This is a genomic window from Nonomuraea sp. NPDC049758 (assembly GCF_040674635.1).
Lineage (GTDB): Bacteria > Actinomycetota > Actinomycetes > Streptosporangiales > Streptosporangiaceae > Nonomuraea.
In genome coordinates, this window is sequence record NZ_JBFAMZ010000007.1 from 1 (window position 1) to 54,957 (window position 54,957).

A 54,957-nucleotide genomic window follows, 5' to 3' on the forward strand; every position below is an offset into this window, starting at 1 on the left:
AGCCGCAGCGGGCGGGCGTCCTTGATCAGCAGGCCGAGCAGGCCCAGCCCGTGCGGCCAGTGCTCGATGCGGGCGATCTCCTCCTCGCTCAGCCCGACCGGGATGAACTGGACGAGCGTCTGCTCCTCGCCGACCACGCCGAGCGCCCCGTAGCTGGCGTCCACCAGCTTGGTGGCCGTCTCGACGATCCGCCGCAGCACGGTCTCCAGGTCGAGGTCGCTGCCCACCGAGACGACGGCCTCCAGCAGCGCGTGCACCCGGTCGCGGGTGGCGAGGACGGCGTTGAGCCTCGTCTGCAGCTCGGCCAGCAGTTCGTCGAGCCGCATCTGGGGCATCAGGCTACGCTGCTCACTTTCCGACATACCGTTCAGTGTCCCAGCAAGTGCCCTCGCCGCCGGAATCAGCCCGCCGGGCCCCTCCGCCTCTACAGCAGCGGCGGGACGGTGAACAGGTCGTCCCGGTCGCGGTCGAGCTCGGTCACGACGTCGACGACGCCCTCCACCGCCCGGACCGCCTCCGTCAGCGCGGCGGCCCGTGCGCGGGTCGCCACCCTGCCGGTGATCGTGACCACGCCGGCGTCGACCGTGACCGCGAACGTGCCGTCCGGCGGGAGCACGGCCCTGACGTCCGCCTCCAGCTCGGCGGCCGGGCGGGTGAAGACGCGCAGCACGTCGCGCTGGTGCAGGGTGCCGACGACGCGTCCGGTGACCGGGTCGATCACCGGGAGCTGCCTGATCCGCCGGGCGTGCATGATCCTGGCCGCCTCGCGCACCGGCATGCCCGGGGTGACCGTGACCGCCGGCGACGTCATCAGCTCCGCGGCGGTGACGGCGGCGGCCTTGCGCTGCTCCTGCCGCCGCGCCCGCGAGTCGAGGACGGGGACGGCGTGCCGGGCCGGGCCGGTCTCCTTGAGCAGCAGGTCGTCCTCCGACACCACGCCCACCGGCCGCCGGTCGGCGTCGATCACGGTGACCGCGCCCACCGCGTACCGCTTCATCGCCGCCACGATGTCGGCGAACGACGCGTGCTCCAGCACCGCGATCGCCACGCGTCCCATGACGTCCTTGACCTCGATCGACATGATCGCCACCTCGCTTTCCGCCTCCACGGTCCCTCGCGCGGGGGCGGTGGCGGCAGCGGCGAACGTCCCGCGGGCGAGGGGCTTAGGTCCTGGACGGCGGGAGCGGGTGTCAGTGCAGCGGGCCGGCGAAGACCACGATCTCGTCGATGTCGCCGGCGGCGGTGAGGTGGACCATGTCGGTGCCCGACAGGACGGTGGCGCCGTCGGGCCCCTCGAAGCGCCAGCCGAACCGGGCCCACTCGTGCGGCGCGTCGACGGACGTCGTCCGGACCATGCGGCAGCCGCCGGCCCGGTAGCCCTGGACCACCTCGGTGACGAAGTCGGCCACCGCGCCCCGGCCGGACCCGCGGCCGAGCGGCCCCCAGAACACCACGTCGGCGGCGAGGGCTCGGCTGAGCAGCGCGGAACGGTGGTCGGGGTCGTCGGCGTTGGCGGCGGCGATGAAGGCGTCGATCGCCTCGGCGTGGGCCCGGTGGTGCCGCTGCGGGGATGCCGCCGGTTCGTGCACGGTCATGTCGTCCTCCATCCGTCGCCGGGGCGTGCGGGAACCGGGTCCGGTCGCACGCCGATCGCCATGAGCCAGTACATCACGACCGCGCCCCTGGCCTACTTCTCTTCCGGCTGGTTCCCCACGAGCAGGTTGAACGCGCCGGTCAGCAGGTTGAGCGAGACCAGGCCGACGACCTCGGCGATCACCCGGTCGCTCCAGCCGAGCGAGCGCAGCCCCGCCACCTCCTCGTCGGTGATGGACGACGGCTCGACCAGCACCCGCACCGCCACCGCGATCAGGGCGGCCTCCCGCGCGTCGGCTGAGGTGCCCTGACGGGCCAGCGCGACGTCGGCCTCGCTCAGCCCGGCGGCCAGCGCCCCCTCGGTGTGCGCGGCCAGGCACGTGCCGCAGCCGATCCACTCCTGCACGGCCAGGGAGATCTTCTCACTGAGCGCGCGCGGGATCTTCACCCGCTTCATCGCCCGGGAGAAGTCCAGATATCCCTGGAGCAAGGCGGGCGAGTGGGCCATCGTGGACACCATGTCACCCACGGTGCCGTGCCTGGCGACGATGTCGTCCAGGATCTGCCGGGACTTCTCAGGGGCCTTCTCAGGAACGAGCGGTTCAAGACGTCTCATACGGCACACTCTATACCCATAGGGGGTATACGGGAAACCGGTCGCGGATCCGTTGAACCGGATCCGGCGGGCCCGCGTACCTTCGAGCATGCACAGGCTCTTGCGCGGTGAGATGTTCATGCTGGGCGGCTTCGTCGCGGCGGCGGCGGCGACGATCCTGCTGATCCTGCCCCCGTCGATCGACCCCGCGGACGCGCAACGGACCCTCACGCCCTCGGGCCCCCTCTCGGCCGCCGACGTCGACCTGCTGATCAAGGTGCGGCAGGCGGGCCTGTGGGAGATGCCCGCGGGCGAGTACGCCGCCACCCGCGCCCAGTCGCAGCGTGTCAAGCAGGTCGGCAAGCAGATCATGGGCGAGCACCAGAAGCTGGACCAGATGACCCGCGACACGGCGGCCAAGCTCGGCGTCGCCCTGCCCGACGAGCCCAACCCCGACCAGCAGCGCTGGCTGGCCCAGCTCGCGGCCGAGAGCGGTCCGGCCTTCGACCAGGACTACGCGAACCTGCTGCGCGCCGCGCACGGCAAGGTCTTCGGCACCCTGGCGCTCGTCCGGGCCGGGACCAGGAACGCCGAGATCCGCAAGTTCGCCCAGGAAGGCATCAACTTCGTCATGCGCCACATGACGTACCTCGAATCGACCGGCCTGGTGAACCACAACCAGCTCCCCGAGCCCCCGCTGCCGTCCCCCGCCCCGCCCACCTCCTGACCTGCCGGCCCCTGGAAGCGCGTCTTCCCACGGGGGACCGGTCCCATCGACACTCCGGCGGAACACCGACCTCATGCCCGAACCCCTCGAAGCACCCGTCCGCGCGTCGCGGCAGGCGATCGCCGCCCTGGGCATCGCCCTGCTGGCGGGGTGCGCGGCCGCTCCCGTCCCGCAGGGGCAGCCGGCGCACCACCACGGCGCCGCTCCCCCCGCACCCGCCGTCGCCGTCGCGCCGAAGGTGCCGGCCGGCGACATGAAACAGCTCACCACCCTGCTCGGCTGCCCCGCCGGCAAGCTGCAGACCGACGCCGCCGAGCTGCGGCAGGCGGCCTGCGACACCCCCCAGGGCCGTTTGACGATCGTGACGTTCAGCACCGACAAGGGCAAACGAGACTGGCTCGACATCGCCCAGGCATACGGCGGCGCGTACCTGGTCGGCGACCGCTGGGTCGTCGTCGCCACGGCCGACCTGCTGGAACGGTTACGCGGCCGCCTGGGCGGCGAGCTTGAGACCCCACAACACCATTGACCCCTCCCAGCCGCCCCGGCTCAACCTCGCACCCGCCCGCCGCGCCCGCGTGTGGCGCCCGCCCGGTACGTCCGCCCGCCGCGCCGGCATGTCGCGCGCGCCCGGTACGTCCGCCCGCCGCGCCTGCCCGGTGCGCAAGGACGCGGATGACGACCCGGCCGGGCTCTGGCACGATGGCCGGATGCAGGTCGCCCGTCCCGTGGTCCGCGCGCTTCGCGCCGCGGTGTTCACGGCCGTGTGCGTCCTGGCCTCGGCGGCCCTGCACACGCTGGTCGGCGGCACGGCGATCGCGCCCGGCCCGCTGGCCCTGGCCGTCGCGGCGACCTTCGCGGCCGCCTACGCCGCCGGTTCCCGGCCCCGCGGATGGGCGCCCCTGCTGGCCATGTGCGTGGCCGCCCAGTACGGCCTCCACGAGCTCTTCGACGCCTCCGAGTCCACCCGGTACGGCCTGAGCCACCTGCTCGACGCCTCCGCGCCGTCCTTCGGCGGGCCGCTTGCCGGTCCGTTCGCCGGGCCGTCCGCCGGGGCCGTCGCTCATGGGCACGGCTCCTCCGGGATGGTGGTGATCCACCTGGCGGTGGCCGTCTCGTCGAGCTGGTGGCTGGCCCGCGGGGACGCGGCGCTGGCGGCGTTGCTGCGGTTGAGCACGGTCCGGCTGGCCCGGCTGTGGGCCGTCCTGTGCGCCTGGCTGTCCGTCCTGGCTCCGCCGCCCGCCGGGCCCGCCCGCGCGTGCCCGCTGTGGCCTCCCGTGGCGGGTCACCGGGCGCTGCTGCTGGCTCCGGTCCTCTCCCGGCGCGGGCCGCCCCGCCCGGCTGCGCACGCCCGGCTGTCCGGCCGCTGACGTTCCCCGTCATGCGGCGGGTCCGGCGTGCCTCCCGGCAGGCAGACGACCCAGCCGGCGCCGCCGCGGTACGCCCTTTCGCGTCCCGTCGCGCGCCGGACCGCATGTCCATCCGGCGATCGAGCCGGATCCAGGAACCTCGGAGTTCGCAGTGACCCCTTCCCTTCGTCCCGCGCGTCGCCCGTTCCGGGCCGCCGTTCGTGCCGGTGTCGCCGTCGGCGGCGCCGTCCTGCTGCTGCTGGCCGCCGCGCCCGCCGCGCTGGCCCATGACCGGCTGAAGAGCAGCTCACCCGCCGACGGCGCCAGGCTCGCGCAGGTGGAGAGCATCGAGCTGGAGTTCACCTCCCGCATGACCCTGCCGACCCTCGTGCTCGACGGCCCGGCAGGTGAGAACCTGCCGCTGGGCAAGCCGCGGGCCCAGGGCGTCACGGTGAAGGCCGAGCCGGCCGCGCCGCTGGAGCCAGGCAAGTACCGGCTGGCCTGGCGGGTGGTCTCCTCCGACGGCCACCCGATCGCCGGCGAACTGCGCTTCACCGTCACCGCCCCGGCCACCCCGACCGCGAGCGAACCCGAAGCCACCCCGACCGAAACCCCGACCGAGCCCCCGACCGAGACCAAGACCGAGGCCACGTCCGCGACCCCGACCTCGACCGGGACCGCGGCCGATGCCGCCCCGGCGGCCTCCTCGTCACCGGTCGCCCAGGCCGAGGCGGAGACGGGCTCGGGCGGCGTGCCCGGCTGGTTGTGGGTGGCCGCGGCGGCGCTGGTAGCGGGCGGAGCCGCGACCGTCGTGGCCGGCCGCCGCAGGCGCACCACCGGCGACGCCGACCCCAGACCCTGACCGGATCGCGGGCGGTCTAGGTGGCCATGGCCGCCGGCAGGCGCGGCCGGAGGGCCCTGCGGTGTTCCAGGCGGGCCACCGCCAGGGCCGAGACCAGCCCCGCGAAGGTCAGTGACAACCAGGGCAGGCCCGCCCAGCCCGCGTCGGCGGCGACGTCCAGCAGCGCGCCCGACAGCAGGTTCCCGGCCAGGATCCCCGCGCCGGAGGCCAGGTTGTACAGGCCGTAGTAGGTGCCGACCAGCTCCTCGCCCGCCATGTCGGCGATGGTGGCCATCTCGAACGGGAAGGCCACCAGCGTCCCGGCGCCGAGCAGCAGCGCGCACACCAGCGCGGCCGTCAGCGTCGCCGCCCGCGGCAGGTGGAGCTGCGCGGCGGCGACCATGGGCAGGAAGGCCGCGCCCATGAGGGCCAGCCCGCGGGTGATCGCCTGGCCGCGGCTCCACCGTTCGCCGCACCAGGCGGTCAGGCGCACCTGCCCGGCGATGCCGAGCAGCGCCGACACCGCGTACAGGGCGGTCACCGCCCACTGGCCGCCGCCGGCCCGCTGCACCTCCAGCGGCAGGGCGAGGTACATCTGGTACGACAGCGCGTACGAAGCGATCATCGACGCCGCGAACGAGACGAACGCGCGGTCACCGAACGCCTGCCGCCACGCCCGCAGCACCGGCTGCCGCGCCCGCCCCGGCTCCCGGGGCCGCGCGGGCAGGTAGAACCCCTGCAACACGGTCAGGACGGCGAAGATCCCCGCCGCCCCCAGGCACACCGCGGTGAACCCGCCCGCCAGCAGCAGCACCCCGAGCAGCGGCCCGAGCAGGATGCCGCCCTGGTAGAACACGTTGAACACGGCGAAGGCCGCCACCTTGCGCGGCCCGGCCGCGGCGGCCAGGTACGCGCGGGCGGCCGGGTTGAACAGCGCCCCCGCCAGCCCCGTGATCACCGCGGCCGCCACCAGCAGCGGCAGCGACGTGGTGAGCCCGAACAGCGCGAACCCCACGGTACGCAGGGCGCACCCCGCCATGATCATGGGTTTGTGCCCGAACCGGTCGGCCAGCGTGCCACCGATCAGGAACATGCCCTGCTGGCTGGCGTTGCGCAGGCCGAGGATGAGCCCGATCGTCCAGGCGGCGAGCCCCGCGCCGGCCGACAGGTGCTGGGCGAGGTAGGGCATCAGCATGTAGAAGCCGATGTTGATGCCCGCCTGGTTGATCTGCAGCAGCCGGATCGGCCGGTCGAAGGAGCGGAACTGCGCCAGCGTCGCCTTCATCGCCTGCCCGCCAGCGGGTCGCGGACGGCGGCGCAGCGGGTCCAGCGGCGCACCTCACGCTCGGCGGGGTCGTCCAGCTCGTCGGGCGCGTCGGCCGGGGTGACGCCGAGCAGGCCGTGGGCGCGGCAGTAGCCGTCGTCGAAGACGGTGTTCCAGTAGCGCCAGGGCCCGTCGGGGAAGACCGCGACGACGCAGCCGCCCGGCCCGGCCCGTCCGGCCAGCCAGCGGGCCACCAGGCTGACGGCTCCGGTGCTCCAGCCGCCGGAGACGTAGTGCTGGGCCGCCAGGGTGCGGCAGGCCCACACCGCCTCGGCGGCGCTCACCCAGTGGACCTCGTCGAAGGCGTCGTAGGCGACGTTGGCGGGGTGGATGCTGGAGCCGAGGCCACGCATCAGGCGGTGGCGGTCGGGCTGCCCGAAGATGGTCGAGCCGACGGTGTCGACGCCGACCAGCCGCAGCCGGGGCAGGTGGCGGCGCAGCTCTCGGGAGATGCCCGCGCTGTGCCCGCCGGTGCCGACCGAGCAGACCAGCGTGTCGATGTGCGGCAGCTGGGACAGCAGCTCGCGGGCCAGCCCGGCGTAGGCGGCCACGTTGTCCGGGTTGCCGTACTGGTCGGGGCAGTAGGAGCCGGGCAGCTCGGCCAACAGCTGCTCGACCCGGTCGCGGCGGGCCCGCTGCCAGCCGCCGGTGGGATGCGGCTCCGGCACGATCTCCAGCCGTACGCCGTGGCAGGCCAGCAGCCGCTGCATGAGCGGTTCCATGCCGGGGTCGGCGACCAGCACGACCGGATGGCCGAACGTGATGCCGGCCAGGGCCAGCCCGAGGCCGAGGGTGCCGCTGGTGGACTCGACGATCGTCGCGCCGGGGGCCAGCTCGCCCCGGGCGCGGGCCTGCCGGACCATGTGCAGGGCGGGCCGGTCCTTGATGCCGCCCGGGTTGAAGCCCTCCAGCTTGGCCCAGAAGCCGCCGCCGTCCGCGACGAACGGCGCGGCGACGAACGCCAGCGGCGTGTTTCCGACGGTGACGCAAATACCCGAATTTCCGATGGCGGGCAGAATGTCAGGGCGCGGCAAAGTGTCGTACGACATTGGTTGTCATCCCCGAGATGAACGGCGCCCGCGCGGCGCGGAAGACGCCGCGGGCGCGATGGAAAAAGGACGGCGGCGAAAGACGCGCGTCCTATATGCGCATCACGCGGAGATTCTCGCGGCCTGAAGCGGCCTGTCGCGAGGCGGCCGGCGGCGCGGGTCGTACGGGCCCGGACACGACGGCCGAGGGCCCGGCGGCGAGCACGGGGACGGCGGCCACGGGCGGCGCGGCGGCGGTGGCCGCGCACTCTTGCTCGGTGCCGTGCAGGTGGCCCGGCGGCAGCTCGCCGTGCAGGCACCCGGCGTCGCGCACCGGCATCCGCCCGGACAACCAGCTGACGTGCCGATGCACGTCGAGGTGGGCACTCTGGACGGACGGCGCGGGGCCGCCCTGGGCCCGCTCGGACAGCTCGACGGCCGCGCACGCGCCGCCGTGCGCGAACACGACGGTGATCAGCAGGGCGAGGGCCAGCATCGCGTGCGGCCACCACCGGCCGGCCCCCGAGGCGGGCGGGCGGAGTGCGCGGGCTGACCTGGTCGTGAGCATCACCGCAGATCATGCCCGCCACGCGGCGCGGCGCGCCGGGAAAAGGCCAAGGCCGAGGTAAAGAAATTCCGGGCGCACGGGAATCGCCGCCGCCGATCACTTCGCGCATCCCCGATTTCGCGTCCTCGATTTCCCGCCGGATGGCGGGAACGACGGCGAGCCGTTTTCGCCGCGCGGCGACGTCTCCGCGACACTGGCATTCGCCGGCGCGGCCCCGATTCCGCGCCGCCCGACCTTGGGGGTGTCTCATGGCCCTGTCCAGACGCGCGGTCATCGCCGGGGCCGGCGCGCTGGCCGCGCTCCCGCAGGCGCTCCCGCAGGCGCTCCCACAGGCGCTCCCACAGGCCGCCACCGACGCCACGGGCCTGGCCCGGGACGAACGCTTCTGGGCGGGCGTGGCCGGGCAGTTCCGGGTCAGCGGCGACTTCGTCAACCTGGAGAACGGCTACTACGGGGTCATGCCCGAGCCGGTCCGGCGCGCCTACCACCGCAACGTCGACGTCCTCAACGCCCGCAACTCCCACCTGCTGCGCACGGCGTACAAGGCCAGGGCCGACGAGGTGCGCGACCGGATCGCCGCGCTGCTGGGCGTCACCCGTGCGGAGATCGCACTCACCCGGGGCGGCACCGAGGCGCTGCAGAACCTCATCTCCGGCTACCGGCGGCTGCGGCCCGGCGACGCCGTGCTCTACGCCGACCTGGACTACCCCTCCGCCCAGCACACCATGAACTGGCTGGCCGGGCGGCGCGAGGCCACGGTCGCCCGGTTCGTCCTCCCCGAGCCCGTCACCCGGCAGGCGGCGCTGGACGCCTACGAGCGGGCGCTGCGGACCACCCCGAGGGCCCGGCTGCTCCTGCTGTCGCACATGAACAACCGCACCGGCCTGGTGCTGCCGGTCCGGGAGATCGTCGCGATGGCCCGCGAGCGCGGCGTGGACGTCGTCGTGGACGCCGCCCACTCCTGGGGGCAGCTCGACTTCACCCTGCCTGCCCTCGACGCCGACTTCGCCGCGTTCTCGCTGCACAAGTGGATCGGCGCGCCCCTCGGCACCGGGTTCCTCTACATCCGCCGGGACCGGCTGGCCGACATCGAGCCCGTCTTCGCCGACGAGAGCTTCCCGGCCGGCGACATCCGCTCGCGGGTCCACTCGGGCACCATGGACGTCGCGGCGCCCCTCACGGTCCCCGACGCGCTCGACTTCCACCTGCGGCTCGGCGCGGCCGTCAAGCAGGCCAGGCTGCGGCACCTGCGCGACCGCTGGGTGAGCCAGGTCCGCGACCTGCCGGGCCTGCAGATCCTCACCCCGGACGAACCCGGCATGTACGGCGCGATCACCGCCTTCCGCATCGCCGGCCGCACCTCCACGGCCGACAACGAGGCCGTCGCGGCCACCCTGCTGGACACCTACGGCCTCTACACGGTCGCCCGCACGGGCATGGCCGGGGGCGACGCCGTCCGGGTCACCCCGGCGCTGTTCACCTCGGCGGCGCAGGTGGACCGGCTGGCGGTGGCGCTGCGGCGGCTGACCCCGCGACTGCGGGCCTGAGACAGGTTGACAGATCACCGACATGTCCCGCTAAGTTAGATATGTGAACAGTTCTTCAGATGAGCATGTGTTGGCCGTGGACGGTTGCGCGGTCAAGGTGGTCGACGCCGACCGCGTCGCGGCCGTGCACGAGCGCATGCCCGCCGCCGCGGACCTGGCCGACACCGCCGACGTCTTCGGCCTGCTGTCCGACCCCAACCGGCTGAAGCTGCTGGTCGCCCTGCTGGACGGCGAGCTGTGCGTGTGCGACCTGGCGGCGGTGACCGGGCAGAGCGAGTCCGCGGTCTCCCACGCGCTGCGCCTGCTGCGCGCCCATCGCATCGTGGCCGCCCGCCGCTCGGGGCGGATGGCGTACTACCGGCTGGAGGACCCGCACGTACGGATGCTGCTGGACCTGGCGCTGGCCCACACCGAGCACACCGAGGCCATCCACCCCGAACGCGAAGGGACGTCGTGATGGGCGCCGGACACGGGCACGGGCAGGCCCAGGGCCACGCGGGGACCCGGCACCGCTGGCGGCTGGCGGTCTCGTTCGTCCTGATCGGCGCGTTCTTCCTGGTCGAGCTGGGCTACGGACTGATCTCCGGGTCGCTGGCGCTGATGTCGGACGCCGGGCACATGGCCGCCGACGTCGTCACCCTCGGCGCGGCCCTGGTCGCGACCAGGATCGCCACGCGTCCCGACACCACCGGCCGGCGCAGCTACGGCTCCTACCGGGCCGAGGTGTTCGCCTCACTGCTGGCCGTCGTGCTGATGCTCGGCGTCGCCCTGTACGTCGTGATCGAGGCGATCGGCCGCATCGGCGGGAACGCCGAGGTCTCCTCCGGCCCGATGCTCGTCGTCGGCGCCATCGGCCTCGTGGTGAACCTCGTGGCCCTGCTCCTGCTGCGCTCGGGCGCGAGCGAGAGCCTCAACGTCAAGGGCGCGTACCTGGAGGTCGTGGCCGACACCGCCGGATCGGTCGGCGTCATCGTGGCCGGCTGGCTGGTGGCCACCACCGGACAGGCGTTCTGGGACACCGTCGTCGCGCTGGCCATCGGGGTGTTCGTGGCCGTCCGCGCGATCTCGCTCGGCCGGCAGGTGTTCGCGGTGCTCGGCCAGCACGTGCCCGAGGGCATCGACGCCGCCGCCGTGGCGGCCGACCTGGCGGCCATCGACGGCGTGCACAACGTGCACGACCTGCACCTGTGGACGCTCACCTCCGGCATGAACGTGGCCACCGCGCACCTGGTCACCGCCGAGCCGGGCGACAACCACGCCGTCCTGGACCGGGCCCGCGACGTGTTGCGGCAGCGCCACCACATCGCGCACGCCACGTTGCAGGTGGAGCCGGTCGACCACCAGGGCTGCGACGAACTGGGCTGGTAGCGGGCGGCGCGCCACCCCTGCCGTCCCCACGCTGCACTTGTCCAACATTGGACGACTCAAATTCTTCCCACGGGTGGATTTGTCGGCTTATGTATTCTCCTGGGCCGCTGAATCGGGAAAGACACCTGTTTCATCTCAGTTCGAGGAGCTCGTATGCGCATCACCCTGCGCAGAGGCACCTTCCGCGTCCTTGCGACGGCCGCGGCACTGTCCCTGCCTCTGGCTCTCCTTCCGACCGCGGCGCAGGCGGACCCCACGCCTGCCCCGGCCGAGAAGAAGCTGATCGACTCGGTCACCGCGCCGGCGGTGAAGAAACACCTGCAGGCATTACAGAACATCGCCGACGCCAACAACGGCAACCGCGCCGCCGGCACCAGCGGCCACCTGGCCTCGCGCGACTACGTCGCCGCCAAGCTCAAGAAGGCCGGTTACAACGTCACCCTCCAGCCGTTCGACATCGCCTACTTCCAGGAGAAGTCCACGGCGCTGATGGAGCGCGTCTCCCCCAGCCCGCGCGTCTTCACCCCGACCCCGCCCGACGGCTCCTCCGTCGGCGAGTTCGCCACCATGACGTACTCCGGGTCCGGCGAGGTCACCGCGTCGCTGCAGAACGTCGACCTCGTCCTGCCGCCCGGCCCGACGCCCAGCAGCTCCAACTCCGGGTGCGAGGCAGCTGACTTCGCCGGGTTCACGCCGGGCAACATCGCGCTGCTGCAGCGCGGCACCTGCGACTTCGTGGTCAAGGCGAACAACGCCAAGGCCGCGGGGGCCGTGGCGGTGATCGTCTTCAACGAGGGCCAGCCGGGCCGCACCGCGACCCTGCGCGGGAACCTCGGCACGCCCGTCACCATCCCCGTGCTGGGCACCAGCTTCGACGTCGGCCAGGAACTGGCCACGACCGGCGGCGTGATCCACATCAAGACCGACACCGTCAGCGAGATGCGCACCACCTACAACGTCATCGCCGACTCCAAGTGGGGTGACCCGAACAAGGTGGTCATGTCCGGCGCCCACCTCGACTCCGTCCCGGCCGGGCCCGGCATCAACGACGACGGCTCCGGCACCGCCGCCACGCTCGCCGTCGCCGAGGCCCTGGGCAAGATCCCGACCCGCAACCGGCTGCGCTTCGCCTGGTGGAGCGCCGAGGAGCTGGGCCTGCTCGGCTCCATCCATTACGTGGAGACCCTGCCCGCGGCCGAGCTGTCCAAGATCAAGCTCTTCCTCGACTACGACATGCTCGGCTCCACCAACTACGCCTTCAAGATCTACGACGGCGACGACTCCGACGGCGTCGGCGCCCCCGCGGGCCCGGCCGGCTCCGACGAGATCGAGAAGCTCTACGAGAAGTACTTCGACCTGCTGCACCAGGGACACAACGGCACCGACTTCGACGGCCGCTCCGACTACGGCCCGTTCATCGAGGCCGGCATCCCCTCCGGCGGCGTGTTCACCGGCGCCGAGGGCATCAAGACGCCCGAGGAGGCCGCGATCTTCGGCGGCACCGCCGGACAGCCCTACGACCCCTGCTACCACCAGGCCTGCGACACCATCGCCAACATCAACGACAAGGCGCTCGCGCTGAACACCGGCGCGGTCGCCACGGCGGCCGTCGTCTACGCCTACAGCCGCGACCTGCCCGGCCCCGACGCCGCCCGGCCGGCCGCCAAGGCCCGGACCGCCACAAGCACCTCCAAGGCGACCATCGAAGGCAGGGAGACCCGCTGACCCCGGCCCTTCCGTGCGCCCGCGCCGGGCGCACGGAAGGATCCGCTCACGCGTTCTACATGTAGATCGATTTGTCCAGTACGTCGATCAACGAGCATTTTGCGGAGAAATTGGAGAAACGCCATATTTTCTTTCTCGCGTCCACGGGTTGGAATGCAAGCAGACCAGCGATTCACTGCTTCACCGGACGCCAGAAAGGCGGCGCAATGCACGTACTCGCTCAAGTCTCCGGCAACATCACCGCCATCGGTTACGGTCTGGCCGCGATCGGCCCCGGCGTGGGCGTCGGCATCATCTTCGGCCAGGGCGTACAGGCCATCGCCCGCCAGCCCGAGGCGTATCCGCTGATCCGCCAGAACATCCTGCTCGGTTTCGTCCTCACCGAGGCGCTGGCCCTGATCGGGCTGGTCGCGCCGTTCATCTTCCAGTTCCTCAAGTAATCGCCGCGTTCCGCGACGCGAATGGCGAATTCGAGCTGAAGATGGGTGGCGATGACCGCCCCGGAGTCACGCCACCCCCACGACCATTCCTCAGCGCACGTTCCTCAACGGACGTTCTTCAGCGCACGGGTAGGCCGGTTACCGCGCGGCCGATGATGAGCCGTTGAATCTCGCTCGTCCCTTCGAAAATGGTGTAGATCTTGGCGTCGCGGTGGAAACGTTCCACCGGGTGTTCCCGGGTGTAGCCGGCGCCGCCGAGGATCTGGATCGCCTGTTCGGTCACCCACACCGCCGTCTCGCCCGCCACCAGCTTCGACATCGAGCCCTCGGCCTGCTCGAACGGCCTGCCGTTGCGGGCCATCCAGGCGGCCCGCCAGGTCAGCAGGCGGGCCACGTCGACGCGGGTCGCCATGTCGGCGAGCAGGAACGCGATCGCCTGGTTGTCGCCGATCCTGCGGCCGAACTGCTCGCGTTCGCGGGCGTAGTCCCTGGCGTACTCGAAGCCCGCGCGGGCGATGCCGACGGCCATCGCGGCGACCGACGGGCGGGTGGTCTCGAACGTGCGCATCGCGGCCTGCTCGCTGGCGCGTTCGCCGTTGCGGACCCTGGCCAGGCGGGCGTCCAGCTTCTCCTTGCCGCCCAGCAGGCACGAGCCCGGCACGCGCACGTCCTCAAGGATCACCTCGGCGGTGTGCGAGGCGCGGATGCCGTGCTTGCGGAACTTCTGCCCCATCGACAGGCCCGGCGTGCCGGGCGGGACGACGAAGCTGGCCTGCCCGCGGGTGCCCAGGGACGGGTCCACCGAGGCGACGACCACGTGCACGTCGGCGATGCCGCCGTTCGTGGCCCAGGTCTTGACGCCGTTCAGCACCCAGTCGCCGTTGTCGTGCACGGCGCGGGTGCGGATGGCGCCGATGTCGGAGCCGGCGTCGGGCTCGGAGGCGCAGAAGGCGCCCAGCTTGACGTCGTTCTCCGTGCCGAACATCTGCGGCAGCCACTCCCCCAGCTGCTCCGGGGTGCCGTTCGCGGACAGCGCGGCGGCGGCCAGGCCGGTGCCGACGATGGACAACCCGATGCCGGCGTCCCCCCAGAAGATCTCCTCGAACGCCACCGGCAGGGCCAGGCCGCTCTGCTCGAACCACTGGGTGGCGAAGAAGTCCAGCGAGTACAGGCCGATCTTGGCGGCTTCCTGGATCACGGGCCAGGGGGTCTGCTCGCGTTCGTCCCATTCGGCGCCCGCGGGGCGGATCACGTCGCGGGCGAACGCGTGGACCCAGTCACGCACCTCGATCACGTCGTCACTGAGCTCCGGACAGAACCCGGTCATCGCGTCCACTCCCTGGCCGTTCCGTTGTTACCGTCGGTAACACCCTACCGGCGAGTAGGGCTCGGCCGGAAGGTGCGACGGTCCGGCGACTCACGGTAATGTTCTGGTCACCGTACGCCCATGTCGATCGAGGAAGGCCGATGGACCGCCGGCTCGCCGCACTTCTCGCCGTCCTCGCGCTGGGGGCGGCGTATCTGCTGCTCAGGCCGGTCGGGGGCGTCCGTGCCGTCGCCTACTTCGACGCCGCCGTGGGGCTGTATCCGGGGTCCGACGTGCGGGTTCTCGGGGTGCGGGTCGGGCGGGTCACCGCGGTCAGCCCGGCGGGCGCGCAGGTCCGGGTGGAGCTGGCGCTCGACGCCGGGCGCAAGGTCCCGGCCGCCGCGCAGGCGGTCATCGTGGCACGGTCGCTGATCGCCGACCGGTTCGTGCAGCTCACGCCGCCGTACCGGGGCGGGCCCGTGCTGCAGGACGGCGGCACGCTGGGCCGGACCCGCTCGCCGGTCGAGATCGACGAGGCGTTACGCGGCTACGACCAGCTCACCGCGGCCCTCGCCCCACCCGTCTCCCCCGAGCCCGCTTCGCCCCAGACCGGCTCCCCAAGGTCCGACTCCCCTCCGTCCGGTTCCCCGCGATCCGACTCGCCTCAGTCCGACTCCCCTCCGTCCGGCTCCCCGCGGCCCGGTTCGCCTCGGCCAGGGCCGGGGGGTGTGGCGGCGGAGGAGCGTGGGGCGCTGGCGCGGTTGTTGCGGGTCTCGGCGGGCACGTTCGGCGGGCAGGGCGAGACGGTGGGGGCCACCGTGCGGGGCCTGTCCGACGCGGCCTCCGTGCTGGCCGGCGACGGCGACGACCTGGCTCAGACCGTCCGCGACCTGGCCACGATCACCGGGGCGATGGCCCGCGACGACGCGCGGATCCGGGCGTTCATGAAGGACCTGGCGGGCGTGTCGGCACAGCTCGACGGCGAGCGCGAGGAGCTGCGCGCGGTGCTGCGCCAGCTGTCCTCCACGCTCACGCAGGTCGCCGACTTCGTCGAGGACAACAGGGGGGAGATCGCCGCCAACACCCGCGATCTCGCCCACCTCACCACCCTGCTGGTACGTCAGCGCGCCTCCATCGGCACGTTCCTCGACACCGCGCCGCTCGCCCTGAACAACGCGAACAACGCCTACGACCCCGTGAGCGCGACGTTCCGGGCCCGGTTCAACCTCAACGGCCAGACCGACGACGTCGCGATGTGGCTGTGCTCGCTGGCCCATTCCATGGACGGCGGCTGCGAGTCGCTGTTCGGCGCGCTCAACCCCCTGGCACGGGCGCTCAACGACACGGTGGCGATCGACACGTCGTGGCTGCTGCCCGATGTGCGGGTCGACCACCCCGACCTGTCGCTCGGCGGGCTCGTCACGATCCGCTGACCGCCTCGCGCAGACCGGCCCCCATCAGGGCGCCGGGTCGGCGTCCAGTGGGGGCCTGGGGACGGGTCGGGTCAGGGCGGGTCGGGTCGGGTCGGAGCGGGTCAGTGGGCGGTACGAGTGGAGCGGTGGGCGGAGGCGAGGACGGCCAGGGCGGCCACGCCCATGCCGATCGCCAGGCCGTACACCAGCGGGGTGAAACCGCCGAAGGCGGCCGCGAGCTGCGGACCGACGCTGCCGCCGACGGCGAGGGCGAAGGAGAACAGCGCGAGCGCCGTGCCGCGGGCCGGTCCGGCCTGGGCGGAGATGGCCTCGTTCATGCTGGGCAGGCCGCCGGTGATGGCGGCGACGTAAACGGCCAGCAGGAGCACCAGGCCGAGGGCGCCGGCGCCGGTGAACGCGACGGCCGCGAGGGCGAGCGCGCCCACGGCCAGGAAGGCGGCGGCCCTGGCCGTGGTGGGGATCCGGGCCAGCCACGGCATGAGCACCGGCATCAGCACGATCGAGGGCAGCCCGGAGGCGCGCAACGTGAGCAGGTCGGCGGCGGACGTGCCGCCGTAGATCTGCAACCCGGTGTAGACGGCGACGAACCCGGCCATCAGCATGACCGTGGCCAGGTAGCGCAGTGCGAGCACCCGGTCGAACAGCAGGCCGGGCACCGCGCGGTAGGCCGACAGCAGCGACCCGGCCGCCTCGCGCGGCAGGTCGGGCAGCATGACGGCGCGCAGGCCGAGCCCGGCGAGGGCGAAACCGGCGGCCGACAGCAGGAACAGCCCCCGCCAGCCGATCGTCTCGACCAGCATCTGCGCGGCGACCTGCAACAACACGGCCGACGCCAGGAAAGCACCGGTCACCGCGGCGATGGCGATCACCCGGCGCCGCGGCTCAAGCCGTTCGGCCAGGTAGGCCATGCCGGCGGGCGGGAACATCGCCACGGCCACCCCCTGCAGGGCACGCAACACCAGGGCCACCTCGACGTTCGGGCTCAACGCCACCAACGCGCTGGTCAACGCGGCAAGCGGCAGACCGGCCATCAACAGGCGGCGGCGGCCGTACCGGTCGGAAAGGGGGCCGAACACCAGGAACCCGATGCCGTAGCCGGCGCCGAACGCGGTGACCAGCCAGGTCAGGCCGCCGGGTGAGGCGTGCCAGCCGGTCGCCATGTCGTGCAGCAGGGGGATCACGACGTACAACTGGCCGCTACACAGGACCGCGGTGAGGGTGAACGCCAACAGGGTGCGGCCGAAACGGGCGTAATCGGTACGGACTGCCGGAGCGGCCGCCGTACGAGGAAGCGTGAGTGCCATGGGAGAGGACGGTAGCCAACCAAACAGTTGGACGTCAACTAGTTGGTTGGTTTTCAACCAACTAGTTGTTGGTGGCAGAATGGTGGCATGTCACCCAAGGTCTCGACCGCCGCCACCCGGGCCGCCCTGCTCGAAGCCGCCCGCGAGGAGTTCGCCGCGTACGGCGTGGCGGGGGCGCGCGTGGATCGCATCGCGGAACGCGCCGGCGTCAACAAAGAGCGCATCTACGGGCATTTCGGCAACAAGGAGAAGTTGTTCGACGCCGTCATCAACGAGGCGCTCGACGACCTGACGTCGCAGATCGCCCTGCCCGGCGCCGACCCCGTCGACTACGTGGCCCGGCTGACCGACTACTACCGGCGCCATCCCGCCCTGGTCCGCCTGCTCATGTGGGAGGCGCTCAACTACCGCGGCCAGGAGCTGCTGCCCGGCCAGGAGGCCAGGGTCGAGCGGTGTGCGCGCAAGGCGGCCTCGCTGGCCGAGGGGCGCGGCGAGGAGCCGTCGAAGGCGACAGCGCGCACGCTGTTCATGCTGACCGGGCTCGCGCTGTTCCCGTCGATGATGCCGCAGCTCGGGCGGATCATACTGGGCGACGACGCCGACGACCACGACGCCATCCGCGACCAGATCAGCGCCTTCGTGACAGCGGCCCTCAAGTAGCGCCTCACGGGGCGCCCGCGCGCTGACGCCGCAGGCCGGTCAATGGTCAGGTACGGCAAACCAGCCATCTCGGGCCCACCCCGAGGACAAGCCAGGAGCGACGGCGCCGCCCCTAAGAAGGCCGAGCACGGCGAGACCTCCACAGAGACACTGCCGAGCGCGACGCAATCCTCACGAAGGCACGCCAAGCACGACGCAACCCGCACAGATGCACGCCGAGCGCGACGCAATCCGCACAGAGGTGGGCCAAGGGCACGGCACCGTCCCGAAGAGGGCCGACCGCTGTGGCGCATCGTCCCGAAGGCAGGCCAAGGGCGGCTGAGCCAGCCACGTCGGCGGGCCGACGCGGCGGCGGGAGGCGTTACGGAGGCACCGCCGTGCGCGGCGGGAGGCGTTACCGAGACACCACCGTGCGCGGCGTAAGCCTCACGGAGGTGGTGGGGTGGGGCGGGGCAGGGTGAGCATCGGGGGGCGTTCGCCGATGGCGACCTGGCGGGTCAGGACGTCGTGGCCGCCCTCGCACCGCCGGAACTGCGCCAGCTCCACCCCCGGCGCCTGACGGGCCTCGATCTTCCCCTGGCGCCGCAGCCGCGACCATGCGGCCAGCATGATCTGGGCCGCCATCCCCCCGAGCGCCTCCGTCGACTGCGGGGCGTGCTCGCGCGACCCCAGGTCCACCTGGGCCAGGCCGTCCAGCCCGGCCAGGTCCAGCAGGTCGATGAGCAGGCCGAGCTCCACCCCGTACCCGGTCAGGAACGGCACGCGTTCCAGGGCCGAGCGGCGGCCGGCGTACTCCCCGGCGAGGGGTTGCACGAACCCGGCCAGTTCGGGCCAGTGCAGGTTGATCAGCGGGCGGGCGACCAGTTCGGTGACGCGGCCGCCGCCGTTGGGCGCGCCGTTCAGTGGACGGTCGTAACAGCCCTTGGCGTAGGCGACGGTGGGATCGGTGAGCAGCGGGCCGAGCACCCCGGCGACCAGCGAGGCGCGGAAGTGCCTGATGTCGGCGTCGGCGAAGGCCACCACGTCGCCGGAGGTGACCGCCAGCGACTTCCACAGGGCCTCGCCCTTGCCCTCCAGCGGTGCGAGTTCGGGCAGGATGTCGCGCTGGGCGTGTACGGCGGCCCCGGCCCGCGCCGCCACCCGCGCGGTGTCGTCGGCCGAGCACGAGTCGATGACGACGAGCTCGTCCACCAGGCCGTCCAGCTCCCGCCGGATCACCTGGACGATCTCCCCCACGGTCTCCCGTTCGTCGCGGGCCGGCAGGACCACGCTCACCGTGGTGCCCCCCTTGGCCGCCACGAGGTCGCGCAGCGGCCAGTCCGCGGCGCACGACGTTCGGCGATGCCACCATTTCCGCACATCAGGCAGCATGTGCGACACCTCCCCCGTTCCCCCGCTTGTCAGCTTATGCGAGGGTCGCGTGACGCTCCAGGAAGGTATAGACGTCCGCCTCGTCCACACCCGGGAACGACCCGGGCGGCAGGGCGGCCAGGATGTGCGAATTGGCCCGCGCGGACGGCCAGGCGTAGCCCTCCCAGCGTTCGGCCAGCTCAGCGGGCGGACGGCGGCAGCAGTCGCCGTTGGGGCAGCTGGACTTGGTGCGGTTGGTGGTCTCCCGGCCCCGGAACCACCGCGACTCCCGGTACGGCACCCCCAGCGTGATCGCGAAGTCCCGTTCCCGCGAGGGATCGACGTGCGCGACGCAGAAATAGGTGCCGGTGGGCGAGTCGGAATACTGGTAGAACACCGAGAACCGGTCGGGCGAGGCGAACACCTGCCGCCCCGACCACTGCAGGCACATCCGTTGCCCCTCGATGGCCCCCTGCTCGTCGGCGGGGAAGACGATGCCGTCGTTCTCGTACGCCTTGTAGATGGTGCCACCGGCGTCGTTGCGCACGAAGTGGCAGACGAGGCCCAGGTGGTGGGTGGCCAGGTTGGTGAAGCGGTGGGCGGCCATCTCGTAGGAAACGGCGAACACGTCCCGCAGGTCCTCCACCGACAGCGCCCGCGCCGCCTTGGCCTCCTGGAGGTAGGGGGCGGCGGCCCGTTCGGGCACGAGCACGGCGGCGGCGAAGTAGTTGGCCTCGGTGCGCTGGCGCAGGAAGTCGGCGAAGTCGCGCGGTTTGCCGTGGCCGAGCGCGAGGTGCCCGAGCGTCTGGAGCAGGATCGTGCGCGGGGTGTGCATGCCGAGCTGCTCGTGTTTGACGTAGATGCGCCGGTTCCGCAGGTCGGTGATGGAACGCACCGAACGCGGCAGGTCCTGGGCGGTGTGGACGGTGTAGCCGAAGTGCGTGACCAGGCCCTGGATCGTGCTCTGGGACAGGGCGCCGGTGCGGTAGCCGACGGCGTCGAGGGCCTCGGCCGCGGCCTTCTCGATGTCGGGGAAGTAGTTGCCCACCTCGCGCTGCCTGCGCCGCAGCTCGGCGTTGGCGGCCCTGGCCTCCTCGGGGGTGGCGGTGCCGCGGGCCTGCCGGGCGCGCAGCTCGCCGTACAGGCCGAGCAGGTGTTCCAGGACGTCGTTGGGCACGCGCGCGGACACCTTGAGCCGGGGCAGGCCGAGACCGGCGTAGATGGGGTCGCGCTGCGCCTCCTCCAGCGCGATCTCCAGCTGGGCGCGCCGGTTGGGCGGCTGACGGCGCAGCAGCTCCTCGACGGGGACGCCCAGCGCGGTCGCCAGGGACTTGAGCAGCGAGAGCTTGGGCTCGCGCTTGCCGTTCTCGAGCAGCGACAGCTGGCTGGGCGCCCTGCTGACGCGCGAGCCCAGGTCCGACAGGGTGAGGCCGCGCTGTTTGCGCAGGTGGCGCAGACGCTGGCCGAACGCGATCAGATCGAGCTCCTGCGTCAAAGACAGCGGTTCTTCGCCTAGCAGGGACGCCATACAGGCATCTTAGACAGAAATTCGGCCCATTTTCTAGCCTTTGGCCACCCAGGGCGCGTCGCAGCGGGACGCGAGAGCCGCCTGCGGTTCGGGATGAGGATTGGTCTAGTCCAACAGGAAAACTTGCGATTTCTTCTCATCTGAATACCCACGAGTAATGCACGTCCTGGAAATTTTGACGCTTCTTCTCAGCATTGGAGCCTATTGACCCGCGGCCTCCGGGCAGATCATCGACGTGAGCCCCAGGGGACGACAAAGGAGCGAACGATGAACGATCGCCTCAAGGGAGCTGCGGAGCAGCTGCAGGACAAGTGGGAGAACGACCCTCGCTGGGCGGGCGTCGAGCGCACGTACAGCGCGCAGGACGTGATCCGGTTGCGGGGAAGCGTCCAGGAGGAGCACACGCTGGCCCGGCTCGGCGCCGAGCGCCTGTGGGACCTGCTGCACACCGAGGACTACGTCAACGCCCTCGGCGCGCTGACCGGCAACCAGGCCGTCCAGCAGGTGAAGGCCGGACTGAAGGCGATCTACCTGTCCGGCTGGCAGGTGGCCGCGGACGCCAACCTCGGCGGCCACACCTACCCGGACCAGAGCCTCTACCCGGCCAACTCCGTGCCCGCCGTCGTGCGCCGCATCAACAACGCGCTGCTGCGCGCCGACCAGATCACCTGGTCGGAGGGCGTGCCGGACGCGCCGCACTGGCTGGCGCCGATCGTGGCCGACGCCGAGGCCGGGTTCGGCGGCGTGCTGAACGCGTTCGAGCTGATGAAGGGCATGATCGCGGCCGGCGCCGCGGGCGTGCACTGGGAGGACCAGCTCGCCTCCGAGAAGAAGTGCGGCCACCTGGGCGGCAAGGTGCTGATCCCGACCGGCCAGCACATCAAGACGCTCAACGCCGCGCGGCTGGCCGCCGACGTGTGCGGCGTCCCCTCACTGATCGTCGCGCGGACCGACGCACAGGCCGCGACGCTCCTGACCAGTGACGTGGACCCGCGCGACCAGGCCTTCACCACCGGCGAGCGCACCGCCGAGGGCTTCTACCGGGTGCGCAACGGCGTGGACTCCTGCATCGCCCGCGGCCTGGCCTACGCCCCCTACTCCGACCTGCTGTGGATGGAGACCGGCACGCCGGACCTGGACGTGGCCCGCGAGTTCGCCGAGGCGATCAAGGCCCGCTACCCGGACCAGATGCTCGCCTACAACTGCTCGCCGTCGTTCAACTGGAAGGCGCACCTGGACGACTCCACGATCGCCAAGTTCCAGCGGGAGCTGGGGCACATGGGGTACAAGTTCCAGTTCATCACGCTGGCCGGGTTCCACTCGCTGAACTACTCGATGTTCGACCTCGCCCAGGGCTACGCCACCGACGGCATGACGGCGTACGTCGAGCTCCAGGAGGCCGAGTTCGCCGCCGAGTCGCGCGGATACACCGCGACCAGGCACCAGCGCGAGGTCGGCACCGGCTACTTCGACCTGGTCAGCACGGCCGTCGCGCCCGACTCCTCGACGACCGCGCTCAAGGGCTCCACCGAGGAGGAGCAGTTCCACCACTGATCCGCTGAGCTCGCCGGCCACCTCCAGGGCATGGGACGGTTCCCCCGGCGAAGGGCCGCGCCGGCTCCCCCAGCCCGGCGCGGCCCACTTTTTCCTGTCCTTTCGATGCCCATCATGTGATCAGCCGCCCTCCCTGGCCCACGACGGCAGGTCCTGCCGCTCGGTGATGTCGCGGACGAGCTGGGCGTGCGCGTCCTCGGCCTGCTGCCTGGTGGACCAGTGCAGGCTGAGCACCTCCTCGCCGCCCGTCCCCGGGTCGGCGCCGGGCGGCGACAGGCGCACGGTCGACTCGAACAGCAGCGGCACCGTCCCGCCGTCGGCCTGGTCGAGCACCAGGTGCAGGGTGCGGATGCGGAACGTTCCCGCGGCGGTGCCGACGCGGTCGTCGCCGATCGTGCGCCGGGCGCGGTCGGCCAGCAGCTCCTGCGCCCGCGCCGGGCTGATGGGGTTGCCCTCAATGTCGTAGTAGCTCATGTACGGCCTCGCTCTCGGCTGCGGGAGGGGGACCACGCTTCCCCCGCTCACCTCGATCATGAGGCATGCGCGGTCAGGACGCTCCGGTGGCCGTCGGGGTGGCCGGGCCCGAGACGGTGGGGCCGGGCGACTCGCCGGGGCCGTCCTGGGGGATCGTGCTGATCGAGCCCGACGGCCGCGGGCAGTCACGGCGGCCCCCGCCCCCGTCCCCGCGGCGGCGACCTGCCGGACCGGCGCACGGACCGGGCTCCTCCCCGCCCGGATCACCCAGATCGCCCGGCCCGGACGTGCCGGACGCGCGGGCGGGACGGGACGGGCGGGACCGGCGGAAGTCGTCGGACCACCGGTCGGGTTCGGCGGTGAGGCTCGCGACGTGCCCGCCCGGCGTGCGGAAACGCGTGCCGGACACCGCCGGCGTGGCCGCGCTCGCCGCGCTCGCGGTGGGCGCAGCGCTCGCCGGGGGTGCCGCGTGGACGGACGGCCGGACGCCGCCGGGGGTCGCCGCAGGCCGCTCGGTCGTGCGGGCGCTGTCCTGCGGCTGCACGACCGCGGGCTCGGGCAGCAGCGAGCCGCCGAGGCTCAGGGCGTCCCCGCCGGAGGCCGCGATCACGGTGATCGCCGCGATCGAGACCGTGGCCAGCGCGGCGAAGCTGGCGTGTGACAGGTGCGCCCCGGCCTTCGCCCTGCTCCTGCGCCTGCTCCTGCGCTCGGACCCGCTCGCTTCCGCCGCCGGTGTGACCGGGTGGTCCGCCCCGCCGCCCGCCGGGTACGGCACCTCGGCCCAGCTCCCGTCCAGCACGTCGGAGACCGCGCGGCGCAGGTCCCACGGATCGCCCACGCCCCCGGACGCCAGCAGCGCCCGCAGCAGGCCGGCCGATCCAGGACGGGAGCCCGGGTCCTTGGCCAGCGCCGCCTCCACTGCCGGGCGCAGCAGGACGGGCACGCCGTCCAGACGCGGCGGGTCGAACAGGATGCGCCGGGTCAGCACGTCCGCCTCGCCGCCGCCGAACGGATGGTGCCCGCTCGCGGCGTAGGCCACCAGGCAGCCCCACGCGAACACGTCCGAGGCGGGCAGGGCGGGGCCGCCGGTCAGCCGCTCGGGCGCCACCCAGCCGGGACTGCCCATGACCTGGCCGGCCTGGGTGTGGGCGGCGAGGGTGTCCACGTCGCAGGCGATGCCGAAGTCGATGACCCGCGGCCCTCCTGGCGACAGCAGCACGTTGCCGGGCTTGAGGTCGCGGTGCACCAGACCGGCCTCGTGCACGGCGACGAGCGCGGCGGCCACGCCGAGTGCCACGCCGTAGGCGAGGTCGGGCGTGAGCGCTCCCCCTGCCTTGACCACCTGGGACAGCGCGGGCCCCGGAATGTACTCGGTGACCAGGTACGGACGGCCGTCCTCGGCGCCGTCCTCGATGACGGCGGCGGTGCAGAAGGGCACCAATCTGCGCGAGAAAGCCACTTCCTCGGCGAAACGCGCCCGCAACGTGGCATCGTGGAGATGTACCGCGTGCGGCGTCTTGAGCGCGACCAGGCCGCCTTGCGGGTGTTCGGCCAGGTACACCACTCCCATCCCGCCCGTCCCCAGGCGGCCGAGGAGAAGGTACCGGCCGATGACGACCGGGTCGCCCACCGTAAGCGGTCGCACGCCAGGAGGCATGTCGCTCGCACCACGCGCCATCCGGGTCTCGCCTCTCCTGTGGGGGACACGGCAAGGCACACTGTGGCGGCATCCGGGGGCCCTTTCCGCATGTCTTGCGCAAGGGGTATCGAAGGTAAGGCGTTCGTGCCCGGAGGGTTAGTAAGTGCTGGGATGGAACGTTCTGAAGTGGCTTTCTGTGGTTGACGGGCTTTCGTCCGGAAAAGGGGTCAGGAGGCCAGGGCGCGGGCCTCGTCGGCCTCGACCTCGCGGTTCCAGTCGTTCTTGACCGCCCGCCAGCCCTCGTCGTCGACGCCGATGCGCCAGTAGCCGGAGATGGACAGCCGCTCCATCGGCACGCCCCGCTCCAGCCGCAGGTGGCGGCGGAGCTCCTTGACGAAACCGGCCTCGCCGTGGACGAACGCGTGCACGTCCCCCTCGGGGAACTCCAGCGCGCGCACCGCCTCCACCAGCGCCTGGCCGACGGGCCGCGCGCCCCGGTACAGCCAGGTGATCCGCGCGTCGGCGGCCGTGCCGAGCTTCAGCTCGTCCTCGGGGCCGTCCACCTCCAGCAGGACGTGGGCCAGGGCGCCGTCGGGCAGCGCCTCCAGGGAGGCGGCGATGGCCGGCAGCGCGCTCTCGTCGCCCACCAGCAGGTGCCAGGCAGCCTCGGGGTCGGGCGCGTAGCCGCCGCCGGGGCCGAGCATCAGCACGACGTCGCCGGGCTCGGCCGCGGCGGCCCACGGCCCGGCCAGGCCCTTGTCGCCGTGGTGGACGAAGTCGAGGGTCAGCTCAAGGGCGTCGGGGTCCCAGGCGCGCACGGTGTAGGTGCGCAGACGCGGCCAGAGCTCGCGCGGCATGGTCTCGCGCACGTGCTTGACGCTGAAGGGCTCGGGGTAGTCCACGCCCTCGTGCGGGAAGACGAGTTTCACGTAATGGTCGGTGAGGCCGCGGCAGGCGAAGTCACGCAGGCCGTCGCCGCCGACCACGATGCGGATCATGTGCGGGGAGAGCCGCTCGGTCCGCAGGACGACGCCCCGATGGTGGTCCGTGGGCTTGTCAGCCATCACTTCAGCCCCCATGTGTTAGTTAGGTATACCTAACCTTACAGCGGGATTGACGGGCATGGCCACCGTAATGCTTCGCCGCCTTCCTCCGCACGCAACCCCAAACTGTGAAATATCAGCTCAAGCTACCCCGACACAGCAGACCCAGTCAGGCCGCCGTCGAATGCCCCCGCCGCGCCGCACGGGCCGCGACCGCCTCCAGGAACGCCGACATGTGCCGGAAGGCCAGCCGCGCCTCCGGCAGCACGTCGGCCAGTATCGGGAACGCGTGCGGCATGCGCCGCCACTCCTCGTACCGCACCGGCACCCCCGCCTCCCGGGCCCGCTCGGCCACCCGGCGGGCCTCGTCCCGCAGCACCTCCGTGGAACCGGTGACGATCATCAGCGGCGGCAGGCCGGTGAAGTCGCCGTGCACCGGCGAGACGAGCGGGTCCCACGGATCGAGCCCGCAGGTCCAGTGGCGGGCCAGCCAGCGCACCCGGCCCGCCGGCAACATGGGGTCGTGCCAGCGGTTGGCGCGGCGCGGAATGTCGGTCAGGTCCGCCCACGGCGACAGGCAGATCGCCGCGGCGGGCGTCGGCAGGCCACGGTCGCGCAGCGCCAGCAGGGTGGCCAGCGTCAGATGCCCGCCCGCCGAGTCCCCGGCGATGACGATGTCCTCGGGGGCGTGCCCGTTGCGCATCAGGCACTCGTAGGCGTCCAGCGCGTCGGCCAGGGAGTCGGCCAGCGGGTGCACCGGCCCCTGCCGGTAGTCCAGCGCGAGGACCGGCCGCCGGGCCACGGCCGACAGCCGCCAGGTGATGGGCCGGTGGGTACGCGGCGAGCACGAGAAGTAGCCGCCGCCGTGGAAGTAGAGCAGCGCCTTGCGCTCGTCGACCCGGCCCGCGCGGACCCATTCGCCGCCGCAGTCCGGCCCCTCGGCGGGCGCGACGACGGCGTGCTCGGGAAGGCGCAGCGGCATCAGCTGCGCCAGCTCGCCCAGGCGGGCCGCGCCGATCAGGGCCAGCGGATGACGCATCAGCACCGAGGAGGCGGGCTTCAGGGTGCCCCACATGACCGAGGTCAGGGCCCTGGCCTGCCAGCTCAAGGGGTAGTCGGGTGCCACGTCCTTGTTGATGCGCATGACGTCCTCCACCCCTTTTCTTCCCGGAACGCCAGAGCTCTACCGGCCAGTAAGGATCTCGTCCCTGACGCGAATATTCCGGCCTTGTGCGACTCTGGGGATATGGCGGGATATTCGGGGACTCCGCTCCCCCGCAAGCTCGGCATCAAGCCGGGACAGCAGGTCCTGGCCCTCGCCGCCCCCGCCGGCCTCGACCTCGGCGAACCCGCCGCCACCGTGCACCGCGAGCAGGGCCCGCCCGCCGACGCACGTTCCGCGTACGACGTCGTCCTGCTCTTCTGCCCCGACGTCGCCGCCCTGCACCGCGCGTTCCCCCCGGCCAAGGCCGCGCTGGCCAGGAACGGCGGCCTGTGGATCTGCCGGATCAAACCCGCTTCCGGCATCCCCACCGACCTGTCGGACCGCCTCGTCCGCGACTTCGGCCTGGCCGCCGGGCTGGTCGACAACAAGGTCGCGGCGATCGACGAGACCTGGTCGGGCCTGCGCTTCGTTTATCGCGTTGCGGACCGCTGACCCACCGGCGGATAATTCCAGGTTTCCGCCAAGGCAGACCCGTGCCCGACCCCCGACACGGCGCGTGACCGTGTCCTCACTCTCGGGAGGTGAGCCACCATTCCCCTCTACGCCCGCCTCGTCCGGTACGGCTTCCGCAAACACGCCGTCTACGTCTGGGCCGCGCTCGCCGGCGCGTTCACCAACAGCGTGTTCGGCATCCTGCGCGCCTACGTCCTCATCGCCCTGTGGCAGGCCCGTCCCGGCCTGGCCGGCTACGACGTCACCGACGCCGTCACCTACTGCTTCGTCACCCAGGCCCTCATCGGCCCGATGATGCTGTTCGGCGGCGGCCTGGCCATCCCCGAGCGCATCCGCAGCGGCGACATCGCGCTCGACCTGGTCCGCCCCGCCTCGCTCCAGCTCTGGTCGCTGGCCGAGGACCTGGGCCGGGCCGCGTACCTGCTGCTGGTGCGCAGCCTCCCGCCGCTGCTGTTCGGCGCGGCCCTGTTCGGCATCACCACCCCCGCCTCCCCGGCCGCGTGGGCGGCCGCCCTGACCGGCTGCCTCGCCGGCGTGCTCATCAGCTTCGGCTGGCGCTACCTCGTCGCGCTGTCGGTCTGCTGGCTCGCCGACGACCGCGGCGTGGCCGTCGTGTCCCTGGTCCTGACGACGTTCTTCAGCGGCATGATGCTCCCCCTCCACCTGTTCCCCGGCCCGCTGGGCGAGGTGGTCAGAGCCCTGCCGTGGGCCTCCATGGTCCAGGCGCCCGCCGACCTCTACCTCGGCAAGGCCCCCGTCGGGCAGACGCTCGCCCTCCAGGCGTTCTGGGCGGCGACGCTGTTCGCCCTCGGCCTGCTGGCCACCCGCGCCGTCCGCCACAAGGTGGTGATCCAGGGTGGTTAGGACGTACTTCCTGCTGGCCTGGACCTGGACCCGCGCCGCGGCCGCCTACCGCCTCTCCTTCGCCCTGATGATCGTGTTCGGCCTGGTCACGGGGGCGATCGACGTCGCGGCCATCCTCGTCGTCTTCGCCAACACCACCACCCTGGCCGGCTTCACCCGCGAGGAGGTGCTGTTCCTGTACGGCGCCTCCGCCGTCTCCTTCACCGTCTGCGACACCTTCGTCGGCAACCTCGACCGCATCAGCCAGCACATCAAGGCCGGCACGCTCGACACGATCCTCATCCGCCCGGCCGCCGCGTGGATCCAGATCGCCGCCGACCGCTTCGCCCCCACCAGGATCGGCCGCGTCGTCCAGGCCGTGGCCGTGCTGGCCTACGCCGTCGCCGCGCTCGGCCTCGACTGGCGGCGGGCCTGGATGATCCCCGTCATGATCGTCACCGGCGTCGTCATCTTCACCGCGCTCTGGACGCTCGCCGGCGCGCTGCAGTTCGCGCTGACCGACGCCCCGGAGGTGGTCAACACCTTCACCTACGGCACCCACCAGCTCAGCCAGTACCCCCTCACCATCTACGCCCGCGACCTGGTCCGCGGCGTCACGTACGCGCTGCCCCTGGCCTTCGTCAACTGGCAGCCCGGCCTCTACGTCCTGGGCCGGGACGACCCGTTCGGCACGCCCGGGTTCATGCGCTTCCTCGGACCGGCCGCCGCGCTGGTCCTCGCCCTGGCCGCCGCGGCGGCCTGGCGGCAGGGCATCAGGCACTACCGATCGACGGGGAGTTGACGATGATCGAGCTGCGCGAGGCGGGACGCTCGTTCAAGGTCAGACGCGCTGTCGTGCACGCCGTACGCGATCTGTCGTTCAGCGTGCCGGCCGGCGAGTTCGTCGGCTACCTCGGGCCCAACGGCGCGGGCAAGTCCACCACGATCAAGATGTTGTGCGGCATCCTCACCCCCACCACCGGCTCGGTGCGGGTGGCCGGGCTCGACCCCTCGCGCCGGCGCACCACGCTCGCCCGGCGCATCGGCGTGGTGTTCGGCCAGCGGACGACCCTGTGGTGGGACCTGCCGCTCAAGGACAGCTTCGAACTGGTCCGGCACCTTTACAAAGTAGATCGCGGAACCTTCCGGGTCCGGCTGGCCGAGCTGACGGAGACCCTCGACCTCGGCTCCTTCCTGCGCACCCCGGTGCGGCAGCTCAGCCTGGGGCAGCGCATGCGCGGCGACCTGGCCGCGGCGCTGCTGCACGCCCCCGACGTGCTGGTGCTGGACGAGCCGACCATCGGCCTCGACGTGGTCAGCAAGGCGAGCATCCGCGGCTTCCTGCAGCGGCAGAACGCCGAACGCGGCACGACCGTGCTGCTGACCACGCACGACCTCGGCGACATCGAGCGCCTGTGCCGCCGGATCATGCTGATCGACCACGGCCGGCTGGCCTTCGACGGGACGCTCGCCGAGCTCATGGCCACGGCGCCGGAGCAGGCCACCATCGAGGACGTGGTGACCAGGCTCTACACCGGCACTCAGTAGTAGCCGCCCTCCTGCGTGGTCTCGTAGTCGTCGTCGTCGAGGTCGTCGTGCGGGCGCGACCAGCGGGAGGGCATCAGCACGGGGATGAACAGCACCACGCCGAGCAGGGCCAGCACGCCCGTGGTGAGCAGGGTCCGGTCGCCGGCGCCGGCGTCCAGGACGATCTGGTGGACCGACGCCTGGTCGGGGATGAGGGACAGCGCCCTGCCGGTGTCGAGGGCGTAGACGACGGTCCAGGCCAGCAGCACCATCGAGGGCACGAACGTGGCCAGCGGCGAGATCCGGCCGGCCACGACGAGGCCGACGACGAGCCCGACCGCGGCCATGGCGCCGAGGGCGATCCACATCTTCTGGTTGTCGGGCGGCGGCGGGGTGATCGCCGCACTGGCGAGGGCCTGCTGCACGGCCCATCCGCCACCCCCGAGGACGGCCGCCGTGACCACGACGCCGATGAGCAAACCTGCTAAGTGCCGCAACGTTCTCACCTCAAATGTCAACGCGAATGTCAACGCGCTCGGCACGACCCTAGCGACAAATGCCATTTCCGGACCAGGCATCAGCCCGCTCGGAAGTTAGGGGTCTCATGCGAGGGAGCCTCGTGAGACCATGTGGCACACATGCGTGCGCGACTTCCCCTCCGGCTCGCGCGGACGGCCGCCTTCGCCGCCGTCTGCGTGACCCTCGCTGCCCTCGCCCACGTGGCGGGCGGCGGCGGGCGTCCGGGGCCGTGGGCGGCGGCGCTGGGCCTGGTGGCGGTGTCCGGCCTGGGGCTGGCGCTGTCCGGCAGGGAACGCTCGGCGCCGCTGATCAACGTCGTGCTGGGTGTGGCGCAGTTCGGCCTGCACGAGCTGTTCGCGGCCGGCAGCCCCTCCTCCTACGTCTTCGAGCACGGCCACGGCCAGGGCCTGGCCGTCAACGCGGGCATGCTGCTCGCGCACCTCACGGCGACCCTGATGACCGGCTGGTGGCTGTCGCGCGGCGAGATCGTGCTGTGGTCGCTGCTGCGCCGGCTGGGGTTGCGGCTCGTGCCGCCGCTGCTCGCGGTCGTGCCCGCGGTGCGGCCGGGCGTTCCGGTCGTGCACACCAGGGTGGTCCCCCCGCAGCCGGGGTTCCGGCACCGGGTGGCCAGGCGTGGTCCTCCACTTCCCGCCTGACCTGCTGACACCCGTAGACCCCTGTCATTTCCCGAAGTGGAGTTCCGCCATGTCCTTCGTCCGTCGCGCGGCGACCGTGCTCGCCGCCGCCACCGCCCTCACCGCCGGCCTGGCGCTGCCCGCGCTGGCCCACGTCTCCATCAACCCGGGCACCGCCGAGCAGGGCGGGTTCACCAAGGTCGCCTTCCGGGTGCCCAACGAGCGCGACAACGCCGCCACGACTAAGGTCCAGGTCAGCTTCCCCACCGACCATCCGCTGGCGTTCGTGTCGGTCAAGCCCGTGCCGGGCTGGGACGTCAAGGTCACCGAGGGCAAGCTGCCCAAGCCGGTCAAGACGGAGTACGGCGACCTGGAGGAGGCCGTCACCACGGTCGTGTGGTCCGGCGGCAAGATCAACCCGGGTGAGTTCCAGGAGTTCGAGGTGTCCATGGGCCAGCTGCCCAAGGACGTCGACTCGCTGACGTTCCCGACGAAGCAGACGTACTCCGGCGGCGAGGTGGTCGACTGGGCCGACGCGCCCAAGGCCGACGGCACCGAGGCCGAGCACCCCGCGCCCACGCTGAAGCTCGTCCCGGCCTCCGGCGACGACGACCACCACTCCGCCGCGAGCGCGTCGGCCTCGGCCGCGCCGGCCGCCGCCACGGGCCCGTCGGTGGCGCCGGTGGCGGCCTCCGCGGCCTCCTCCTCCGACGGCACGGCCCGCCTGCTGGGCGGCGCCGGGCTGGTCGTCGGCGTCATCGGCGTCGTCGTCGGCGCCCTGGGCCTGCGCCGCCGGTCGGCCTGACCCGCGCGACCCTGACCCTGGCGACGCGGCGTCCCCGGCCGGGCACCTCGCCCGGCCGGGGACGCGCCGCCCGGTCAGGACGTGATGTCCTTGCCGGAGAAGCGCGCCCACGCGATCGAGCAGAACAGCACGATGTAGGCGCCGAAGGCCAGCAGCCCGTCCCGCAGCGCCGACAGGTCCATCGGGCTGCGCAGCACCGCGTCGAAGCTGGTGAACCGGGTCGGCAGCAGGTACGGCGTCACCGCGCTCAGCTCGGGGAAGGCCCGCAGCACCTGGCAGACGACCACCAGCACGAGCGTGGCGGCCACCGCCCCGATGGACACCTCGGTGAACGTCGACAGCGCCAGCGCGACGGCCGCCAGCGCCGCCATGCCGGCCCCGACGTAGCCGACGGCGATGAGGATGCGCAGCAGCCCCTCGCCCATGGAGATCGTCGTGCCCGACAGCAGCGTCACCGGCCCGGCCGGGAACAGGATCAGCCCGGTGACCAGCGCCGACAGCGCCACCACCGCCGTGACGGCGTAGGCGAAGACGACCGCGTTGAGGTATTTGACGGCCAGCAGGCGGGTGCGTCCCGCGGGCGCGGCCAGCAGGTAGCGCAGGGTGCCGCCGCCCGCCTCCCCGGCCACCGAGTCGCCGGCGACCACGCTGACGGCGACCGGCATCAGCAGCAGCACGAGGAACGAGAACGCGACGAACGTGAGCATGAGGCTGTTGCCCGCCACGCTCTGGATGAACCCGCCCATCCCGTCGCGGTCGTCGCCGCCGAACGCGCGCAGGGCGAGGCCGAGGACGGCCGGCACGGAGGCGAGCACGGCCAGCATCACCAGGTTGCGCGGCCGGCGGAAGGTCAGGCCCAGCTCCGAGCCGAGCAGCCGCCAGAACGCCCACCTCGCCCGCCGCGGGCCGTCGGCGACGTCCGTCCCGGCGTCCTGCGCGGGGACGGCCGCGGCCTCTCGGGCCGGGTCCGGTGTGCGCCGCTCCACGGTGCGCAGCGTCTCGGTCACGGGCACCAGGCCGGGCATGCGCCCGTCGGACCGGCCGCCCCGCGCCTGCGGCGCCTCAGTGTCCCGCGTCTGCGTCGCGTGTGTCTCAGCGTCCGGCGCCGAGGTGTCAGCCGTCGACATCGAAGCCCTCCCCCGTCAGTCCGACGAACACGTCCTCCAGGCTCGGCCGCAGCACGGCCAGCCCCCGTACGGCGACCCCCTCGCCGACCAGCGCGGCGTTGATCCGCTCCGGCGCGTGGCCGCCCAGCTCGGCCGTCACGTCGGCGTCGCCGCGCCGCACGTCGGCCAGCCCCAGCCCGCCGAGCACCCGCGCGGCGTCGGGCATGTCGGGCGTCTCGACCCGGACGCGCGTGGCCAGGCCGCCGTTCAGCGAGGCGATCGTGCCCTGGGCGGCCAGCTTGCCGGTCCGCATGATGGCGGCGTGCGTGCACATCTGCTCGACCTCGGCCAGCAGGTGCGAGGAGACGAAGACGGTGGTGCCGCCGGCGGCGATGTCCTTGACCAGCGCGCGCACCTCGCGGGTGCCCTGCGGGTCGAGGCCGTTGGTCGGCTCGTCCAGGACGAGCAGCTCGCGCGGGCCGAGCAGCGCGGCCGCGATGGCCAGCCGCTGGCGCATGCCGAGCGAATAGTTGCGGTAACGCTTGCCGGCCGCGGCCGACAGGCCCACCCGGTCGAGCGCGGCGGCGACGCGCGCCCGCGCGGTGCGGCGCACGGCGGTGGGGTCGGCGGCGTCGAAGCGCATCAGGTTGGCCTCGCCCGACAGGTACGGGTAGAACGCCGGCCCCTCCACCACCGCCCCCACCCGGGGCAGCGCCCGCGGCAGCGGCAGCCCGAGCAGGGAGTGCTCCCCCTCGGTGGGCGCGATGAGGCCCAGCAGCATGCGGATGGTCGTGGTCTTGCCCGAGCCGTTGGGCCCGAGGAAGCCGAAGACCGAGCCGCGCGGCACCGTCAGGTCGAGCGCGTCCACGGCCACCTGGCCGCCGCGGAAGCGCTTGGTCAGGCCGCGCGTGACGATGGCGTGCTCCCCGGAGGGCGGGGCCGCCCCGAAGGGCGCCCCCGCTTCCTGCGTGACGGCGGTGGTCACCTGACGCCCGCCGCCTGGGTGATCTCCTCCGGGGTGACCGCGCCGACCAGCAGGCGGCCGTCGTCGGTCAGCAGGACGGTGACGAGCTTCGTCCTGATCAGCCGGCCCGAGCCCCACGTGCCGCTCACCGGCGTGGCGGACTTCAGGACGGTGTCGGCCAGCGCCCCCACGTCGGCCTTCGAGCCGTCGCCGGGCGTCGAGCCGTCGCCTGCCGCCGGACGGCCGGCCGCCGTGAGGTCCTCCGGCTTGAACGGCAGGACGGCCACGGTCGTCCACCCGTCGCCGACGACCTTGAGCTCGCCGGCGACCTTCTCGGCCTGCTCGGCGTGCTGCTCGGCGCGCTTGGCGTCGCCCAGCTCGCTGAGGTCCTTCTCCTCCACCTTGGCGCCCGCGGGCGGGGTGAAGGCGAAGTTCTCCGCGGCCGGGGGCGTGAACGTCACCTGGGTGAAGCCGACCTGGAAGGCCGGTTCGGCCGAGCCCTTGGCGTAGACCTGGACCTGGAGCGGGACGTAGGTCTCGCCGTCGAGCGCGAGCCGCACCTCCTGCACCAGCGAGCCCTCGTCCTTGGGGGCGAGGACGAGCTGGTAGACCGGACGGCCCGCCACCTCAGCGGTGTTGATCACGCGGACCGCGGTGTGCTCGCCGGCCTTGGCCAGCAGTTGCTCGGCCACCTGCGGCGGCGTCAGCTGGGTCGGCGGCGTGCTGGGCAGCTTGTGCTCCTGGCCCGTGCCGGGCTTGATGGTCAACCTGGTCGCGGTGTTGGTGGCGCTCTCCCAGTACCAGCCCTGTTCGCCGTTGACGATCAGGTTGGTCTCGTTCAGCTGGGTCGGCATGGCCACCCGGAACCGGTCGGCGCCGCCGTACCAGACCTTGATCTCGTGCGAGCCGGACAGCAGGCTCAGCGGCGACTCACCGCCGGTCTGGGGCAGCGACGGCAGGCCGAGCGAGGCCGTCTGCTGCACCGTGCCGGACATGGGCGGCAGGCCGCCTCCCTTGCTCGTCGCCGCCACGGCGTCGGCCAGCAGCTGCTGGGCCGAACGCTCGGGCAGGACGGGCTCGCCGCTCACCGCCGCGATGACCGGGCCGGCTCCGATCGCGCCACCGATCAGCGCCGCCGCGGCGATCGGGACTCCCCACCTCACGAACGTGCCTCTGCGCATCTCACTCCTTAACGGTATGTCGATGACCAGAGCCTGCGGCATGCATCCTGTGGCCGGCCTGAGACTGTCTGAGACGCCTCTCAGCCTTCTCAGCGGCGTCTCAGCTCAGGGACGGGAGAATCAGCACATGAGAGTACTGGTCGTCGAGGACGAGCGGCGGATGGCCGCGGCCCTCCAGCGCGGGCTGCAGGCCGAGGGGTTCGCCGTGGACCTCGCCCACGACGGCGAGGAGGGCCTGCACGCGGCCCGGCAGGGCGACTACGACGTCGTGGTGCTGGACATCATGCTGCCGAGGCTGTCGGGCTACAACGTGTGCAAGCAGTTGCGCGCGGAGGAGAACTGGGTGCCGATCCTCATGCTGTCGGCCAAGGACGGCGAGTACGACATGGCCGACGGCCTCGACCTCGGCGCCGACGACTACCTGACCAAGCCCTTCTCGTACGTGGTGCTGGTGGCCAGGCTCCGGGCCCTGCTGCGGCGCGACTCGGGGCGGCGGCCGTCGGTGCTGGCGGCCGGCGACCTGACCCTCGACCCGGCCCGCCGGAAGGTGCAGCGGGGCGAGACGCCGGTGGAGCTGACGCCGAGGGAGTTCGCGCTGCTGGAGTTCCTGATGCGCCGCCGTGACGAGGTGGTGTCGAAGTCGGAGATCCTGGAACACGTGTGGGACACCTTCGACACCGACCCCAACGTGGTCGAGGTCTACGTCGGCTACCTGCGGCGCAAGGTCGACGCCCCCTTCGGCAGGAACGCGCTGCAGACCGTGCGCGGCGCGGGCTACCGGCTGGCGGGCGACGGTGGCTGACACCCCGATGGCCTGGTGGCGGCGTCAGGGGCTGCGGTTCAGGCTGACGGTCGCTGCGGCCGCCGTGCTGGGGCTGGCGCTGGCTCTGTCGGCCTCGGTGCTGCTGTCGGTGCTCGACCGGGCGCTGATCGACACGGTCGACACCTCGACCAGGCAGCAGGCCCAGACCGTGCGCGTGGCGGCCGACGCCGGGACGCTGACCAGCCCGATCACCACGCATGACGGCACGATCGTCCAGGTGCTCGACCGGAGCGGGCGGATCACGCACGTCACGTACGGCACCGACCGGCTGGTGCCGCTGCTGGACGCGGCGGCCAGGGCCAGGGTGCTGCGCGAGGGGCGGGCGACGTTCCTGGACGGGCGGCCGTACGCGATCCCGGGGCCGCTGCGGGTGGTGGTGCTCAGCGCCGACCACGGGCAGACGGTGCTGGCCGCCAGGCCGATCGGCGAGATCCAGACGAGCCTGGGCGTGGCCGGGCGCGTCCTGCTGGTCGGCACGCCCGCGCTGGTCGTGCTGCTGGCGGTGGCGAGCTGGCTGATGATCGGCAGGACGTTGCGCCCGATCTCGTCGCTGCGCCGGGTCGCCGCCGAGATCACGCACACGGCCCGGTCCCGGCGGCTGCCTGTGCCGCAGTCGCGCGACGAGGTGTACGCCCTGGCCACCACGCTCAACGGCATGCTGGCCCGGCTGGAGGAGGCCGAGCAGCGCCAGCGCGCGCTGGTCTCCGACGCCGCCCACGAGCTGCGCAGCCCGCTGGCCAGCATCCGGCTCCAGCTGGAGGTGGCGCTCGGCCATCCGGAGGGCCAGGAGTGGCGGGAGACCGCCGAGGGCGTGCTGGAGGACGCCCTGCGGCTGTCCCGGCTGGCCGAGGACCTGCTCGCGCTGGCCCGCCTGGACGAGCGCGGCGGCGTGCCGGCCCGCGACGAGCCGGTCAACCTCGACGAGGTGGTGCGCCAGGTCGCCGAGCGGTACGGCGAGGCCCGGCTGACCGCGTGCGACCCCGTGGTGGTGCGCGGGGACGCCCTCGACCTGAGCCGGGTGCTGACGAACCTGATGGACAACGCCGTCCGGCACACCTCCTCGAAGGTCGAGGTGGCGCTGACCGCCGACGGCGTGCTGACGGTGACCGACGACGGGCCCGGCATCCCCGAGCAGGACCGGGAGCGGGTGTTCAACCGGTTCACCCGGCTGGACTCCGGGCGCAGCAGGGACGAGGGCGGGGCCGGCCTGGGGCTGGCGATCGTCCGGGAGACCGTGCGCGCCCACGGCGGGACGGTGGTGCTGCAGGACGCGGCGCCGGGCCTGCGTGCCGTGGTCCGCCTTCCGGTGTCCCGCTAGGCGGGCGCCGGGCCGAGCGATCGGCCTGAGCGATCGGCCGGAGCGATCGCCCGCGCGACGCGCTCGGGGCGCCGGCGGGCTGGGGGTCAACGGCGGGGACTGCGGGGGATCATGGAACGTTCCTGGTCAGGCGGCTGTGCCCTTCTCCGCGGTGGACAGGAAGTCCTGGGCGATGAGGGGCAGTCGGCGGCGTGCGTGCACCACGGCGATGACGCGCCGCACGGCCGGTTCGAGTGAGCGCACCACCAGGCCCGCCCTGGCGGCCTGGTCGGCCATGCCGCGGTACCACAGCAGCGAGGCCTGGCCGGCGCGGACCGCGTTCAGCCAGCCGTTGCGCTCGTCGGTCTCCAGGACGACCACGGGGGTGACGGCGTACTTGCCGAACATGGCGTCGAGCTCCCTGCGCCGCGAGCTGCCGCGGGCGGGCAGCGCCAGGCGCATGCCGTGCAGCTTGCCCATGGGGACCGGGTTGGGCAGGTCGAGCCCGGGCGGGGAGATCAGCACGATCTCCTGGCGTTCGAGCGGGTGGGTGATGAGGTCGGTGGGCACGGGCAGATCGGTGAGCCCGAGGTCGGCCCGCTGATCCCGGATGGCGCTGACGACGCCGTCGCGGCCGTCGCAGCGCACGATGTGCACGCGTACCCCTGGGTGCTCGGCCGCGTAGGCAGGGAGCAGCCGCCCCGCGAGTCCGGGTTCGAGACTCGGGGTGGAGGCGATGCGCAGTTCGGCCTCCGTCACGCCGGCGTGGTTGGCCAGGCCCTCGATCTCGTGCACGGCGTCGAGCGCCTCCCTCGCCAGCTTGACCACGCGGCGGCCCTGGGCGGTGACCACCACGCCGCGGCCGGAGCGGGCGAAGAGCGTCATGCCGAGCTCTCGCTCAAGATCGCGGATCGCGCGGGATAGCGCAGGCTGCGCGATGTAGAGCGACCTGGCCGCGTCGGTCATGGTGCGGTGCTCCGCAGTCGCGACCACATAGCGGAGCTGCTGGAGATTCATGCCAACGAAGCTAGGACACCGCCCTGCTCCGGGACCGGTAGATAGCAGAGATCACCTCGATTGATTTCGGAGCGTGACCGAGTACCGCTACATCCGTGACGGGTGATAAATCAGTATGCTTTTGCCCCAAATTTGGCAAAGATCCTTTGGGGTCTGCCCCAAAGCCGTGCATTGCAGACAAGCGGGTTAACGGGGAGACACGGTGACAGCAAACGGGCAATATCCACCTCCGCCACAAGGGCCCGGGCAGCCCCTGCGGCCCCCTTCGCGGCCCTGGCCGCCGCCGGGTTACCGGCAGCCGCAGCCGCAGGGCGGTCAGCCCTACCCGCAGGCGCCGCCGACCCCGCCCCAGGGCCCTCCTCAGGGTCCGCCGCCCGGCCATCATCCCTATCCGCCGCAGCACCCCCAGCCGCAGGGCTATCCGCCGCAGCCGCCGCCCCCGCAGGGCCCCCCGCAGGGCCCGCCGCAGGGGCCGCCGCAGGGGCCGCCGCAGCCTCCGCAGGGTTATCCGCCGCAGGGCCCTGCGCCGCGCGGGCCGCAGTATCCGCCGCCGCAGTACGGGCAGCAGCACCAGCCGCCGCCCCCGCCGCCGCCCATGCCGCCCATGCCCACGAGGCAGTGGCCGCAGCAGCCGAGGAAGAAGTCCGGCATGGGGGTCGCCGGCGTCCTCGGGGCGGTGTTCGGGTCGCTGGCGGCGCTGTTCGTGCTGATCGTCATCGGGGCGGCGATGCTGAAGTCGTCCTCGCACCCGGACACGACCACGCCGGTCGCGCTCCCGTCGTACGAGCCGTCGCACACCGACGAGCCCTCCCCCAGCCACGAGCCGACGCACGACACCTCGTCGCAGGAGCCCACCCAGGAACAGACCGAGGAACCGACCCAGGAGCCGACACAGCAGCCGACCCAGCAGCCGACCCAGGAGACGGTGACGCCGCCCAAGCAGGTCACCCTCAACACCAGCCTGAAGAACAACACCCTCTACCGGGCGGGCAGCCTGCCCCGGGTGAACTGCCGGGCCGGGAACACCAACATCTTCAGCCACAGCCAGCTGAAGGCGCTGATCCTGAAGACCGGCCGGTGCATGGACAAGGCGTGGGGGCCGATCCTGCAGCGGCAGGGCATCGCGTTCAGCCCGCCGAACTACGCCGTCGCGGCCGGACGCGGACGGGGCGCGTGCGGCGACTATCCGTCGGCCGGGAGCATGGTGCCGTACTACTGCCCGCGCAACAACACGATCTACGCCTCCACCTCGGCGATGTCCAGGGGCAACGGCAACGCCCGCGGCTACGGCCAGATCATCTCCTGGCACGGCGGCATCATCAGCATGATGGCCCACGAGTACGGTCACCACGTCCAGAACATCACCGGCGTGATGGACTCCTGGTGGCAGGGCACGACGAACTCCTCCAGCCAGAGCGGCAAGCTGGCGCTGAGCAGGAAACTGGAGCTCCAGGCCACCTGTCTCGGCGGCATGTGGATGCGTTCTGTCGCCTCGTCCTACCCGGTCCCGTCCTCGCTGCGCTCGCGGCTGTTCTGGTTCTACGCGCAGGTGGGCGACTACCCCGGCTATCCGCGCGACCACGGCACGCCCGCCAACAACAACCGCTGGTTCCGGCAGGGGTGGGAGCGGGACAAGACGTACCAGTGCAACACGTGGCTGGCGCCGTCCTCGACGACCTCCTGAGCGACACGTGGCGTTCATCTCATGTTGAAGAGTTGTCTCTGATGTCCAGGTATGGGGGCTAGAATCCTGGCAATCTTGTGCCCGACATGGGGCGAACGTCATTTTTCGCCTGGTAGGCGTGTGAAGGAGCCGGTGTGAGCAAGCGCGATCGGGTGGACGCCGTGCCCGGAGGCGCCAAACGGCGGACTCCACGCCCGCGCAAGGGCTCCTCCCCCGCGCCGCGCTTCGCCAAACCCCTGACGACCGCCTCCGTCATCGGCTGGACGGCTCTGTCCGCCCTCGTGCCCGGCGCCGCGCATCTGCGGGCCGGGCGCCGTCGTACCGGGCTGATCATGATCGGCGCGTACGCGGTGCTGCTGCTCGGGGCCCTGGCCTTCGGCCTGACCCGGGATCTGAGCAACGTGACGGGCCTGGCCGAGGACGGCGCCATGGTCACGGTGATCGTCATCGCGGCCGCGTGCGCGCTGGCCTGGTTCGCCGTGATCGCCGTCTCGTACGTGGCGCTGGGTCCCAACAGGCTGAACCAGCAGGGCCAGGTGGTGACCGGGATCGTCGTGGGCGTGCTGTGCGTGGCCGTCATGTCGCCGTTCGCGCTGACGGCCAACTACGTGCTGGCCGGGCGGAACGCCGTCAACGCGATCTTCCCCTCGCATCCGGACCCGGAGAACCCCGTCCAGATCAAGAACCCCGAGGACCCCTGGGACGGCAAGACCCGGGTGAACTTCCTGCTGGTCGGCGGGGACGCCGCGGGCAACCGCGTGGGCGTGCGCACCGACAGCATGACGGTGGCCAGCGTGGACACCAGGACCGGCAACACCGTGCTGTTCAGCCTGCCGCGCAACCTGCAGCACGTGCGCTTCCCGCCGTCCTCACCGCTGCACAAGCACTTCCCCAACGGCTACATGGCCGAGCTGCCCAACGGCGGCCTGCTCAACGAAGTCTGGCAGTACGCCAACGACAACCCGCAGCTCATGGGCGGCAAGAACCGCGGCCCGCGGGCCCTCATGGACGCCATCGGCTACACCCTGAACCTCCGGATCGACTACTACGCCCTGATCAACATGTACGGCTTCGCCGCCCTGGTGGACGCCATCGGCGGCCTGAAGATCCGGGTCGAGGAGGACGTCAAGTGGGGCGGCCACTTCGGCACCGCGGGCACGATCAAGGCGGGCTACCGCAAGCTGTCGGGCGAGCAGGCCCTGTGGTACGGCCGCTCCCGCGTCAACAGCGACGACTTCTCCCGCATGGGACGCCAGCGCTGCGTGATCGGCGCCTTCGCCCAGCAGGCAACGCCCGGCGTGATCCTGACGAACTTCACCAAGATCGCCGGGGCGGCCAAGCGGCTGGCCCAGACGAACATCCCGCGTCCGCTCGTCGCGCCGCTGGCGGACCTGGCGCTCAAGGTCAAGGACGCCAAGATCACCAGCCTGCAGTTCGTGCCGCCGGACTTCTACTCGGGCAGGCCCGACTGGGTCAAGATCCGCGCGGCCGCGAAGAAGGCGATCGCCGACTCCGACCGCTCCGCCCGCCAGGCCCAGACCGCCAACGTGACCGCGTCCCCCGGCTCCCCCGGCTCCCCGACCGCCACGCCGTCGGGGACCCGTACGCAGGCCCAGGGAGGCACGCCGACCGAGACCCCGACCCGCAACAGCCAGCGGGGCGGCGCGAAGTCCCTGACGGAGCTGTGCGGCCTGTGACGGCCACCCCCGCCGGAGCCCGGCTCCGGCGGAAGCTCTGATCGGCGAAGGCCCGCGACCTCAGGTCACTTCGTCAGGTGCCCGAGGATCCAGTCGGCGAGCGTGCCGGTGACCGTGCCGTGCTCGGAGTTGTCGGAGTCGCACTGGTAGTCGTCCAGCTCGCTGTGCTCCGGCGACAGTGCGGTGATGTCGGTGTAGAGGTCCACGGTCCAGTCCACGGGGTCGTACTGGAGCGCGACGGCGCTCACGGTGGGGACGAAGCAGGCCGACCGGAACCGACCGGCGATCGGCGCGCCGAACGCGTCGGCGACCATGCCGTAGGAGGGCAGCGTGCCGCCGGGCGCCCCGTCGAAGGCCGCGACGTCGCTGGTGCGGCTGGTGCTGGCCCACAGCGGGACGGCTCGCATGCCGCCCACCCGCTGACGGGCGCCCCGGTCCGGCTGGGTGCGCACGGTGGCGCCGGCCAGCCCGTCCAGGGCGGTCCACTCGAAGGCCAGGGCGTCCGGCGGGACGTTGCGGCCGGTGCCGTCGGCGGCGCCGTTGGAGACGCCGAGCTTGCGCGGCCTGAGCGGGAACCAGCCGGCGGCGCGCAGGTCCTCGATGAACGCCAGGCGCAGCGGGCTGGCCGTGGCGACCGGCCCGGAGTATCGCCCGTCCTGGACCCAGCCCCACAGCAGCTGCTGCGCGGCCGGGCTCCTGATCAGCTCGGCCTGGCCGGGCGCGGCCGGCGCCAGGTCCTCGGCGAAGTAGGCGAGCTGTTGCAGGACGAGCGGGATCCAGGCGCCGTTGTGCGGGGAGTCGTAGGACAGGTAGGTCATCGTCTGGTGGTCCTCGCGGCGGCGTTCCATCTCCGCCAGCGCGTAGCGGGTGACCAGGCCGCCCGCGCCGAGGCCGCCGACGATCAGCGGCGTGGTGCCCAGCCGCTCGCGGATCGCGCGGCCCACGCACGTCGCCGCGACCCCGGCGTTGGCCTGGATGTGGGTGTGGCGGGCGGCGAAGCCGAGCAGCACGACGTCGATCCCTTGGGCGAGCAGCCGGCTGAGCAGCCGGTCGCCGTGCGGCGGGTACGGCGCGTCGAGCCGTCCCCACAGCCCGGCCAGGTCGCTGGGCCCGTGGCCGAACCCGTCGGCGAAGATCATGGGACGGACGAGCGCGTCGTGGCCCGCGGCGAGATGGACGGCGGCCGTCCCCGTGGCGAGCCGGCCCTGGTAGGGCCAGGCGGAGGTGAGCTCCCACCGCGCGTCGGGCACGCGGTGCTCCCCCGAGCCGGCAGGATCGTGCGCGAAGAACACCCCCGCGGGGAGCGCTGCGGCGACCTGTTGCGCGCGTCCGGCGGGCGCGGGCCCGGACTCCTGTGCCTGAATGCGCTCGACGTCGATCCTGGCCGCCCGTGGTGTCGCCATGACTGTCACCTTTTCTCGTGGGTTACCGGATGTGACCCCCGATTCGCGTGCCCGCCTTTCTGAATATCGTTCGATCTTTTTCCGGATTCGATGACGTCTCCAGCTCACCTCGCCCACGGCGACAAATCAACCCGCGCCGCCGACAATTCACCCTGACCATCGGTCAAGGCATTACAGAGGACCGCCGCGAGCCATTTCCCTTTGTCACACGAGCGCGGTCTTTCGCGGCATCAGCGCCAGGGCGCCCAGGTAGAGCAGGGCGGCCACGATGAGCAGGCCCTTGTAGCCGATCACCAGCGCCAGGTATTCCAGGCAGCCGCCGACCATCGCGCCGAGCAGGTTCGCGCCGAAGGACGTGGTCGCGTCGGCGGTGTCGGAGAAGCGTTTGGCGAAGACCACGTTCGCGGCGAAGATCGGCAGGAAGGCCACCGTCACGGCCGCCACGGCGCGCAACGGCACCGGCAGCGACAACAGCCACGCGTTGGGCACCAGCCAGGCCAGCAGCAGGCCGGCCAGCAGCACGGCGTACATGACGGGCAGCGGCGGGGTGCGGAAGCGGCGGGTCACCTCGACGGCGGCGAGCACGGCGACCAGCACCCCGGCGAAGACGATCGCGTTGACCACCCAGGTGGTGCCGAACAGCAGCGCGAAGCCCGTCACGCTCTTGGTCTCCAGCAGCATGAACGCCACCCCGAGCAGGAACAGGTCGGCGTAGGGCTTCATGCGCCCGTAGGGGCCCGCCACCACGCGGACGGCCAGCAGGCTGACGATGAGGATCAGGCCGAGGGTGATGATGTAGATCGGCGGGATCGTCCGGTCCTTCAGGTAGAGGAAGGGGCGGTCGTCGTCGGCGGGGGCCGGGGTGCCGGCGGCGGCGCCGGGCCACTGGCTCGCGCAGCGCTGGTCGGCGGCGGTCAGGCCGGCGGTGATGACGGCCTGCTGGCCGGCGGTGCTGACCACGTCGACGCACGGCTTGTGGCCGAAGGCGGTCTGCATGGTCGAGGCCAGGCGGTCGACCAGCCAGCTCTCGCGGTAGTAGTTGTACATCGAGAACGTGCCGCCCGGCCGCAGGTGGGCGCGGGCGGCCTGCATGGCCTCGGCGGTGAACAGGTAGCTCTCCAGGCGCAGCGAGCTGGCCCCGGACACGAGGGTGAGCGAGTCGGGCAGGGCGAACAGGATCAGGTCGTAGCGGTCGCCGCTGCGTTCCAGGAAGGCGCGGCCGTCGGTGATGTGGGTGGTGACGCGCGGGTCGTCGTAGGGCTTGTCGGGGTGCAGGCTGCCGCCCAGCTCGCGCAGCTTGGGGTCGATCTCGACGGCGTCGACGTGCTGGGCGCCCTTGGACAGCGCGATGGCCACGTCGGTGCCGCTGCCCGCGCCGACGATCAGCACGTCCTTGGGCGGCCTGGTGGTGCGCTCGTAGGGCAGCCCGTACTGGCGTTCCCACTGCAGGCGGGCGTAGGCGGGCACGGCCTGCTGGTGCGGGATGCCGTTGACGGAGATGTCGGTGACCGGCACGCCGAGCATCTGCATCGCCTTGTAGGTCACCTTGTAGTACGGCGACCACAACGCCCCGGCCGTCAGCGTCTCCGACAGCAGCAGGCCGGCGACCAGGAGCGAGGGCAGGACCACCAGGCCCAGGTAGAGCGAGCGGGGCCGGGGCACCAGGAGCAGGCCGTAGCACAGGGCGGCGACCACCCCCCAGAACACCGGCGGCGCCGACAGGAACGACAGCGCCGTGAACGCGGCGATGCCGCTGAGGCTGCCGATCAGGTCGTAGCGGTAGGCCTCCAGGCGCGGCAGTTCGGGGAAGCAGCGCCCGACCAGCTCGGCGGGCCCCATGAGCACCGCCGCCGCGGCGAGGAAGATCACCGGCAGGATCAGCCAGGCGGGGGGCCCGACGGTGCCCAGGCTCGTCCAGTACAGGACGCCCTCGGTGTTGCGGTCGACCGTCACCGGGAAGGCCAGCACGAGGGCCACCAGGACGAGCAGGACGACCGGCGAGTAATAGGGCTGGCGGCGCGAGCGCCCCACGCGCAGAAATCCGAGCCCGATTCCAAGAAAAGAACCGAGCAGGACAAAATTGGTGAAATAGCTCAGATGAACGATGTTCGAGCCGGTCCACCGGATGAGCGCCAGTTCGAGGAAGAGCATGAAGGCACTGGCGAGGACGAGCCTCGGCCGGACCGGCAGCCAGTGTTGTCTTTCCCCGTCGGAAACCGGCGTCTGCGCCTGGAGCGTCATGATGCATCACCGTAGTGAACAGACCGAAAACAAGGAAGCCTGACGCCCCGGGAACAATTATGGTCCGCTTCGCCACTTATGCGGTGTTTTCGCAGGTCACAACCGCCGTAAGGGGCTGGACGCGCCTTGACGGATGCAGGAATGTTGGGTCGTTCCTTTGCCCCCATTACGTTCGGTGGTGACTCATGCGGGTCCTGATCCAGCTCCGTCCCTCCCCCGATCTGGTCGCGGCCGTCGCCGATCCCGGCCAGACCGCCACCACGGCCGACGTCGCCGACGGCCTGCCCGGCGTCGAACTCGACACGGCCTTCACACCGGTCGCCGTGCCGAGGCCGGTCCCCGCGGCCGGCGGCGATCCCCTCTCCCTCCACCAGCCCCTCGACTTCTCGCTGGCCGCCGAGGACGCCTCCGTGCTCGTCCGCGGCACGATCTCCGACGACGAGCTGACCTCGCGGGTCACGCTGCTGCCCACACTGCGCCCCGACGTCGTCGGGGTGTTCGCCGACCCGGTGATCGAGTCCAGCCTGACCTGCGGCGGCGATCCGCCGGTGGGCGACTGGCACGACGTCGAACGCCTGCTCAACGTGGCCGGGCTGCACGCCGAGGGGCTCGACGGCGCCGGGGTGGCGCTGGCCGTCCTGGACACCGGCGTCAACGCCGCGCACGTGGCCCGCCAGCTCGGCCGTGGCGTCACGCTGGACGCCGAGCGGAGCTGGAACCCCTCCGGCGTCATCGGCCGGGCCGGCCAGTTCGAGGTCGACCACGGCACGATGTGCGCCTTCGACGCGCTCATCGCCGCGCCGCAGGCGTCCCTGATCGACGTGCCGCTGCTGCGGTCGGCCCGGCCGGGCGGCTCGGCGCTCGACGGCCTGCTGTCGGACGCGGTGGCCGCCTTCACGCATCTGCGCACGGTGCTGGAAGCCCAGCCCGCGGCGTCCAGGTCGCTGGTGGTGAGCAACTCGTGGGGGTCGTTCTCCCCCGAGTGGGACTTCCCCGTCGGGCATCCGGGCAACTACTCCGACAACGCCGCCCACCCGTTCAACCTGGTCGTGGCCAGTCTCGACCGGGCGGGCGCGGACGTGCTGTTCGCGGCGGGCAACTGCGGCAGGCAGTGTCCCGACGGCCGGTGCGCCTTCCCCAACCGGCCCATCGGGGGCGCCAACTCCCACCCCAAGGCGCTGTCGATCGGCGGGGTCGACGTCAACGGCGAGCGGGTGGGCTACTCCTCGCAGGGGCCGGGACGGCTGACCGCGCGCAAGCCCGACGTGTGCGCGTACACGCACTTCTCGGGGTCGCGGGCGTTCGGCGACGGCGAGCCGGACACGGGCACCTCGGCGGCGACGCCGGTGGCCGCCGGGCTGGTGGCCGCGGTGCGCACCCGGTGGCCGGCCGCCAAGCTGTCGCCGGCGCAGTTGCGGGCGCTGCTGCGGCGCACCGCCGAGGACCGCAGCGAGGTGGGTTTCGACTACGACTACGGCTACGGGACGGTCGATCCGGCGGGCATCCTGGCCGCGCTGCACCGGCGGGTCAAGGCCGCGGCCTGAGCGCGGCCCTGCGTACGCCCCTGAGCACGGGCGGGCGGGCCGTCCCGGAGCGGCCCGCTCACGCGGTCTCCCGGTTGAACACGCGGGCCCCGACGGTCAGGCCGACCACGGCGAGCCCGGCCGTGACGGCCACGCCGAGCCCGACCGTGCCGGTGGCGTAGTGGCCGGCGAACAGGTCGCGCAGCGCCTCCAGGACGTACCTGAAGGGGCTGAGGCGCGACAGCGCGTCCAGCCAGCCGGGCGCCATCGACATCGGCAGGAACGCGCCCGACAGCAGCACCAGCGGGATGACCGCCGTCGACATCACCGGCGCGAACAGCTGCTCGCCGATGGTCAGCGCGACGGCGTACGACAGGGCGGCCAGGCTCGCCCCCAGCACCACGACCAGCACGAACCCGGCCGCGAGCCCGGCGACCGGCACCCGCATCCCGAAGGCGAACCCGACGGCCAGCACCATCGTCGTCTGCACGGCCATCGTCACGACGTTGTCGAGCACCCGTCCGAGCAGCAGGGCCAGGCGGCTGGCCGGGGTGACGCGCAGCCGCTCCAGCACGCCGAAGCGCTTGTCGAAGACCACCCCGAACCCGGCCAGCCCCATGCTCATCAGGCCGAGCTGCACGATCAGCCCCGGCACCAGCACCTCCCAGGTGCCGAAGGTGGCGAAGATCGGCCCGAACAGCACCAGGAACAGCAGCGGCTGGACGGCGCCGAAGACGATGCCGAGCTTCTGGCGCAGGGTGGCGCGCAGGGAGTGGCGGAACAGCACCCAGGTGTCGCGCAGCATCAGACCCCCGCCTCCTCGCGCAGCGACCGGCCGGTGATGTCGAGGAACGCCTCGTCGAGGGTGCGTCCCGCCTTGAGCTCGGCCGGGGTGCCCGCGGCGGCGATCCGGCCGTCGTCGATGATCAGCAGCCGGTCGCAGAGCGCGTCGGCCTCGTCCAGGTAGTGGGTGGTCAGGAAGATCGTCACGCCGTGCTCCTCGCGCAGGGAGCGGACGTGCTCCCACAGGTTGGCGCGGCTCTGGGGGTCCAGGCCGGTGGTCGGCTCGTCCAGGAAGAGCAGACGGGGGTCGTGCAGCAGGGCGAAGGCGATGTCGAAGCGGCGCCGCTGCCCGCCCGACAGCGCGGCGCCCACGCGCTCCTCCAGGCCGGACAGGCCGAGCCGGGCCAGCACCTCGCGGTACCGGGTCCTGGCCTCCGCCCTGGTCAGGCCGTACAGCATGCCCTGGAGCTCCAGTTGCTCGGCGAGCGGGGCCATGACGTTGACCCCGCCGCCCTGCGAGACGTAGCCGATGCGGCGCCGCACCTCGCGCGGGTCGCCCAGCAGGTCGCGGCCCGCCACGGTGGCGGTGCCCGAGGTGGGGCGGAGCAGGGTCGTCAGCATGCGCATGGTCGTGGTCTTGCCGGCGCCGTTGGGCCCGAGGAAGCCGACGATCTCGCCGGCCGCCACCGAGATGTCGACGCCTTTGACGGCCTCCACGCCGCCTTCGAAGGTCTTGGTCAGACCTGTGGTTCTCAACATGTGATCGCCTCCAAAATTAGGGTAGCCACAATTTTGGAGTCACTGCAAGTTCGGTATCATGGCGGCATGGAAGAGGGGCTGCGGGAGCGCAAGAAGCGGGAGACCAGGCAGCGCATCGCGGACGTGGCGATGGGCCTGTTCATGACGCGCGGGTTCGACCCCGTGACGGTGGCCGAGATCGCCCGCACCGCGGACGTGTCCGTCAACACGGTGTTCAACTACTTCCCGACCAAGGAAGACCTGTTCGCCGACCGGCAGGAGCTGGTGACCGACCTGCCGCAGCAGGTGGTGCGCGGGCGGCGGCCCGGCGAGAGCGTGGCGCGGGCCTTCCGGCGCGACTTCATGGAGGCCCTCGACTCACGCCACTGGCGCTACGGCCTCAACGAGGGCGGCGACGTGTTCGCCCGCATCGTCAACGGCAGCCCGTCACTGGTGGCCAAGCTGCGCGAGCTGCACGTCGCGCGGGAGCGGGCGCTGGCCCGGGCCCTGGCCGACGAGCTCGACGCCGACCCCGACGACCTGACCCCGCAGATGGTGGCCACCCAGATCCTCGGCACGACCAGGATCCTCACCACTCACGCGGTGACCCGGATGCTGGCCGGCGAGAGCTGGGAGACGATCGCGCCCGACCTGCGGGCTCAGGCCACGGCGGCCTTCGACCTGCTGGAGTCGGGCATCGGAGACTACTGCGTGCGGCCCTCAGTTGGAGAAGACGGCCGACAGGATGCCGGCCCCGAGCCCGAGGACCATGAAGACGGCCCCGAGGATTAGCAGGATCGTGGCGATCATGCCGCAGATGCGGCCGGCCTGCACAGCGCCGCGGTTGTCGTAGGCGTAGCCGCTGCCGTCGATCTCCTTGAGCGCCTTGTTGCCCATCGACCAGGCGAACGGGCCGAGGATGCCGCAGACCACCAGGCTGAGGATGCCGAGCACCAGGATCGTGGTGCCGTTGGGGTGGCTCTGGGGCGGCGGCCCGTAATAGGACGGACCGTAGTTCGGATACGACATGCCCCTTGCGCCCCCTTGCCCCTGTGACTGTCAGGTGCGATTTATACCACAGGCACCTCCTTGATCATGTTGCTGCATCATGGAACGGCACATGACCGATCTTTAGGAGCTTGCCCCCGTGCGTGAACGCGTCCGCGCCCTCCTCGCCGACCGGCGTTTCCAGCGCTTCGTCGTCGGCGTCATCCTGGTCAACGCGGCCACCCTCGGCCTGGAGACCGTTCCCGCCGTCGTCGGGGAGTTCGGCCACCTGCTGGTGGTGATCGACCACGCCGCCCTCTACATCTTCGTGGCCGAGCTGCTGGCCAAGGTCTACGTCGAGCGTTCGGCGTTCGTGCGCGACCCGTGGAACCTGTTCGACACCCTGATCGTGGGCATCGCCCTGGTCCCGGCGACCGGCGGGCTGTCGGTGCTGCGCTCGCTGCGCATCCTGCGGGCCCTGCGGCTGCTGTCGGTGGTGCCGAGCCTGCGCCGGGTGGTCTCGGCGCTGCTGCGCGCCCTGCCCGGGATGAGCTCGATCGTGCTGCTGCTCTCCCTGGTCCTGTACGTCGCCGCCGTCATGGCGACCAAGCTGTACGGCGGCGACTCCCCCGAGCGCTTCGGCAGCCTGCCGACCTCGCTGTTCACCCTCTACCAGACGATGACCGGGGACGACTGGGGCAACATCGCCCGCGAGGTGATGGGCGCCCACCCCACGGCCTGGATCTTCTTCACCATCTTCATCCTGGTCTGCACGTTCGTCGTGCTGAACCTGTTCATGGCGGTCGTGGTCAGCGCCATGGACGAGGAGTCGGCCGAGGAGCGCGCCGCGCTGGAGCAGGACAACACCCTGCACACCCAGCGCATCCTGGAGGAGCTGACCGCCCTGCGCCGCGAGGTCGCCGAGCTACGCCGGCAGGACGTCGCCGGCTGAGCGCACCTGGCCGGAATGCTCGGAGCCGGTCCGGCCGGGCCGGTAGACCAGCCGCCACAGGCCACGGCCAGCAGCAGCGTGACCGAGACGTACGCGGGGACGAGCCCCGACAGCGCGGCGACCCCCAGCGGCGCGAGGGCGGTGGGCACCGCCCACCCCCAGATCCAGCGCCATCCGGCGCGCAGGGCCACGCCGAGCACGGCCGAGGCGGCGAAGTACAGCGCCAGCCCGCCGCCCAGCACCCAGCCGGCGCCGTGGTGCAGGGACTGCGCCGGCTGGGCGGCGACGACGCCGAGCCCGGCGACGGCGAGCTCCGGCCCCCACGAGTGGCCCGAGGCCGAGACGACGACCCGCATCACCGCCTCGCCCAGCACGATGATCACGAACAGCCCGAGCCGCTCCCCCAGGTGGGAAACGCTCGGGCCGGCGGCTGTTGACGACGGAGAAGACCACGTCGAGCAGGATGCCGAGGGCCCACAGGCCGTAGCGCGTCGAGCCGTCCGCCCAGATGGAGGCGACCCAGGGGAACAGCCCGGCGCCGAGCTGGGCCGCCGGCCAGGCCGTCATGATCGTGCCGGCGTGCTGGATCGATCGGGAGGCGCTGATCCGGCAGACGATGTACGCCGCGATGAACCACCCGTCGTGCGTGCCGGCCGCCTTGTCGATCTCGTGGGCCACGTCGGGCGCGGCGGCGGCCATCACCGCGATGCCGAACATGCCGACCAGCATGCTGCGCACCCGCGTCCTGCCCGCCCGGACGTTGGAGTAGAGCGTCAAGGACGTCCAGACGCTCCACACCGCGTAGTAGAGCACCACGAACAGGACGACGTTCGTCCAGGTCGGATGCTGGAGCCGATGGGCGAGCTGGGCGACCGCCACGACGACGACCAGGTCGAAGAACAGCTCCAGCCAGCTCGCGTGGCGCTCTCCCGCTTCAGTCACGGCTAACGCGAATAGAACTCCACCACGAGCTGCTCGTCCACGGGGACCGCGATCTGCTCGCGCTCGGGCCGCTGCACCAGGGTGACGCGCAGCTCGGCGTGGTCGACCGACAGGTAGGGCGCGACGCGCTCGTCGGCGTGCACGCCCTCGGCGGCGGCCACGAAGGGCTGCATCCGGCGCGAGCGCTCCCGCACGGTGATGACCTGGCCGGGTTTGACCAGGTAGCTGGGGATGTCCACCTTGCGGCCGTCCACGGCGATGTGGCCGTGGTTGACGTACTGGCGGGCGGCGTAGATCGACGGGGCCAGCCCGGCCCGCAGCACCAGGGAGGCCAGGCGGGTCTCCAGGATGGTGACCAGCTCGGCGCCCGAGGCGCCCGGCTTGCGCACCGCCAGGTCCCAGTAGCGGCGCAGCTGCCGCTCCGACACGTCGTAGTACCAGCGCAGCTTCTGCTTCTCCATCAGCCGCAGCCCGTAGTCGCCGGTGGTGCGGCGGTTGGTCTTGCGGCCGTGCTCGCCCGGCGGGTAGGGGCGCTGCTCGAAGTAGCGGACGGCTTTCCTGGTCAGCGGGACGCCCGCGCGACGCGACAGTCGCACCTTCGGGCCGGTGTAGCGCACGTTCACCTCGATGTGGTTAGGTAATCCTTACTTAGGTAAGGCTAACCTATCAGTGGATGTGATCTCAATGTTGCCCCTGGCCGAACGGATCCGTACTCTCGCCTCGACCTCGACGCCGGCCAAGCTCACGGTGGACGGCGCCTGCTCCCCCGCCCGGGGCGGCGTGGACGAGAGCGGCCGCCCGGTGCTGCTCGTCCGGCCCGGCGAACCGCTGCACGGGTTGCGCGAGGACGCCGTGGTCGCGGTGAACCTGACGGCCATGCGGCAGCTCGGCGCGGTGACACACCCGCGGGCGATGATCGAGGTGCACGGATGGGCGGAGGCCGTGCCAGAGTCGCAGGCCCGCTCCGCGGCGGTGGCGGTGGCCGCGCACAGCGCCGACGAGGGCCTGTTCGACGCCCTGGAGCGGTACGGCCGTCCCGACGCCCCGCGCCTGCTGCGCCTGGACGTGGCCCAGGTCGTCTACCTGACCGGCCAGGAGTCCGGCGTGCTGGACGCCGACGACTACCTCGGCGCGGCCCCCGACCCGCTCACCGAGACGGCCGAACGGGTGATCGCGCACGTCAACGACTCCCACCGGCCGCAGCTCACCGCGGGCGTGGCCAGGCAACTCGGCGAGGAGCCCGGCGAGGTGTGGTTGTGGGAGCTCGACCGGTACGGCGCCACCGTGCGCGTGGACGAGTCGCTGGTGCGCTTCCCGTGGCCGGTCCCCGCCCGGTCCGGGCTGTGCCTGGAGACGGCGCTGCGCGGGCTGCTGTGCGGCTGTTGATCACGATTGACGCTGAATTTCCCCGCTGGACGTCCGCCGCGGGCCGACCCATGCCCGCACGTCACTACCATCGGGGTACGTGAGCGGAACCCATCGATCGACGACGCGGACCGCCTCCTCCCCGGCGGAGGGGGGCGCGCGGCGCGGGCGGGCGCTGATGGCCGCCGGGGTGCTGCTCGGCACGCTCATGCTGGCCGGGGCGGGGGCGCTGATGGGCGACGCGTTCAGCTCGCCCGGCCTCGACCCGGTGCACTGGCCGCACGACGCGAGCCGGACCTCCGGCGAGCCGGGGCCCGTCGCGGTGGGCTCCGAACGGGCCACGGCCACCCCCCTCAGCCCCACCGCCACCGTCACGGCCCGGCCCACCAGGGTCAGCACGGGGCCCGCCGTGACCGGTTCCACGCCTGAGGGCGTCCGGCCCGAGGGCGGGCGGGGGACGCGCAAGCCGCGCTCGACCACGTCCGGCGCCGTCCCCGGCGTCACCCCCGGCGCCGTCGTCACCTCCCCCGGCCGGACCCCGGCCCCCTCGCCGTCCTCGCCCTCCTCGTCGCCCTCGCGCGGCTCTCGTCCCAGCCCTGCGCCGACGCCGTCCTGGAGCGCCGGTCCGGTGACGACTCCGCCGTCGCACCCGCACGGCACCCCGCCGGGCCGCCACCCGTCCAGGACCCACAAGCCCGGGAGATGACCATCCGTCGCCGGTGTGCGACGGGTGCCGACGGCGGTGTGCGGGCGGTTCAGCCGGCGTCGTGCGTCATGCCGCGCAGCAGGTAGCCGAGGCCCGTGGCGAAGGTGGCGTCCCAGTCGTGGCCGAGGCCGTGCTCGGCCAGCGCCGGGTAGCTGGCGGCCCGCTCGCGCAGGAACGCGTCGGTGTCGAGCCGGTCGCGGCGCTGCCAGGTGACCTGCATGATGACCGAGCCCATGACGTAGTTGGACAGGCTGTAGGCGGCCTGCGGGCCGTCCAGGCCGGCCCCGGACAGGGTGCGGTAGAGGAACTCGGTGCGTTCCAGGGCGTGGGGGCCCATGAGCGGGCGGTCGAGGATGGTGGCCGACCAGGGGTGGCGCAGCAGGGCGGCGCGCCAGCCATCCATCAGGTCGCGCGCGGCGGCCCGCCAGTCGTCGTGCCCGCCGGGGAGCGGCACCTCGCCGAAGACGGCGTCGAGCGCCAGGTCCAGGACGTCCTCCTTGGTCCGGACGTGCCAGTAGAGGGTGGTCGAGCCCGTGTCGAGGCGTTCGGCCAGGCGGCGCATGGTCAGCCCGGCCACGCCCTCCTCGTCGAGCAGCGCGACGGCCTCGGTGACGATCCGGTCGAGCGTCAGCCTCGGCTTGGCGTCCTTGCGGGGGCGAACCCAAACGTTGTCCACCCGACGGATAATACGTTGTACGCGAACCGGATCGATGGTCTAGTAATAGAACATGGGTCATATCGAGGTGAGCGGCTTGACGTACCTGCTGCCCGACGGGCGTCCGCTGCTGCTGGAGGCGTCGTTCAAGGTGGGCGACGGCGCCAAGGCGGCGCTGGTCGGCCCCAACGGCGCGGGCAAGACGACGCTGCTCCGGCTGATCGCGGGCGACCTGCGGCCCGACGACGGGCGCGTCACCACCGGCGGCGGCGTCGGGGTGATGCGGCAGTTCCTCGGCACCGGCAGCGTGCGCGACCTGCTGCTGGGCGTCGCGCCCGCGCGGGTCCGGGCGGCCGCGGCCGAGCTGGCCCGCGCCGAGACGGCGATCGGGCTGCGCGACGACGAGCCCCGGCAGCTCGCCTACGCCCAGGCCGTCGCCGACTACGCCGACGCGGGCGGCTACGAGCTGGAGGTGGTGTGGGACGCGTGCGCGACCGAGGCGCTCGGGCTGCCCTACGAGCAGATCGCCGACCGGTGCCTGTCCACGCTGTCCGGCGGCGAGCAGAAACGGCTCATGCTGGAGGCTCTGCTACGCGGTCCCGACGAGATCCTGCTGCTCGACGAGCCGGACAACTACCTCGACGTGCCGGCCAAGCAGTGGCTGGAGCGGGCGGTCCGGAGCTCGGCCAAGACCGTGCTGCTGGTCTCGCACGACCGGCGGCTGCTGGCCGAGGCGGCCGACCGCATCGTCACCGTCGAGGGCCGCGAGGTGTGGGTGCACGGCGGCGGCTTCGCCGGGTACGCCGAGGCCCGCAGGCGGCGCGGCGAGCGCCTGGAGGAGCGGCGGCGGCGCTGGGAGGACGAGCGGGCCCGGCTGCGCCGGCTGGTGCACGTGCTGCGGCAGCGGTCGGCGAACAACGACGCGCTGGCGGGGACCTACCGGTCGGCGGTGTCCCGGCTGGAGCGCTTCGAGCGGGCCGGGCCGCCGAGCCGGCCGCCGAAGGAGCAGAACGTACGGATGCGGCTGCGCGGCGGGCGTACCGGGAAGCGGGCCGTGACGTGCGCGGATCTGGAGCTGACCGGGCTGGTGCGGCCCTTCTCGGCCGAGGTGGCCTACGGCGAGCGGGTCGGCGTGCTGGGCCTGAACGGCACCGGCAAGAGCCACTTCCTGCGCCTGCTGGCCGGCGAGCCCGTCGCGCACACCGGCGTGGCCCGGCTGGGCGCCCGCGTCGTCCCCGGCCACTTCGCGCAGACCCACCTGCGGCCCGACCTGCACGGACGGCCCATCGCCGAGCTGGTGACGGAGACGTTCGCGCTGACCAGGAACGACGCCATGGCCGCGCTGGCCCGCTACGAGCTGGCGCCGGCCGGCGGGCAGCGGTTCGAGACGTTGTCCGGCGGCCAGCAGGCGCGGCTGCAGATCCTGCTGCTGGAGCTGTCGGGGGCGACGCTGCTGCTGCTCGACGAGCCGACCGACAATCTCGACCTGG

Annotated in this window: 54 protein-coding genes and 2 pseudogenes (1 of these 56 only partly in view); 28 read left to right on the forward strand and 28 right to left on the reverse strand. The window is 72.3% G+C overall.

The window, feature by feature from the left end:
* The 4 genes and pseudogenes from AB0J46_RS19520 to AB0J46_RS19535 all read right to left on the reverse strand — a co-directional run.
* A pseudogene (locus tag AB0J46_RS19520) lies at window positions 1–362 on the reverse strand (histidine kinase); the annotation flags it as partial.
* Between the two features lie 62 nt (window positions 363–424).
* The gene (locus tag AB0J46_RS19525) at window positions 425–1,081 is read right to left on the reverse strand and encodes a CBS domain-containing protein (RefSeq protein ID WP_364333477.1); all 657 of its coding nucleotides are present in this window, start codon (window positions 1,079–1,081) and stop codon (window positions 425–427) included.
* A gap of 109 nt (window positions 1,082–1,190) precedes the next feature.
* A complete protein-coding gene (locus tag AB0J46_RS19530; RefSeq protein ID WP_352351505.1) occupies window positions 1,191–1,595 on the reverse strand; it encodes a nuclear transport factor 2 family protein in 405 nt (134 codons plus the stop codon).
* Between the two features lie 92 nt (window positions 1,596–1,687).
* Entirely contained in the window at window positions 1,688–2,209 is a 522-nt protein-coding gene (locus tag AB0J46_RS19535) for a carboxymuconolactone decarboxylase family protein (protein ID WP_364333481.1), read from the reverse strand.
* Between the two features lie 88 nt (window positions 2,210–2,297).
* Between AB0J46_RS19535 and AB0J46_RS19540 the strand changes: the two genes are divergently transcribed.
* From AB0J46_RS19540 to AB0J46_RS19555, 4 genes are all read left to right on the forward strand, one after another.
* Window positions 2,298–2,915, forward strand: coding sequence for a DUF4142 domain-containing protein (locus tag AB0J46_RS19540; protein WP_364333484.1), 618 nt, complete (start codon window positions 2,298–2,300; stop codon window positions 2,913–2,915).
* A gap of 73 nt (window positions 2,916–2,988) precedes the next feature.
* Entirely contained in the window at window positions 2,989–3,444 is a 456-nt protein-coding gene (locus tag AB0J46_RS19545; protein WP_364333487.1) for a hypothetical protein, read from the forward strand.
* Window positions 3,422–4,285 carry a hypothetical protein gene (locus AB0J46_RS19550; protein ID WP_364333490.1) on the forward strand — a complete coding sequence of 288 codons (864 nt, stop codon included), beginning with the start codon at window positions 3,422–3,424 and terminating at the stop codon, window positions 4,283–4,285. Before AB0J46_RS19545 ends, AB0J46_RS19550 begins: the two co-directional genes overlap by 23 nt.
* Window positions 4,286–4,436: 151 nt before the next feature.
* Window positions 4,437–5,126, forward strand: a complete 690-nt coding sequence (locus tag AB0J46_RS19555) for a copper resistance protein CopC (RefSeq protein WP_364333493.1) — start codon at window positions 4,437–4,439, stop codon at window positions 5,124–5,126.
* Window positions 5,127–5,142: 16 nt separating this feature from the next.
* Here AB0J46_RS19555 and AB0J46_RS19560 read toward each other — a convergent pair whose 3' ends face one another.
* The 3 genes from AB0J46_RS19560 to AB0J46_RS19570 form a co-directional block, all read right to left on the reverse strand.
* The gene (locus AB0J46_RS19560) at window positions 5,143–6,390 is read right to left on the reverse strand and encodes an MFS transporter (RefSeq protein ID WP_364333496.1); all 1,248 of its coding nucleotides are present in this window, start codon (window positions 6,388–6,390) and stop codon (window positions 5,143–5,145) included.
* The gene (locus AB0J46_RS19565; protein WP_364333499.1) at window positions 6,387–7,478 is read right to left on the reverse strand and encodes a PLP-dependent cysteine synthase family protein; all 1,092 of its coding nucleotides are present in this window, start codon (window positions 7,476–7,478) and stop codon (window positions 6,387–6,389) included. The genes AB0J46_RS19560 and AB0J46_RS19565 overlap by 4 nt, the downstream gene beginning before the upstream one ends.
* A gap of 91 nt (window positions 7,479–7,569) precedes the next feature.
* Window positions 7,570–8,025 (reverse strand): hypothetical protein, encoded by a 456-nt coding sequence (locus AB0J46_RS19570; RefSeq protein ID WP_364333502.1) that lies wholly within the window; start codon window positions 8,023–8,025, stop codon window positions 7,570–7,572.
* A gap of 248 nt (window positions 8,026–8,273) precedes the next feature.
* Here AB0J46_RS19570 and AB0J46_RS19575 point away from each other — a divergent pair, with 248 nt between their 5' ends.
* The 5 genes from AB0J46_RS19575 (at window position 8,274) to atpE (ending at window position 13,105) form a co-directional block, all read left to right on the forward strand.
* A complete protein-coding gene (locus AB0J46_RS19575; RefSeq protein WP_364333505.1) occupies window positions 8,274–9,572 on the forward strand; it encodes an aminotransferase class V-fold PLP-dependent enzyme in 1,299 nt (432 codons plus the stop codon).
* Between the two features lie 76 nt (window positions 9,573–9,648).
* Complete coding sequence (locus tag AB0J46_RS19580; protein ID WP_364334664.1) at window positions 9,649–10,029, forward strand: metalloregulator ArsR/SmtB family transcription factor; 381 nt, start codon at window positions 9,649–9,651, stop codon at window positions 10,027–10,029.
* Window positions 10,029–10,940: a cation diffusion facilitator family transporter gene (locus tag AB0J46_RS19585; RefSeq protein WP_364333508.1), complete on the forward strand. Its 912-nt coding sequence runs from the start codon at window positions 10,029–10,031 to the stop codon at window positions 10,938–10,940. Before AB0J46_RS19580 ends, AB0J46_RS19585 begins: the two co-directional genes overlap by 1 nt.
* 153 nt (window positions 10,941–11,093) lie before the next feature.
* Entirely contained in the window at window positions 11,094–12,665 is a 1,572-nt protein-coding gene (locus tag AB0J46_RS19590; RefSeq protein WP_364333511.1) for a M28 family metallopeptidase, read from the forward strand.
* Window positions 12,666–12,871: 206 nt separating this feature from the next.
* Window positions 12,872–13,105: an ATP synthase F0 subunit C gene (atpE, locus tag AB0J46_RS19595; RefSeq protein ID WP_352329951.1), complete on the forward strand. Its 234-nt coding sequence runs from the start codon at window positions 12,872–12,874 to the stop codon at window positions 13,103–13,105.
* A 118-nt stretch (window positions 13,106–13,223) separates the two neighbouring features.
* Here atpE and AB0J46_RS19600 read toward each other — a convergent pair whose 3' ends face one another.
* Window positions 13,224–14,432, reverse strand: coding sequence for an acyl-CoA dehydrogenase family protein (locus AB0J46_RS19600; RefSeq protein ID WP_364333514.1), 1,209 nt, complete (start codon window positions 14,430–14,432; stop codon window positions 13,224–13,226).
* Window positions 14,433–14,572: 140 nt separating this feature from the next.
* Here AB0J46_RS19600 and AB0J46_RS19605 point away from each other — a divergent pair, with 140 nt between their 5' ends.
* Window positions 14,573–15,844, forward strand: a complete 1,272-nt coding sequence (locus AB0J46_RS19605) for an MlaD family protein (protein WP_364333517.1) — start codon at window positions 14,573–14,575, stop codon at window positions 15,842–15,844.
* 101 nt (window positions 15,845–15,945) lie between these two features.
* On the opposite strand, the gene AB0J46_RS19610 is transcribed toward AB0J46_RS19605, so the two are convergent.
* Window positions 15,946–17,148: an MFS transporter gene (locus tag AB0J46_RS19610; RefSeq protein WP_364333520.1), complete on the reverse strand. Its 1,203-nt coding sequence runs from the start codon at window positions 17,146–17,148 to the stop codon at window positions 15,946–15,948.
* 87 nt (window positions 17,149–17,235) lie between these two features.
* Between AB0J46_RS19610 and AB0J46_RS19615 the strand changes: the two genes are divergently transcribed.
* Complete coding sequence (locus tag AB0J46_RS19615; RefSeq protein WP_364333523.1) at window positions 17,236–17,808, forward strand: TetR family transcriptional regulator; 573 nt, start codon at window positions 17,236–17,238, stop codon at window positions 17,806–17,808.
* Between the two features lie 426 nt (window positions 17,809–18,234).
* Here the strand turns inward: AB0J46_RS19615 and AB0J46_RS19620 are convergent, their stop codons facing one another.
* Entirely contained in the window at window positions 18,235–19,179 is a 945-nt protein-coding gene (locus AB0J46_RS19620) for a glucosyl-3-phosphoglycerate synthase (RefSeq protein WP_364333526.1), read from the reverse strand.
* Window positions 19,180–19,213: 34 nt separating this feature from the next.
* Window positions 19,214–20,686 (reverse strand): helix-turn-helix domain-containing protein, encoded by a 1,473-nt coding sequence (locus tag AB0J46_RS19625; RefSeq protein ID WP_352351541.1) that lies wholly within the window; start codon window positions 20,684–20,686, stop codon window positions 19,214–19,216.
* 267 nt (window positions 20,687–20,953) lie between these two features.
* Here AB0J46_RS19625 and aceA point away from each other — a divergent pair, with 267 nt between their 5' ends.
* A complete protein-coding gene (aceA, locus tag AB0J46_RS19630; RefSeq protein WP_364333529.1) occupies window positions 20,954–22,240 on the forward strand; it encodes an isocitrate lyase in 1,287 nt (428 codons plus the stop codon).
* Window positions 22,241–22,360: 120 nt separating this feature from the next.
* Here aceA and AB0J46_RS19635 read toward each other — a convergent pair whose 3' ends face one another.
* The 4 genes from AB0J46_RS19635 to AB0J46_RS19650 form a co-directional block, all read right to left on the reverse strand.
* Window positions 22,361–22,714, reverse strand: coding sequence for a hypothetical protein (locus tag AB0J46_RS19635; RefSeq protein ID WP_352351545.1), 354 nt, complete (start codon window positions 22,712–22,714; stop codon window positions 22,361–22,363).
* 73 nt (window positions 22,715–22,787) lie between these two features.
* A complete protein-coding gene (locus tag AB0J46_RS19640) occupies window positions 22,788–24,359 on the reverse strand; it encodes a serine/threonine-protein kinase (protein ID WP_364333532.1) in 1,572 nt (523 codons plus the stop codon).
* A gap of 221 nt (window positions 24,360–24,580) precedes the next feature.
* A complete protein-coding gene (locus AB0J46_RS19645; protein WP_364333535.1) occupies window positions 24,581–25,417 on the reverse strand; it encodes a siderophore-interacting protein in 837 nt (278 codons plus the stop codon).
* A gap of 148 nt (window positions 25,418–25,565) precedes the next feature.
* The gene (locus AB0J46_RS19650) at window positions 25,566–26,540 is read right to left on the reverse strand and encodes an alpha/beta hydrolase (protein WP_364333538.1); all 975 of its coding nucleotides are present in this window, start codon (window positions 26,538–26,540) and stop codon (window positions 25,566–25,568) included.
* A 102-nt stretch (window positions 26,541–26,642) separates the two neighbouring features.
* Between AB0J46_RS19650 and AB0J46_RS19655 the strand changes: the two genes are divergently transcribed.
* The 4 genes from AB0J46_RS19655 to AB0J46_RS19670 all read left to right on the forward strand — a co-directional run bounded on the left by AB0J46_RS19655 (window position 26,643) and on the right by AB0J46_RS19670 (window position 29,465).
* Complete coding sequence (locus tag AB0J46_RS19655; protein WP_364333541.1) at window positions 26,643–27,053, forward strand: hypothetical protein; 411 nt, start codon at window positions 26,643–26,645, stop codon at window positions 27,051–27,053.
* A 189-nt stretch (window positions 27,054–27,242) separates the two neighbouring features.
* The gene (locus AB0J46_RS19660; protein WP_364333544.1) at window positions 27,243–27,938 is read left to right on the forward strand and encodes an ABC-2 family transporter protein; all 696 of its coding nucleotides are present in this window, start codon (window positions 27,243–27,245) and stop codon (window positions 27,936–27,938) included.
* Window positions 27,931–28,719 carry an ABC-2 family transporter protein gene (locus AB0J46_RS19665; protein ID WP_364333547.1) on the forward strand — a complete coding sequence of 263 codons (789 nt, stop codon included), beginning with the start codon at window positions 27,931–27,933 and terminating at the stop codon, window positions 28,717–28,719. Before AB0J46_RS19660 ends, AB0J46_RS19665 begins: the two co-directional genes overlap by 8 nt.
* Window positions 28,720–28,721: 2 nt before the next feature.
* On the forward strand, window positions 28,722–29,465 hold the full coding sequence (locus AB0J46_RS19670; RefSeq protein WP_364333550.1) for an ATP-binding cassette domain-containing protein: 744 nt from the start codon (window positions 28,722–28,724) through the stop codon (window positions 29,463–29,465).
* Here the strand turns inward: AB0J46_RS19670 and AB0J46_RS19675 are convergent.
* A complete protein-coding gene (locus tag AB0J46_RS19675; protein ID WP_358292826.1) occupies window positions 29,459–29,941 on the reverse strand; it encodes a hypothetical protein in 483 nt (160 codons plus the stop codon). The genes AB0J46_RS19670 and AB0J46_RS19675 overlap by 7 nt on opposite strands.
* Window positions 29,942–30,082: 141 nt before the next feature.
* Between AB0J46_RS19675 and AB0J46_RS19680 the strand changes: the two genes are divergently transcribed.
* On the forward strand, window positions 30,083–30,619 hold the full coding sequence (locus tag AB0J46_RS19680) for an MFS transporter (protein ID WP_364333553.1): 537 nt from the start codon (window positions 30,083–30,085) through the stop codon (window positions 30,617–30,619).
* A 49-nt stretch (window positions 30,620–30,668) separates the two neighbouring features.
* Entirely contained in the window at window positions 30,669–31,403 is a 735-nt protein-coding gene (locus tag AB0J46_RS19685) for a YcnI family protein (RefSeq protein WP_364333556.1), read from the forward strand.
* A 74-nt stretch (window positions 31,404–31,477) separates the two neighbouring features.
* Here the strand turns inward: AB0J46_RS19685 and AB0J46_RS19690 are convergent, their stop codons facing one another.
* From AB0J46_RS19690 to AB0J46_RS19700, 3 genes are read right to left on the reverse strand one after another with little or no spacing between them, the layout of a single operon-like run.
* Window positions 31,478–32,530 carry an ABC transporter permease gene (locus AB0J46_RS19690; RefSeq protein ID WP_364333559.1) on the reverse strand — a complete coding sequence of 351 codons (1,053 nt, stop codon included), beginning with the start codon at window positions 32,528–32,530 and terminating at the stop codon, window positions 31,478–31,480.
* Entirely contained in the window at window positions 32,517–33,494 is a 978-nt protein-coding gene (locus AB0J46_RS19695) for an ABC transporter ATP-binding protein (protein WP_364333562.1), read from the reverse strand. The genes AB0J46_RS19690 and AB0J46_RS19695 overlap by 14 nt, the downstream gene beginning before the upstream one ends.
* Entirely contained in the window at window positions 33,491–34,654 is a 1,164-nt protein-coding gene (locus AB0J46_RS19700; RefSeq protein ID WP_364333565.1) for a DUF2092 domain-containing protein, read from the reverse strand. Before AB0J46_RS19700 ends, AB0J46_RS19695 begins: the two co-directional genes overlap by 4 nt.
* A gap of 127 nt (window positions 34,655–34,781) precedes the next feature.
* Here AB0J46_RS19700 and AB0J46_RS19705 point away from each other — a divergent pair, with 127 nt between their 5' ends.
* Window positions 34,782–35,456, forward strand: a complete 675-nt coding sequence (locus AB0J46_RS19705; protein ID WP_352328085.1) for a response regulator transcription factor — start codon at window positions 34,782–34,784, stop codon at window positions 35,454–35,456.
* Entirely contained in the window at window positions 35,449–36,795 is a 1,347-nt protein-coding gene (locus AB0J46_RS19710; RefSeq protein WP_352351573.1) for an ATP-binding protein, read from the forward strand. The genes AB0J46_RS19705 and AB0J46_RS19710 overlap by 8 nt, the downstream gene beginning before the upstream one ends.
* 126 nt (window positions 36,796–36,921) lie before the next feature.
* Here the strand turns inward: AB0J46_RS19710 and AB0J46_RS19715 are convergent, their stop codons facing one another.
* The gene (locus AB0J46_RS19715) at window positions 36,922–37,791 is read right to left on the reverse strand and encodes a LysR family transcriptional regulator (protein WP_352328087.1); all 870 of its coding nucleotides are present in this window, start codon (window positions 37,789–37,791) and stop codon (window positions 36,922–36,924) included.
* A gap of 604 nt (window positions 37,792–38,395) precedes the next feature.
* On the opposite strand from AB0J46_RS19715, the gene AB0J46_RS19720 reads away from it, so the two are divergent.
* Both AB0J46_RS19720 and AB0J46_RS19725 read left to right on the forward strand, forming a co-directional pair.
* Window positions 38,396–39,475: a neutral zinc metallopeptidase gene (locus AB0J46_RS19720; protein WP_364333570.1), complete on the forward strand. Its 1,080-nt coding sequence runs from the start codon at window positions 38,396–38,398 to the stop codon at window positions 39,473–39,475.
* Between the two features lie 134 nt (window positions 39,476–39,609).
* Window positions 39,610–41,172, forward strand: a complete 1,563-nt coding sequence (locus AB0J46_RS19725) for an LCP family protein (protein ID WP_364333573.1) — start codon at window positions 39,610–39,612, stop codon at window positions 41,170–41,172.
* Between the two features lie 65 nt (window positions 41,173–41,237).
* Here AB0J46_RS19725 and AB0J46_RS19730 read toward each other — a convergent pair whose 3' ends face one another.
* Window positions 41,238–42,575, reverse strand: coding sequence for a hypothetical protein (locus tag AB0J46_RS19730; RefSeq protein WP_364333576.1), 1,338 nt, complete (start codon window positions 42,573–42,575; stop codon window positions 41,238–41,240).
* Between the two features lie 204 nt (window positions 42,576–42,779).
* Window positions 42,780–44,816: a spermidine synthase gene (locus AB0J46_RS19735; protein ID WP_364333578.1), complete on the reverse strand. Its 2,037-nt coding sequence runs from the start codon at window positions 44,814–44,816 to the stop codon at window positions 42,780–42,782.
* Between the two features lie 185 nt (window positions 44,817–45,001).
* On the opposite strand from AB0J46_RS19735, the gene AB0J46_RS19740 reads away from it, so the two are divergent.
* Window positions 45,002–46,360, forward strand: a complete 1,359-nt coding sequence (locus tag AB0J46_RS19740; RefSeq protein ID WP_364333580.1) for a S8 family serine peptidase — start codon at window positions 45,002–45,004, stop codon at window positions 46,358–46,360.
* Window positions 46,361–46,418: 58 nt separating this feature from the next.
* On the opposite strand, the gene AB0J46_RS19745 is transcribed toward AB0J46_RS19740, so the two are convergent.
* Both AB0J46_RS19745 and AB0J46_RS19750 read right to left on the reverse strand, forming a co-directional pair.
* Entirely contained in the window at window positions 46,419–47,144 is a 726-nt protein-coding gene (locus AB0J46_RS19745) for an ABC transporter permease (RefSeq protein ID WP_364333582.1), read from the reverse strand.
* Complete coding sequence (locus AB0J46_RS19750) at window positions 47,144–47,881, reverse strand: ATP-binding cassette domain-containing protein (RefSeq protein WP_364333585.1); 738 nt, start codon at window positions 47,879–47,881, stop codon at window positions 47,144–47,146. The genes AB0J46_RS19745 and AB0J46_RS19750 overlap by 1 nt, the downstream gene beginning before the upstream one ends.
* A gap of 66 nt (window positions 47,882–47,947) precedes the next feature.
* Here AB0J46_RS19750 and AB0J46_RS19755 point away from each other — a divergent pair, with 66 nt between their 5' ends.
* Window positions 47,948–48,652 (forward strand): TetR family transcriptional regulator, encoded by a 705-nt coding sequence (locus AB0J46_RS19755; protein WP_364333588.1) that lies wholly within the window; start codon window positions 47,948–47,950, stop codon window positions 48,650–48,652.
* On the opposite strand, the gene AB0J46_RS19760 is transcribed toward AB0J46_RS19755, so the two are convergent.
* On the reverse strand, window positions 48,581–48,889 hold the full coding sequence (locus AB0J46_RS19760) for a DUF4190 domain-containing protein (protein ID WP_352351593.1): 309 nt from the start codon (window positions 48,887–48,889) through the stop codon (window positions 48,581–48,583). The genes AB0J46_RS19755 and AB0J46_RS19760 overlap by 72 nt on opposite strands.
* 118 nt (window positions 48,890–49,007) lie before the next feature.
* Between AB0J46_RS19760 and AB0J46_RS19765 the strand changes: the two genes are divergently transcribed.
* Window positions 49,008–49,799 carry an ion transporter gene (locus AB0J46_RS19765; RefSeq protein ID WP_364333592.1) on the forward strand — a complete coding sequence of 264 codons (792 nt, stop codon included), beginning with the start codon at window positions 49,008–49,010 and terminating at the stop codon, window positions 49,797–49,799.
* A 435-nt stretch (window positions 49,800–50,234) separates the two neighbouring features.
* Here the strand turns inward: AB0J46_RS19765 and AB0J46_RS19770 are convergent.
* Window positions 50,235–50,741: pseudogene (locus AB0J46_RS19770) on the reverse strand (low temperature requirement protein A); the annotation flags it as partial.
* Between the two features lie 2 nt (window positions 50,742–50,743).
* Window positions 50,744–51,358, reverse strand: coding sequence for a 30S ribosomal protein S4 (gene rpsD, locus AB0J46_RS19775; RefSeq protein WP_364334667.1), 615 nt, complete (start codon window positions 51,356–51,358; stop codon window positions 50,744–50,746).
* 67 nt (window positions 51,359–51,425) lie between these two features.
* Here rpsD and AB0J46_RS19780 point away from each other — a divergent pair, with 67 nt between their 5' ends.
* Both AB0J46_RS19780 and AB0J46_RS19785 read left to right on the forward strand, forming a co-directional pair.
* On the forward strand, window positions 51,426–52,127 hold the full coding sequence (locus AB0J46_RS19780; RefSeq protein WP_364334670.1) for a DUF2470 domain-containing protein: 702 nt from the start codon (window positions 51,426–51,428) through the stop codon (window positions 52,125–52,127).
* Window positions 52,128–52,206: 79 nt separating this feature from the next.
* A complete protein-coding gene (locus tag AB0J46_RS19785) occupies window positions 52,207–52,812 on the forward strand; it encodes a hypothetical protein (protein ID WP_364333595.1) in 606 nt (201 codons plus the stop codon).
* A 49-nt stretch (window positions 52,813–52,861) separates the two neighbouring features.
* On the opposite strand, the gene AB0J46_RS19790 is transcribed toward AB0J46_RS19785, so the two are convergent.
* Window positions 52,862–53,488 (reverse strand): TetR/AcrR family transcriptional regulator C-terminal domain-containing protein, encoded by a 627-nt coding sequence (locus AB0J46_RS19790; protein ID WP_364333598.1) that lies wholly within the window; start codon window positions 53,486–53,488, stop codon window positions 52,862–52,864.
* Window positions 53,489–53,540: 52 nt separating this feature from the next.
* On the opposite strand from AB0J46_RS19790, the gene AB0J46_RS19795 reads away from it, so the two are divergent.
* Window positions 53,541–54,957, forward strand: partial view of an ATP-binding cassette domain-containing protein gene (locus AB0J46_RS19795; protein ID WP_364333601.1) — the 5' portion only. 158 nt of this gene lie beyond the right edge of the window; only the first 1,417 of its 1,575 coding nucleotides appear in the window; the start codon lies at window positions 53,541–53,543; its stop codon lies beyond the right edge, outside the window.

Coding starts and splice junctions, on each gene's coding strand:
- AB0J46_RS19745 (WP_364333582.1), bottom strand. CDS start 47,144: ATGCTGCGCGACACCTGGGTGCTGTTCCGCCACTCCCTGCGCGCCACC.
- AB0J46_RS19605 (WP_364333517.1), top strand. CDS start 14,573: ATGGACCGCCGGCTCGCCGCACTTCTCGCCGTCCTCGCGCTGGGGGCG.
- AB0J46_RS19735 (WP_364333578.1), bottom strand. CDS start 44,816: ATGACGCTCCAGGCGCAGACGCCGGTTTCCGACGGGGAAAGACAACAC.
- aceA (WP_364333529.1), top strand. CDS start 20,954: ATGAACGATCGCCTCAAGGGAGCTGCGGAGCAGCTGCAGGACAAGTGG.
- AB0J46_RS19730 (WP_364333576.1), bottom strand. CDS start 42,575: ATGGCGACACCACGGGCGGCCAGGATCGACGTCGAGCGCATTCAGGCA.
- AB0J46_RS19720 (WP_364333570.1), top strand. CDS start 38,396: ATGCCCACGAGGCAGTGGCCGCAGCAGCCGAGGAAGAAGTCCGGCATG.
- atpE (WP_352329951.1), top strand. CDS start 12,872: ATGCACGTACTCGCTCAAGTCTCCGGCAACATCACCGCCATCGGTTAC.
- AB0J46_RS19590 (WP_364333511.1), top strand. CDS start 11,094: ATGCGCATCACCCTGCGCAGAGGCACCTTCCGCGTCCTTGCGACGGCC.
- AB0J46_RS19670 (WP_364333550.1), top strand. CDS start 28,722: ATGATCGAGCTGCGCGAGGCGGGACGCTCGTTCAAGGTCAGACGCGCT.
- AB0J46_RS19655 (WP_364333541.1), top strand. CDS start 26,643: ATGGCGGGATATTCGGGGACTCCGCTCCCCCGCAAGCTCGGCATCAAG.
- AB0J46_RS19600 (WP_364333514.1), bottom strand. CDS start 14,432: ATGACCGGGTTCTGTCCGGAGCTCAGTGACGACGTGATCGAGGTGCGT.
- AB0J46_RS19680 (WP_364333553.1), top strand. CDS start 30,083: ATGCGTGCGCGACTTCCCCTCCGGCTCGCGCGGACGGCCGCCTTCGCC.
- AB0J46_RS19650 (WP_364333538.1), bottom strand. CDS start 26,540: ATGCGCATCAACAAGGACGTGGCACCCGACTACCCCTTGAGCTGGCAG.
- AB0J46_RS19715 (WP_352328087.1), bottom strand. CDS start 37,791: ATGAATCTCCAGCAGCTCCGCTATGTGGTCGCGACTGCGGAGCACCGC.
- AB0J46_RS19615 (WP_364333523.1), top strand. CDS start 17,236: ATGTCACCCAAGGTCTCGACCGCCGCCACCCGGGCCGCCCTGCTCGAA.
- AB0J46_RS19750 (WP_364333585.1), bottom strand. CDS start 47,881: ATGTTGAGAACCACAGGTCTGACCAAGACCTTCGAAGGCGGCGTGGAG.
- AB0J46_RS19560 (WP_364333496.1), bottom strand. CDS start 6,390: ATGAAGGCGACGCTGGCGCAGTTCCGCTCCTTCGACCGGCCGATCCGG.
- AB0J46_RS19585 (WP_364333508.1), top strand. CDS start 10,029: ATGGGCGCCGGACACGGGCACGGGCAGGCCCAGGGCCACGCGGGGACC.
- AB0J46_RS19685 (WP_364333556.1), top strand. CDS start 30,669: ATGTCCTTCGTCCGTCGCGCGGCGACCGTGCTCGCCGCCGCCACCGCC.
- AB0J46_RS19540 (WP_364333484.1), top strand. CDS start 2,298: ATGCACAGGCTCTTGCGCGGTGAGATGTTCATGCTGGGCGGCTTCGTC.
- AB0J46_RS19610 (WP_364333520.1), bottom strand. CDS start 17,148: ATGGCACTCACGCTTCCTCGTACGGCGGCCGCTCCGGCAGTCCGTACC.
- AB0J46_RS19535 (WP_364333481.1), bottom strand. CDS start 2,209: ATGAGACGTCTTGAACCGCTCGTTCCTGAGAAGGCCCCTGAGAAGTCC.
- AB0J46_RS19740 (WP_364333580.1), top strand. CDS start 45,002: ATGCGGGTCCTGATCCAGCTCCGTCCCTCCCCCGATCTGGTCGCGGCC.
- AB0J46_RS19530 (WP_352351505.1), bottom strand. CDS start 1,595: ATGACCGTGCACGAACCGGCGGCATCCCCGCAGCGGCACCACCGGGCC.
- AB0J46_RS19620 (WP_364333526.1), bottom strand. CDS start 19,179: ATGCTGCCTGATGTGCGGAAATGGTGGCATCGCCGAACGTCGTGCGCC.
- AB0J46_RS19705 (WP_352328085.1), top strand. CDS start 34,782: ATGAGAGTACTGGTCGTCGAGGACGAGCGGCGGATGGCCGCGGCCCTC.
- AB0J46_RS19565 (WP_364333499.1), bottom strand. CDS start 7,478: ATGTCGTACGACACTTTGCCGCGCCCTGACATTCTGCCCGCCATCGGA.
- AB0J46_RS19545 (WP_364333487.1), top strand. CDS start 2,989: ATGCCCGAACCCCTCGAAGCACCCGTCCGCGCGTCGCGGCAGGCGATC.
- AB0J46_RS19780 (WP_364334670.1), top strand. CDS start 51,426: ATGTTGCCCCTGGCCGAACGGATCCGTACTCTCGCCTCGACCTCGACG.
- AB0J46_RS19570 (WP_364333502.1), bottom strand. CDS start 8,025: ATGCTCACGACCAGGTCAGCCCGCGCACTCCGCCCGCCCGCCTCGGGG.
- AB0J46_RS19625 (WP_352351541.1), bottom strand. CDS start 20,686: ATGGCGTCCCTGCTAGGCGAAGAACCGCTGTCTTTGACGCAGGAGCTC.
- AB0J46_RS19645 (WP_364333535.1), bottom strand. CDS start 25,417: ATGGCTGACAAGCCCACGGACCACCATCGGGGCGTCGTCCTGCGGACC.
- AB0J46_RS19690 (WP_364333559.1), bottom strand. CDS start 32,530: ATGTCGACGGCTGACACCTCGGCGCCGGACGCTGAGACACACGCGACG.
- AB0J46_RS19575 (WP_364333505.1), top strand. CDS start 8,274: ATGGCCCTGTCCAGACGCGCGGTCATCGCCGGGGCCGGCGCGCTGGCC.
- AB0J46_RS19700 (WP_364333565.1), bottom strand. CDS start 34,654: ATGCGCAGAGGCACGTTCGTGAGGTGGGGAGTCCCGATCGCCGCGGCG.
- AB0J46_RS19525 (WP_364333477.1), bottom strand. CDS start 1,081: ATGTCGATCGAGGTCAAGGACGTCATGGGACGCGTGGCGATCGCGGTG.
- AB0J46_RS19760 (WP_352351593.1), bottom strand. CDS start 48,889: ATGTCGTATCCGAACTACGGTCCGTCCTATTACGGGCCGCCGCCCCAG.
- AB0J46_RS19755 (WP_364333588.1), top strand. CDS start 47,948: ATGGAAGAGGGGCTGCGGGAGCGCAAGAAGCGGGAGACCAGGCAGCGC.
- AB0J46_RS19635 (WP_352351545.1), bottom strand. CDS start 22,714: ATGAGCTACTACGACATTGAGGGCAACCCCATCAGCCCGGCGCGGGCG.